Origin of the sequence: Gilliamella sp. B14384G12, assembly GCF_016101825.1 — a bacterium.
Classification (GTDB): Bacteria; Pseudomonadota; Gammaproteobacteria; order Enterobacterales; family Orbaceae; genus Gilliamella; species Gilliamella apicola_N.
The window spans coordinates 173,015-230,685 of sequence record NZ_JACFPU010000001.1 but is presented as its reverse complement, the minus strand read 5'-3'; the positions used below and the strand labels follow the sequence as shown (position 1 = coordinate 230,685).

Genomic DNA, 57,671 nt, shown 5'->3' with positions numbered 1-57,671 from the left:
CTAAACCCCATGTAACTGCCTTTAGCTTTAGGATTTGTTAAAACCGTTGATAAAGTTTCTCTGGCAGGTTCAGCAACAATTGCCCCTAAATAAAAGAGTGCAATTAGTGTTAAAAGCATAGATAAATGTGTCGTAAAACCAATAATGATAAAAGCAAATGACATCAAGAACAGACCGAATTTAAGACGTTGATCCAATCTAAAATATTTTTCACTTAAGCGCGCAAGTGGATAAAGTAATACCAGTGAAATACCAGCTTGAATTGCATACATCCATTTTACATAACTAGGGCTACCTGATACTTGGGTTATAGTGAGCGGTAACATCAACATTATCTGTACCCATAACACATAATAACCGGTTAAAGTAAGCACATAACGGGTAAATTTTTTATCTTTAACAACCATTTTCATACCTTTGATGATTGGAGCTTTACCTATGGCTATGTGGTAAGCTGGCAAAAAGAGAATATTAAAAATACCACACAAGAAGAAAATAAAAGCCCCACACCAACAGACTAAATGGAAGTCATAATCAATTAAAATCCCACCAATAAGCGCACCAATAACTGCTCCTGCATTATCTTGTATCATTAATAGCGAAATAAATTTGCCACGCTCATGTGGACGAGTGAATTTAATAGTCAATCCCATACGAGGAGGATCAAAGAGTAACCCTCCTAATGCTGAAAGCAAACAAGAAAGTAACAATAGCCAAGGTTCGCTAGCAACCGCCATCGAAATAAATCCGACGCAACGCAAAAACATTCCAGTAACAATCATTGGTTTTGCACCAAAACGATCAGCAATCGCGCCACCAATAATTCCAAAACCTTGTTGCACAAATTGTCGAAAACCTAAAGCAAAACCGACAAATAGAGCACTCCATCCGACTTGACTTACAAAATGAGTCGAAACCAGAGGAAAAACGACGTAAAATCCTAAGACAATAAACAAATTATCCAACAACAGTATTTGTCTGCCAGTTTTGCGAATTTGGGATGGTATTGGCATTTAATTAACTCTTTCGGCTAAATAACCTTGATAATCAGGAATTTCGATATCAACTTCTTGTTTAAAAATGGCCGATTGAATTAATGCATTGGCAGTAGCTTGGTTGGTTGCAACTGGGATATTCCAAACTGTTGATAACCGTAATAACGCTTTAACATCTGGATCGTGAGGAACGGCGTTAAGTGGATCCCAAAAAAAGATAAGAATATCAATTTTACCTTCCGCAATTAGTGCACCTATTTGCTGATCACCACCCATTGGTCCACTAAGCATTGGGATAATATTTAATCCTGTTTCTTTTTTAATTAAGGTGCCCGTTGTTCCTGTTCCACATAAATTATGATGTGCAAGTTCTTCTCGATTTTTTTGACACCAATTTAACAGTGATTCTTTCAAGTGATCATGCGCAACTAATGCAATATTTTTTTTTGCTGGTAATTTACGAGTGGTATAACGCATTTTTGTTGTCCTAATTCTTTATAATTTTTGTTAATTTTTTAACAGAGTATGAATTAAAGTGCAAGGGATATTTATTGATCAATCGATAATAAAAAAGGCACCGAAGTGCCTTTTTAGAATTTAACAAGTTACAACCAATTAGAATTGATAGATTAAACCAAGTGCAACGGTATCTTTCGTTGTAGCTTTAATTTGTGATTTAGTAAATGCACCGTCTTCGTAAAGAGCACGACGTGCACCAATATCATCTTTATCTAACAAGTTGATTTTGTAATCAATGATAGCTTGTAGGTTTTTGTTGAAATCATAAGTTAGACCAACATCAACATATTTAGCTAGGTCATTACCTTTAAGGCCTGCATCACTTGTTAAGCTAGATGCATCTTTAACTTTATGTTGGATATAAGCTAAAGATGGAGTTAAACGACCAACTTCAAAGTCGATACCATATTGTGCTACGAATTCAAAACCTTTAGTTTTTAAATCATCCGCACGACGCTCTGTTGTAGCATTGTCCCAACCATATTTTTGTTTGCCTTCAATATATAGCGCTGCTAAATAAACATTATTGTTGTCGTATTTAACACCTGCTGACCATGATTTAGCATCTCTATGACCGCCTGTTTGTGCATAACCAGCACCAACAGATAGACCTGTGTCAAGCACATCCCAATCTACTACAGAACCCCATGCTTCGGCACTGTTGTGACCATTTCGAGCATGTTCATTGAAATGACTAGTTGAACTATTATCACCATTGTCAGCGTATTGAACAGCAAAGCGTAAACCATTAACTAGACCGAAGAAATCTGAGTTACGGTAAGTTGCTACAGCTTTAGTACGTGCAGTTAAAGCATAAAGATCATTATCTGATGCATCGCCACCAAATTCAGGTAAAACATCGGTATATGAAGTTAAGGTTTTTAACACACCATCATTACGACCATAATCGAATGAACCGAAATCACCAAAGTTTAAACCTGCAAATGCATAACGAGTTTCGTTATCAGCATTTTTTCCAGTTTTTGCTTCATATTCCCAACGACCATAACCGGTTAAACTATCAGTAACTTGAGTTTGTCCTGACATGCCTAAACGAGCGGTAGTTTTGTCACCTTCGCCAGTTTGATTGTCGCGATCAGTAATATAGTTTAAAGCATAAACTCGACCATAGAAGTCAACTTTATTACCATCTTTGTTCCATACTTCAATAGAAGCGTTAGCTGTACCTGCAATTAAAAGCGCAGGAATTGCGATTGCTAATAGATTACGTTTCATTTTGTTACCCTCGTAGGTATATTTTATTATTAAAGAAGCAAATTACTTTGCTCTGGATTTAATAATTAACTACTAAAAATAGCAATTATATTATTACAGTGATATCTATTTTAATTTTTATAAAATAGATTTTAATCGTATACACTATCTATTTAACAATGTTCTTTAGATTAAATCTGAGGTTTTGCGATTATTTTAATATTTAATATTAAATTTTTTAAACATTAAATGTTTTTTTGCTCAAAAAGAGGTTTTTTTAGGTATTAAAAAAGGCACCTAAGTGCCTTTTTATAAGAGGTTAAGAGATTAGAATTGGTAAATTAAACCAACGCCTAACACATCTTTTGTACCTGGTTTGTTCCCGTGTTTACCACGTGGAGTTTCAGTATTCCAATCAGCACCGATATCTTTATGATCTAACAAGTTGAATTTATATTCAACAATTGTACTAAAGTTTTTATTTAAATCGTAAGTTGCACCTAAAGACACATACTTAGCTACAGGAGAATTATATCCTGCCGCATAATAATGGTAATCAGCATCAGAGAAGTGCATAGAATCTGCTTTAAGTTTATGTTGAACATAAGCTAAAGATGGAGTTAAACGACCCACTTCTAAATCAATACCATATTGAGCAACTAATTCAAAGCCTCTGAGTTTAAGATCACGATCTCTTTCAACACCATTATTCCATACAACAGTAGTGGCTCTTTTTACTTTACTTTGGAAGTAGTTAGCACCTAAATATAAGTCATAGTTTTCATATTTAAGACCAGCTGCCCAAGTATTATGGCGGGTATCGCTCACAGTTGATTGAGCATAGCCTGCGCCAGCAGTTAAACCTGTATCAAAAATACGCCATTGTACGTTTGCACCGTAGGCTTCTCTTGAATTTCCTTTGATACCGTCTACAGTAGTAGAATTATCACCATTATCAGCATATTGTAAAGCAAAACTGATGTCATCAGACAAACCAAAGAAGTTGTTGTTACGATAAGTCGCTACAGCTTTAGTACGTGAAGAAAGTACATTCCAATTATTGTTTGCTGCGTCACCACCAAATTGCGGCAATACATCAGTATAAGCAGTGATTGCTTTTAACACACCATCGTTACGACCATAATCGAATGAACCTAAGTCACCAAAGTTTAAACCTGCAAATGCATAACGAACTTCATTGTCAGAATTTTTACCTGCTTTCGCTTCATATTCCCAACGACCGTAGCCTACTAGGCTATCAGTAATTTGAGTTTGGCCAGACATGCCTAGACGAGCTGAAGTATCATCACCTTCATCTTTTTGACCGCGGTCAGTGATGTTATTAGCTGCTTTTACTCGACCATAAAAGTCAACTTTGTTGCCGTCTTTGTTCCATACTTCGATAGAAGCGTTTGCACCAGCTGCAACTAAAAGTGCAGGAATAGCGATTGCTAATAGATTACGTTTCATTTTTTACCCTCATGGTTATTTTAATACTGACACAGTCCATAGGATTTGAGTCAATTTCAACTACAATGATTATTCATCCAAAAATAATATCTTTATCTATTATTTTTATCTAATTTTCACAGTAGTGTAAATTATGTATAAATTTTACTTAAAATCAAGTGAACTTTTCGTTAAACAGGATGTCTAAGGCTAAAAAAGGGTTTGTTTGGATACTTTTTGTACTTTTTTTGAATTTCTATTATGCTTTTTTCATCTAAACCAACTTAATATCGGTTTAGATGAATAAAAATGCAATCAGTTTAGAAATTTGCGTTACGCGGAGTTCTTGGGAATGGAATAACATCTCGGACATTTTGCACACCGGTGACATAAACAATTAAGCGTTCAAATCCCAGACCAAAACCAGAGTGAGGGACTGTGCCATAACGACGTAAATCACGATACCACCAGTAATCTTCTTTTTTAAGACCCATTTCGTCCATTCGTTTATCTAGCATATCTAAGCGTTCTTCACGTTGTGAACCGCCAATAATTTCGCCAATGCCTGGCGCTAACACATCCATTGCTGCCACAGTTTTACCATCGTCATTCATACGCATATAAAATGCTTTGATATCTTTAGGATAGTTTTTAACAACAACTGGTGCTTTAAAATGTTGCTCAGCTAAATAACGTTCATGTTCTGAAGCTAAATCAATACCCCAACTCACTGGATTTTCAAATTTGGCATCACAATTTTGTAAAATAGTAATTGCATCGGTGTAATCAACTTGTGCAAAATCGGCACTTATAAAATTTTCTAGCCGAGTAATCGCATCTTTATCAATATGCTGAGCAAAAAATTGCATATCATCAGCACGTTTTTCAAGTACTGTCTTAAATACATATTTCAGCATATCTTCAGCTAGCTTGGCGTTGTCATCAAGATCAGCAAACGCAACTTCAGGTTCCATCATCCAGAATTCGGCTAAATGACGCGTAGTATTTGAGTTCTCAGCTCTAAACGTTGGACCAAAAGTATAGACTTTTGAAAGCGCACATGCATAAGTTTCAGCATTTAATTGGCCGGATACTGTTAAAAACGCTTCTTTACCAAAAAAGTCTTTATCGTAATCAATTTTATCATTATCGTTTTTTGGAAGATTCAACATATCAAGCGTTGAAACACGAAACATCTCGCCTGCACCTTCGGTATCCGATGCGGTAATAATTGGCGTAGAAAGCCAAAAAAAGCCACGTTCATCAAAAAATTGATGAATAGCTTGAGCAAGCGTATGACGAACACGCGTAATTGCACCGACAATATTGGTTCTTGCACGTAAGTGGGCAACTTCACGCAGATATTCTATTGAGTGACGTTTCGCCGCCATAGGATAAGTTTCAGGATCATCCACAAAGCCATACACATCAACCTGTGTTGCTTGTAATTCATATTTTTGCCCCTGTCCTGGTGATTCCACAACTTTACCTGTGACTTTAACCGAACAACCCGCAGTTAAGCGCAAAATATCTTGTTCATAATTAGGTAAATTATTTTCGATAACAGCTTGAATTGGCGAAAAGCAAGAGCCATCATAAACTGCTAGAAATGAAATACCTGCTTTAGAATCACGGCGAGTTCTCACCCAACCTTGAACGGAAATGGTGCTACCAACGGCGATTTTGCCTTGTAACACATCAACAATAGGAGCAACTGAATTCATTTTAATTATCCATCTCTACATTAATTTGTTTAAATAAATTTTAAGTAATACTGATATATTTTAACGATTTCCCATAATAAAATGGAATCAATACCCAATTAAAAAATTTTTATACGGATTTACTTTTATAAGATTAATAATAATTTATTATTAATATTTAACATTGAAAGTTCGTTTTAACTCATCAATAAAATCTAAATCTTGAGATATTGTTTTACCTGGACTATCAGATAATTTAGCCACTGATTGATTATTGCATTGCGTTAATTTAATCACAATATTCAAAGCTTTGGTATTCGCTTCGGTTGAAGGAATATCACACGCCAAAAAGCCACCAATACCGAATGACAGTTTTACTCGATGATTAAAATGGTTATAAATTTTAATAGCCTTATCAAAATTTAAACTATCAGAAAAAACGAGTAATTTAGTTTTAGGATCTATTCCTAACTGCTGATAATGCGCTATAGCTTTTTCACCCCATTCAATAGAATCACCTGAATCATGGCGAAGTCCTTGATAACAAGAAGCAAAATGATGTTCGAAATCACGCAAAAAAGCATCCATGGTAATACAATCAGTTAAAGCAATATCTAAATCATGAGGGTACTCGTCTAACCAAACTCGAAGCGCATCTTTTTGACAATCTTTCAAAATTGGACTTAATCGTTGATGCGCTTGGAACCATTCATGAGCTTGAGTGCCAACGGGATTTAACCCTAAACGATAGGCAAGTAAATAGTTGCTAGTGCTATTAAAATCTTGAAAATTATCTTTCAAATAGCTGACAACGGCTTCTTGTACCGCAAACGAATAACGCCGACGCGTACCAAAATCCATTAAATTAAAACCAGACATATCCATATTAGCCGTTTTTTCATTAAATAGAGCCAATTTATCTTTTAGTCTAGCGATTGCTTCTGGCACACCGATTTGTGGTGAACGATCCTTATGTACAATTTCACTGATTACCGCAAGCAAAGGGACTTCCCATAAGATAACATCTAACCATTTACCTTCAATCGAAATTTCAAGTACACCATCTTCGTTTTTAATGGTGAGTAAATCACTATTGAAGCGCCAATCTTTAAGCCAATTTAAATAGTCCGATTTAAAAAAGGGAATACCAGATAAATAGTTAAATTCATCATCCGAAAGCGATAACGATTCCATTAATTTAACTTGATACATTATTTCATCAGCATAATGCCCTAATAAATCATCACTTCGACAACGGAACTGTGCAACAACGGTTGCATCTGGGTAATGATGAAAAACGGCTTGTTGCATATGCAATTTATATGCATCAGTATCTAAAATTGATGTAATTATTGCTGGTAACATATGTATCTATTATTACTACTATAAAGAAAATTCCTCAGATTATAGCAGAATAATAGTGAAGAGATAGATTAATTATGTAATAAGATTATTTTTAATCAGCTATAATACTATCTAAATAGGATAAAGATTGAATACCAACTAAAAAGGTTACGACAAAAATGAATACCAAAACAGCTGAATTACAACCCATTGCTAAATATCGTCTCGATTATAAAACCCCAGATTTTACCATTACAGACATTGATCTTGATTTTGATTTGGCGCCAGAAACAACCACAGTCACTGCTCGTAGCCGTGTTGTGCAAAAAAACCAGCAAGCAAACGATCTCATTTTAGATGGCGAAGACCTTAAGCTCATTTCGATCAACATTAATGAACAACCTTGGCAAGATTATCAAATCACTGAAACAGGTCTAATCATTCAGAATGTTCCAAGCGAATTCACCCTTACCATTGTTAACGAAATTAAGCCAATTGATAATACCGCGCTGGAAGGATTATACGTTTCAGGTGAAGCACTATGCACTCAATGCGAAGCAGAAGGATTTAGACATATCACCTATTATCTTGATCGTCCAGATGTTCTTGCTCGCTTTTCAACTCGAATCACTGCCAATAAACAACATTATCCTTATCTACTTTCTAATGGTAACCGTATTGCACAAGGTGAACTTGCTGACGGTCGTCATTGGGTTCAATGGCAAGACCCTTTCCCTAAACCAGCCTATCTATTTGCATTAGTTGCAGGTGATTTTGACATATTGAGAGATCAATTTACCACTCAATCTAATCGTAAAGTTGATTTAGAAATTTATGTTGATAAAGGTAATTTAGACCGTTCACATTGGGCTATGACGAGCTTAAAAAATTCGATGCGCTGGGACGAAACACGTTTTGGTTTAGAATATGATTTAGATATTTTCATGATCGTTGCGGTTGATTTTTTCAATATGGGCGCAATGGAAAATAAAGGTCTGAATATCTTTAACTCCAAATATGTATTAGCCAAACCAGAAACCGCAACCGATACCGACTATTTGGGGATTGAGGGAGTAATTGGTCACGAATATTTTCACAATTGGACTGGCGATCGGGTCACTTGCCGAGATTGGTTCCAACTTAGCTTAAAAGAAGGATTAACGGTGTTTCGAGATCAAGAATTCAGTTCTGACATGGGTTCAAGAGCCGTTAAACGTATTGATGACGTTAAATTAATGCGCACAGTACAGTTTGCCGAAGATGCAAGTCCGATGTCACACCCTATTCGCCCTGACCAAGTTATTGAGATGAATAATTTTTACACGGTAACCGTGTATGAGAAAGGCGCAGAAGTGATTCGTATGATGCATACGCTATTAGGCGAAGACAAATTCCAAGCGGGTATGAAGCTCTATTTTGAACGTCATGACGGTAGTGCAGCAACGTGTGATGATTTTGTAGCAGCAATGCAAGATGCATCAGGAATCGATTTAACTCAATTCAAATTATGGTATAGTCAATCAGGAACACCAGAATTAACTGTTACTGATAGTTATGACTCCAAAAATCAGCAATATACTTTAACAGTTGAGCAACATACTCCTGCAACTCAAGATCAAGCGAAAAAACAAGCACTGCATATTCCGCTAGATATTGAATTATATCAACATAATGGTCAAGTAATTACACTACAATATCAAGGTAAACCTATTCACCATGTTTTAAATTTAACTCAGTCTAAACAGCAATTTATTTTTGACCATGTTAATGAAAAACCAATTATTTCACTATTACGGGATTTTTCAGCACCTGTTAAATTAACTTATGATTATCAAGATGATGATCTTATTTTCTTGATGCAACATGCGACTAATGCTTTTAGTCGTTATGATGCCGCACAAATGTTGTTAGCAAAATATGTACGCTTAAATGTAGCAAATTTCCAAGAAAATCGTGAATTAACACTGCCAGAATCAGTATTAGATGCCTTTAGAGCAGTATTATTATCAGAAACAGCTGATCCAGCTTTAATTGCACAAATTTTGACTTTACCGTCTGAAAACGAATTAGCCAATTTATTTAAAGTTATCGATCCAACAGCTATTTATCAAGTTCGTCAGTTTTTACTGAGTTGTTTTGCCAATGAACTGAACGACGAATTAAATGCTGTTTATTTTAATAATAAAGTCGTTGACTATCATATTGAACATAAAGATATTGCTAAGCGATCACTTAAAAACTGCTGTTTAACTTTATTAGCCTATGCAGATAATAAATCCCATGCCAACACATTAGTAAGTCAGCAATACTATCACGCTAATAACATGACGGATTGCTTAGCTGCTCTAACTACAGCAGTTAAAGCGCAACTTGATTGTTACAATGAATTGTTAACTGATTTTGATAATAAATGGCATCAAGATGGTTTGGTAATGGATAAATGGTTATCCCTTAATGCAACAAGTCCAGATACCCATGTGCTATCAACCGTGAAGAAATTATTAACTCACCGTTCATTCTCAATGAGTAATCCAAATCGCATTCGTGCGTTAATTGGAGCTTTTGTAAATAATAACCCTGTTGCTTTTAATGCTGAAGATGGCAGTGGTTATCATTTCTTAGTTGAAATCTTGACTGAGTTGAACCAGAAAAATCCACAAGTTGCTGCTAGATTAATCGATCCACTGATTCGGTTGAAACGTTATGGCGAAAAACGTCAACAACTGATGCGAACAGCGCTTGAAAGATTACTAAAACTTGATAATCTCTCTAAAGATTTATATGAAAAAATTAGTAAAGCTTTAGCAGCATAATCAATAAAACATATCATCCTACATAATTATAGTAGGATGATATAACTTTATTATTCGATGGTTTTTTACTAAAACGTATAGGTAACCTCAAACTTTTTGACATTTTTACCTTTTAAAAAAATAATATAACGGACTTTAAATGACAATTACCATAAAAGAAATAACACCTGCTGAGCTAGCACAAAAAATAGAGGCATCTGAAAAGTTATTCTTACTTGATGTCCGTGAACCTAATGAAGTTGCCATTTGTAGTATTAATGGATCAACACATATACCAATGAATCTCATTCCATTATATTTAGATGAAATTCCTGATGAAATTGATATCGTTATTTACTGCCACCGCGGTGTTAGAAGCTTAAATGTAGCTAACTATTTAGTCGAAAATGGCTTTGATACCGAGTATTTATATAACCTTACAGGTGGGATCGACGCTTGGGCGCTCACTATTGATGAACAAATGACAAGGTATTAAAAAGCCCATGACTACATGGGCTGTATGCAACTATATATACTTTATCCTAATGAGGATTTTGATCTATTCCTGAGGCATTACCCAATAACCATTTTGATTATGCTCTTTCATATAATCTTTAAACTGTTGGGATTGGTAAATGCGCTTAATATCTTGAGCCCATTGACTGTTTTCATTACCGCCGTTCACAACAACCATAATTTCTAAATCAGGAATAATGGTTTCTAAAAGTAACGCTTTATTTGAGTCAATGTTAGCTGAGTAAACGATACTTCCTGGTATCACCGCAAAATCTACTTCGTTCATAACACGGGGTATATTAGCTGAATCCATTTCAACAATATCAATGCCTGCAATGTTTTGAGCGATATCATTTTTACTAACGATAATTGGATTAGCATTTTCTTTCAATTTTATCCAACCTGCTTTTTCGAGTAAGTTATAAGAACGGGCTGCATTTGACGCATCTTGTGGAATCGCGACTTTAGCCCCCACAAACACTTGCTGCAATGAGGTATACTTATTTGAAAATATGGCTGCCGGTACAGACGGCACATGAACCACTGGCTTTAAATTAGCTTTGCGCTGACTATTAAAAACATCCATATAAGCAGTATGCTGAGCGACCGTTAAATCAATACTACCTTCACTTAAAGCCACATCTGATTCAAGTAAATGAGGAAAATTAACTAACTTAACCTTATATCCTTCTGATTCTAATATTGGCATAACGGCATCTTTAAAAAGATCATTATAGGGACCAGGTGACACCCCCATACTAATCTCTTTTTTGGTTTGATTATTAGCTTGCTTGGATGAATCGTTACAAGCATTTATAAAAAATGCAGAACATACGATTAATGCTAATGATAGGTATTTAAATAATTTTTGTTTGATAAAACATATTTTCATGTGAGCTACCCTTTGTAAGCTAGAAACATTAGATACACTCTAACATAGAAAAAATAGTTCATTTATTCCATGTAATTCTATCTTATAACTTTTTGGAATAAGATATAAAAAACGATTATTAGAGAGATAAATATGCCTATGTTACCGTTAATAGTATCAATCATTATTAATCGTTGGATATATTATGAGTCAAACTATCGCAGATATTATTCATCGACTCTTTGTCGAGTTACACCAATATCCTGAACTTTCTAATCAGGAATTTGAAACCACAAAACGATTAAAATCTTATTTACAAAAAGCCAATATACGCATTTTGGAATTAGGCGCTAAAACAGGTGTGATAGCAGAAATAGGCTCCGGCTCACCAGTGCTAGCATTACGTGCTGATATTGATGCATTGCCTATCGAAGAACAAACTACTTGTGAATATCGTTCAAAAAATCCAAATGTAATGCATGCCTGTGGGCACGACGTACATACTGCTATTTTAATGGGAGCAGCATACTTACTAAAAGCACATGAAAAAGATTTAAAAGGAACAATTCGTCTACTATTTCAGCCTGCTGAAGAAAATTTTAGTGGTGCATTACACTTTATTGAAATTGGTGCATTAAAGGGAGTTGATGCAATCTTAGGGCAACACAATAATCCCAATTTAACCATAAATCAGATGGCATCATGTGCTGGGCCGTTTTCTGCTAATGTTGACCGTATTGAAATTACTGTTAAAGGTGTAGGTGCGCATGCAGCAAGGCCAGAAACAGGGGTTGATCCTATCGTTGTTGGTGCTCAAATAGTTAATGCAGTTCAAACAATATCAAGTCGAAGTGTGAGCGGATTAGATGCGGTTATCGTTAGTATTACCAAATTTCAAGGAGGAAATACTTGGAATGTAATTCCCGAAACGGTAGAAATGGAGGGAACGGTTAGAACGCTCACACCTGAAATTAGAGCTAAAGTTAAACAGCAGCTAAAAAATATTACTGAAAATATTGCTTCTGCCTTAGGTGCGAAAGCTGAGCTACGCTGGTTTGATGGTCCACCATCCATTATTAATGATGCTAAATGGGTTGAATTTGCCAAACAAGTTGCTAAACATGCAAATTATGAAATCGTCGACTTTAAACCTCAACTTGGTGGCGAAGATTTTGCTCATTACTTACATCACGTTCCCGGCGCTTTTATTAACCTTGGTTCACAAAGTCCTTACGCTGTGCATCATCCTAAATTTCAGCTTAATCGAGATATGATAATGCCTGCCGTTAACTATTTATCTGAACTTGCCAAGCAAGCACTAATTCAATTAGCACAAGATAAAAAAGCAGGTGGTAACTTATGATTAAATTTGAAAATGTATCAAAACAATATGAGCGCAATGACATTACTACCCAAGCATTAAATAATATCAATTTAACCATAGCAAAGGGGGATATTTATGGCATTATCGGTTATAGTGGTGCCGGAAAAAGCACACTTGTTCGTTTAATTAACTTTCTCGAAAGACCGACTCAAGGCAGTGTCACAATTCAAAATCAATTACTCAATCAACTATCTAGTCAAGAGTTACGTCAAGTTCGTCGAAAAATCGGCATGATCTTCCAGCACTTTAATTTACTTGAATCAAAAACCGTATTTGAAAATGTTGCTATTCCATTAGTCCTAATCAAAAAAGATAAACAAACGATTAAACAAAAAGTGTATGAACTATTGGAGTTTGTTGGATTAAGAGATAAAGCTAATAGCTATCCTAAAGAGCTATCGGGTGGGCAAAAACAGCGCATAGGTATTGCGCGAGCTTTAGCTAACAATCCAGATATACTGCTGTGCGACGAAGCCACATCAGCGCTTGATCCACAAACGACTCAATCCATTTTAGACTTAATAAAACAAATCAATGAAAAATATAAAATAACCGTTGTATTAATCACTCATGAAATGAGTGTTATTGAACGAATTTGTCACAAAGTTGCCGTCATGGAAAAAGGTAACATCATTGAGCATGGTAATGTGCTTGATGTATTTGGTCACCCGAAACATCACACGACACAAAATTTTGTCAGCTCTGTGATAAACGATCAAATTCCAAGTGGTGTAGTTGAAAATCTATTAAAAATAGAAGGAGACAAAAATAATATCAAATTATTTAAATTGGAGTTTTTAGGACGTTCAGCCTCTGAGCCCGTCATTAATTCACTCATTTTACAACAAAAAGTTATCGTGAATATTTTATTTGCCCATATGTCAGAAATCGAAAAAACGGTTTTAGGCAGTATGTTTGTTCAATTAAAAGGTGAGGATAGTAACATTGACGAAGCGGTGCACTATCTACGTGAACATGATGTACAAGTTACCAAAATAAAACAATGGGAGATTAATTAAATGCAAATATTTAATAATATACTTAGTTATTTAAGTACAAATTTTGCCACTACTGTCACCTCAGATCAGTTTATACAAGCATCTTACGAAACCTTGATTATGGTCGTTTTTTCTTTAATATTGGGCTCTCTGATTGGCATTCCATTGGGTATCTGTTTAGTAACCACTCGCCCATCTGGTCTACTTGAAAATAGACGAGTCTATCGCATTATCAACCCAATCATTAATTTAGTGCGTTCATTGCCATTCATTATTTTACTTGTCGCAATTTTACCTTTAACAAAGTTTATTGTCGGCAGCTCAATTGGAACTACAGCAGCAATTGTTCCACTCACTTTTTATGTTGCTCCTTACATAGCTCGATTAGTGGAAAACTCGTTATTAGATGTAAAAAGCGGTATTATTGAAGCTGCAGAAGCTATGGGCGCAACGCCAATCCAAATAATTTGGCATTTTATGTTACCAGAAGCTTTTAGCTCATTACTTTTAACGCTTACAACCGCCACAATTGGCTTAATTGGAGCTACCGCCATGGCGGGTGCTATTGGTGCAGGTGGTATTGGCGATTTAGCTATTTCATATGGTTATCAACGTTTTGACACGACGGTAACTTACATCTGTGTGTTTATTTTGGTTATTGTCATTCAATTTGTACAAAGTACGGGTAACTACTTAGCCCGCAAGGCACGGCATGAATAGCTTAACTAAGCGATAATATATAGAGTAAATTACTCTCTATATTATCTATATTTATTAAACGTCTTTATTACTTAAGTTCTATTACCTGAGTTTAAATACTACTTTATTGCAGATTAATAAATAGTAATGAATGTAAAAAAGTTTCAGGTTAACTATACGTTTGAGTATAAAACACACGAATAAATTCGTTATAACAGGTTTAAATTAGTAAAAACAGACTCATTGATAATATGTTTAATAGATTTCATTATTAATAAATATCAAGTAAAATAGGCGAAATTTTAATTCTGGTAGTGTAGGAAATCATTGTGACTGATGCATTACAGCAAAATTTGGTCGAAATACACGATATGTCTTTCTATCGTGGAACACGACCTATTTATAAAAATATGAGTTTGACTGTTCAAAAAGGCAAGATAACCGCTATTATGGGGCCTTCTGGAATTGGTAAAACTACACTATTAAGACTGATTGGTGGACAATTAAAACCACAAACAGGACAAATTTTATTTGATGGTGAAGACATACCAAGCATGTCTCGCTCAAGACTATATGAAGTACGCAAGCGCATGAGCATGCTATTCCAATCAGGCGCATTATTTACTGACCTATCTGTATTTGATAATGTCGCTTATCCTCTGCGTGAGCATCTTAAATTACCTGAACCAGTATTACATAACTTGGTATTGATGAAGTTACAATCCGTAGGACTTCGCGGTGCGGCAAATATGATGCCATCAGAATTATCTGGAGGGATGGCTAGACGAGCGGCATTAGCGAGAGCAATTGCGCTTGATCCTGATTTAATCATGTTTGACGAACCTTTTGCTGGGCAAGATCCAATTTCAATGGGCGTAATTGTTAAGCTTATTTCTGAAATTAATCAATCGTTAGGATTAACATGCATTGTGGTTAGTCATGATGTGAACGAAGTGTTGAGTATTGCCGATTACGCCTACATTGTAGCAGAACAGCATATTATCGCTGGTGGTACTTCAGAGCAACTACGTGACAATGATGATTTACGAGTTAAACAATTCTTGGAAGGACTTGCAGATGGACCAGTACCTTTTCATTATCCTGCTAATGATTACAAATTGGACCTAAGCAGAGGTATAAAATAATGTTGAATTTACTCGCAAAAATGGGGCAATGGTTTATTAATGTGATCGCCATGATCGGGCGCTCAGGAATGATGCTATTTGGCGCATTGATTGGTCAACCACAATTTAAAAAACAATTCCCATTACTGGTCAAACAATTCTACTTTGTTGGTGTACAATCATTATCCATTATTATCGTGTCAGGTCTGTTTATCGGCATGGTACTAGCGCTACAAGGCTACTTTATTTTAACAACATTTGGAGCTGAAGCCAGTTTAGGGATGTTGGTTGCACTTGCATTGTTACGAGAGCTAGGACCTGTTGTTGCTGGATTACTGTTTGCTGGCCGTGCAGGCTCTGCCTTAACAGCTGAAATCGGTCTTATGAAAGCTACCGAGCAGCTATCAAGTATGGAAATGATGGCAGTTGATCCTTTACGCCGCATTATAGCTCCACGGTTCTGGGCAGGATTTTTTAGCATGCCATTTTTAACAGCGATTTTTGTTGCGGTCGGAATCATAGGTGGCGTATTAGTTGGTGTAGATTGGAAAGGGATTGACTCAGGGTTCTTTTGGTCATCCATCCAAAGTAATGTTGATTGGTGGCATGATTTAGGTAACTGTTTTATTAAAAGTTTTGCATTTGCTATTGCCAGTACTTGGATTGCACTTTTTAATGGATACGATTGTGTACCAACATCAGAAGGAATTAGTCGGGCAACAACTAATACAGTTGTTTATTCATCATTAGTTATTTTGGGGTTAGATTTTATTTTAACCGCATTAATGTTTAGTAATTGAGGTCATTAAACATGAGTCGTAAAGTAGAAATTACAGTAGGATTATTTATGGTGCTGGTTATTGTCTCAGTACTATTTTTATGCTTTAGAGTAACTGACCCAACATCTTTTGTTAGTCATAACTCTTATAGAGTCTATGCACAATTTGATAATATTGGTGGTTTAAAAGTACGTTCACCAATTAAAATTGGTGGGGTTGTTATTGGTCGTGTCAGTGATATTAGCTTAAAAACCACGAACAATGAAGATTATAAACCGTGGGTAACCATGGATTTAGACACTCAATATAATAAAATTCCAAAATTAAGTTCACTTTCAATTAAAACATCAGGTTTATTAGGTGAACAATTTATTGATATCAACTTTGGATTAGATCAAGGCACAATAAATGATATTGATGCTTTAGATGCACCGACATCTTCATCAAGTACGGATAGTCCTAATCAAGAAGATAATCATCCTTATCTAGAAGATGGTTCTATTATATATAACACAAAACCAGCAGTGGTCATTGAAGATCTAATTGGACAATTTTTATATAGTGCGGGTGGATCATCGGATAAAGACAAAAAACAAGATACTAATGACAGCAAGGAGTAACTATGTTAACCAAATTTAAACAAACCTTTTTCTTAGTACTTACTTTAATGATAAGTGCTACGGCATTTGCAAACGATCCATATCAAGATATGCAAGTTGCAGCAGACAAAATTTTTAACACAATGAAAGCAGAGTCTTCAACACTTAAATCCGATCCGAACAAACTTAAAGATATTGTAAGAACGGATTTACTGCCTTACGTACAAGTTAAATATGCAGGAGCATTAATCTTAGGTAATGCATATAAATCAGCGACAGATGCACAGCGTACAGCTTATTTCAATGCATTTGAAAACTATTTAGTACAAGCATTTGCTCAAGCACTTTCGATGTACAATGGACAAACTTATCAAGTTGAAAAATCAAAAGATTTAGGTGATAAATCACTTGTTTCAATCCGTATATTATTAAATCAGCCAGACAAAAATCAACAACCTATTCGTATTGATTTCCAATGGCGAAAAAATACTGTAACAGGTGAATGGAAAGCCTATGACCTAACTGCGGAAGGGGTAAGCATGGTTACCACTAAACAAAACGAATGGGCAACTATTCTGCGCCAAAAAGGTATTGATGAATTAACCAAACAATTAAATGATCTATCAAATCGCAATATTGATCCTAACGCTAAATAAAAAGGCTATTTTATAATGTCGCGAATCAAAACAGATAAACAACAAGATGTATTGTACTTACAGGGTGAACTTGATGTTCACTCTTTAAATGATTTATGGACAACGCAAAGCTCTACATTAAATGGTGTTAAATACATTAATTTAGGTGAGCTCACTCGAGTTGATTCTTCAGGACTCGCGACTTTAGTCTATTTTTGTATTAAATATTGTGTAAAACTAAAAAATATTAATCCACAATTACAAACATTAATCACTTTATATGATTTACAACATGTCATTGATGATTAATATATTGGATTTTTATACTGAAACACCCCCATAACCTGAAACTTTTTTACAAAAATTAAAACGTATAATTTATATTAATGATGAGTATAACTAATGGATAAACAAGAAATTATAAATAAATTAAGAAATTCACTTGAACTTGACGATATTCATGTAATGACCGATGATGGAAGTCATTTTCAAGTTATTGCTGTCGGAGAATTATTTGCCGATCTTAGCCGTGTAAAAAAACAACAAGCTATTTACGCACCTTTAGCAGAATTTATTAATGATAATCGTATCCATGCGCTATCCATAAAAACTTATACTCCCACTGAATGGCAACGTGAGCGCAAACTAATAGGATTATAAGAATGATTCTTATTAACCCTTGAATAAACATTTTTTGCCTCAATATTATTTTCTATTAATAGAAAATATCAATGTACATAAGGTATCGCAACATGACTAACCCATTATTAACAAATGCACCATTACCCCTATTTTCGGAGATTAGGCCAGAACATGTTTTACCAGCCATACAAGAAACATTAAAAAATAGCCGAAATACGATCGAAACAGTATTAAAACAAAACAGCCAATATACTTGGGAAAATTTAATTCAACCAATTGATGAAGTGGACGAAAAATTTAGTCGTGCATGGTCACCTGTTAGTCATCTAAACTCGGTCAAAAATAGCCCTGAATTACGCGAAGCTTATGAAGCATGTTTACCACTTCTTTCTGAATTCAGCACTTGGGTTGGTCAACATAAACCTTTATATCAGGCATATAAACAACTTAAAGAAAGTGAACAATACGCCAAACTAACCAAAGCTCAGAAAAAAATTATTAATAATGCCCTACGTGATTTTGAATTATCAGGTATTGGCCTGCCAGATGAAAAACAGAAACGTTATGGTGAAATTGTTGCAAAACTATCGGAATTATCATCAACCTATAGCAATAATGTATTAGATGCAACTATGGGATGGTCAAAATTAATTACGGATGTTAAAGCCTTATCGGGTCTACCTGAAAGTGCCCTTGCCGCAGCCCAAGAACAGGCTAAAGCTAAAGGTGAAGAAGGCTGGTTACTTACTTTAGATATCCCAAGTTATCTTCCCGTGATGACCTATTGTGATAACCGTGATCTACGATTTGAACTCTATCAAGCTTATAATACCCGAGCATCTGATCAAGGTCCAAATGCCGGCAAATGGGATAATACTAAAATCATTCAACAAATTTTGACATTACGCGATGAGCTTGCTCAATTATTAGGATTTAAGACCTATGCAGATCAATCACTTGCGACCAAAATGGCAAAATCCACCATGCAAGTAATGGAATTTCTTACCGACCTAGCTTCTAAAGCCAAACCACAAGGCGAAAAAGAACTTGCTGAACTTAAACGTTACGCTTACGAATTTTTCGGTGCCAGTGATATACAACCATGGGACATCGCTTATTACAGCGAAAAACAAAAACAGCACCTCTACACTATCAATGATGAAGAGTTACGACCATATTTCCCAGAGCAACGTGTGATTAGCGGTTTGTTTGAAGTCGTACATCGAATCTTTGGTATTACCGCGAAAGAGCGCAAAGGTGTTGATGTTTGGGACTCTGAAGTTAAATTCTACGATCTGTATACTGCTAATGGTGAATTAAAAGGTAGCTTCTATCTTGATTTATATGCTCGCGAACATAAACGTGGTGGAGCTTGGATGGATGATTGTATTGGTCGTATGCACTTTGCGGATGGTCATACACAAAATCCAGTTGCTTATTTAACGTGTAATTTTAACCGTCCTATTGGCGATAAACCTGCATTATTTACCCATGACGAAGTCACTACCCTATTTCATGAATTTGGGCATGGTTTACACCACATGTTAACTGAAATTGAAGTACCGGGTGTTGCAGGTATTAATGGTGTGCCTTGGGATGCGGTAGAATTACCAAGTCAATTTTTAGAAAACTGGTGCTGGGAGCCTGAAGCACTTTCGTTTATATCTGGACATTATCAAACTGGTGAGCCATTACCAAAAGAGATGCTAGATAAAATGTTGGACGCTAAAAACTATCAAGCAGCATTATTTATTTTACGTCAATTAGAGTTTGGCTTATTTGACTTTACGTTACACAGTCAGAAAGATCCGGATATTTTAGAAACACTTAAAAAAGTACGACAACAAGTAGCTGTGGTTCCAACGGTTGAATGGGGTCGATTCCCACACGCTTTCAGTCATATTTTTGCAGGTGGTTATGCTGCTGGTTACTATAGTTATTTATGGGCAGAAGTATTGTCGGCTGATGCATTTTCACGATTTGAAGAAGAAGGTATCTTCAATACTAACACGGGTAATGCTTTTCTTGACAATATCTTGTCACAAGGTGGCAGCGATGAACCAATGACGTTATTTAAAAATTTCCGTGGTCGTGAACCACAACTTGAGGCATTGCTTCGTCACTATGGAATTAAGTAAGACAGATACTGCTCAGCTAAAGTTATTTGCTGAGCAGTGGTTGGCCACGCATACCGATCTGCCGTTCACACTTGTAAATCAAAACAATCAACTCGAATTACAAAAAAACGACGAACCAAAATTAGGCTCAATATGCGTCAATTTTGTATCTGGCGCTATGGCACATCGTCGTCAATTTGGCGGAGGACGAGGTGAAGCGATTGCCAAAGCGGTTGGCGTCAAAGGTGAGTATTTACCAACGGTTGTAGATGCCACCGCTGGACTGGGTCGCGACGCATTTGTACTTGCCGCTATTGGTTGTCATGTCACTATGTTTGAACGTCATCCTGTTGTTGCTGCACTGCTAGAAGATGGTCTACGGCGTGCTTATTTAGATGAAAATATTGGTGCGTGGTTACAGCGACATTTACGTTTGATTTATCACTCAAGTATTGATGGATTATGCACTTACACTCAAAAACCAGATGTGGTCTATCTTGATCCTATGTTTCCTCATCGAACCAAAAGTGCACTAGTCAAAAAAGAGATGCGCATATTTCAACAATTAGTGGGCAGCGATGATGATTCAGACAGTTTGCTCGAGCCAGCAAGACAGTTAGCCAACAAAAGAGTGGTGGTTAAACGCCCTAGTTATGCACCTTTTTTAGCCAACCAAAAACCAACAGCAGAAATTAAAACGAAAAATCACCGTTTTGATATTTATACCCCTTTAAAGTAATACAGGAATATTCATAATTTATGCGATTAGATAAGTTTCTTGCTCATCATCTCGGCATCAGTCGAACGATTGTTAATAAAGAATTAAAAGCGAAAAAAGTCACGGTCGACGGTGAAATTATTAAATCAGGTGCTTATCAATTGTCACCCGAACAGATAGTTGAATATGATGGTTATGAGATTACACCTGTGACCAATAACCGCTATTTTATGCTAAATAAGCCCCAAGGTTATGTGTGTTCAACTGATGATCCGGATCACCCCACAATTCTTTATTTTATTGATGAGCCTATGCCTGAAAAACTTCATGCCGCGGGTCGATTGGATCTTGATACAACCGGATTGGTATTATTGACTGATGATGGTAAGTGGTCACATCGCATTACTTCTCCTAAACATCATTGTGAAAAAATCTATTTTGTGACAGTTGAACGCCCATTAACCGCAGATCTCATTGAAATTTTTAACAATGGAATTCAATTAAAAAGTGAGAAATCACTAACTAAACCAGCTAAATTAAATATTATTGATGATTTCCATGCGGAGCTTACCATTAGCGAAGGACGATATCATCAAGTTAAACGTATGTTTGCGGCTGTAGATAATCATGTGGTTGCATTACATCGTAAACAAATAGGTAATATTAAGGTCGATATTCCTGAGGGTGAATACCGTCCCCTTACCCAAGATGAAATCAATTCGTTTAATCAAAATTAAGATACTTAACAAATTTAAATACTTTAAGTATTTAAACGAAGAATTAATATTTCAAAATCTCTTACAAAATTGCATGTAACGTTATCGTTTTTTAAATAACACATTAATTAACTTTCAGGTTAGAACAGATACAGGACTTACTAGGTGCAAGATCAACATTTACAGTTAGGAATTAATATTTCCAAAAAAAAACTGATTTTAATTCTTGGATTATTATCTATGTTAATGCCATTATCCATAGATATGTATCTACCCAGCATGCCAACCATTGCGCAAGATTTTAATGTAGCCGATGCAACGGTACAACTTACTATTAGCTGTTATTTATTAGGATTTTCTTTTGGACAACTTTTATTTGGCCCTATTACTGATAGTTACGGACGGCGTTACGTTTTAATTGCGGGTCTAATTATTTTTATAGTTGCCGCATTAATTTGTGGTATTGCATCGAATATCAATCAATTAATTACCGCGCGCTTTTTTCACGGTATTGCTGCCGCTGCAACATCAATAGTAATTAATGCATTAATGAAAGATATTTATCGTGATCGCGATGAATTTTCTAAAATGATGTCATTTGTCATGCTGATATCCAATGTTGCTCCACTCCTTGCACCGATTATTGGTGGATTTATTCTATATTGGTTTAATTGGCAAGCTAATTTTTACACTATCAGTCTAACGGCACTAATTGGGCTGGCTTTAGTTATCACCTTTATTCCAGAAACATTATCAAAGGCAAAACGATCTAAATTTAGTTTTACCCGTATTTTGAGTAATTTCATTACGTTGTTCCGTCATGGACAAGTATTAGCTTATATGATGATAGGCGCCTTTGCTGGTGCAGGTTTATTCTCATTTTTAAGTTTGGGACCTTTTGTTTACATGAACCTGCATGGTGTTGCATCCACACATTTTGGTTATTACTTTGCACTTAATATTGTTGTTATGGTGTTTATGAATACCCTAAATAGCCGTTTGGTTAAACATGTAGGTTCATTTAAAATGATGCAGTTAGGTCTTTTTATCCAATTTGTCATGGCAATTGGACTTATGATCGTGACATTATTTAATTTAGGTTTCATCTATTTAGTTATCTGTATTGCTGGATATATTGGCTGTATGTCAACCATAGGCGGAAATAGCATGGCTATTATTTTAGATTTTTACCCGCATATCGCAGGAACAGCCTCTTCGCTTGCTGGCACAATTCGATTTGCAGTAGCGGGAACCGTTGGTATATCACTATCATTCTTGGTCTCAAATCTTACAACAGTAACGACAGTTTCAGACAATAGTTCTGAATGGCTAATGACAGGCTCCATGGTTTTATGTAATTTTTTGGCTGTCGGTTTATTTTTAAAAATCAGAAATATTAAAAGGAAATAACGATGATCTATCGATTAGGGGATTTATGTCCACAAATTCATGAACATTGTTTTATTGCCAAATCGGCTGATATTATTGGTAATGTAGTTGTAGAGCAAGGAGTATCGATTTGGTTTAATGCTGTCTTACGAGGTGATATTGCACCAATCTATATAGGCAAAAATAGCAATGTGCAAGATAATTGTACGGTGCATATTGAAACCGATATCCCCTGTATTGTGGGTGAAAATGTAACGATTGGTCATAACGTTATTCTTCATAGTTGTCACATCGAGGATAATGTTTTAATCGGTATGGGAAGTACTATCTTGAATAATGCGAGAATTGCTAAAAATTGTTTAGTTGGCGCGAATTCATTAGTGACACATTCATTACCTTATGAAGAAGGATGTTTAATTATGGGGTCACCAGCCAAAATTATTCGCAAACTCACTGAAGCTGAAATTGCTGCTAATAAACAAAATGCTCTAAATTATGTTCAAAATGGACAAAAATTTAGCAAAACTCTATCACTGATTGATTAATACCAACAAGAATAATGATGCTTTAGAGCTTATTCACTCTGTGAGAGGGTGCAATTTATGATAAAATGCTAACAATTTTAACTGTTGCAATTGTTTAGGTACGTACTTGAAAAAGTCAAAAACAACAAGAAAACAGATAATCACTCAATTCATTTTACTGGCAATTATAGGATTATCGGTTTGTCTATTTTTATCCTTATATTCTTATAATCCATCTGATCCTGGATGGTCTCGTACTGCATGGCACAATCCAATCAGTAATTATTGTGGTATCATTGGCGCCTATGTTTCAGATATTTTATTCCAATTCCTAGGTTTTATTGCTTTCAGTATCCCTTTTATCTCGATATTCTTTAGCTCACAAATGGTGGTCTACTATTATCGTAACCCCAATGCTCCTATCAATTACTTTAGTTTGTCATTTCGCATTATTGGTATTTTAGCGTTTATTTTCAGCAGCACAGGTTTCTTTGCTTTAAATATTCGTGATGCAGAACAATTCAATGCTGGAGGATATTTAGGTGCAATTGTAATTGAAAGTCTTTTACCGGTAATGAATGCCCTAACCACTTCATTGGCATTATTAATTACCAGTCTTGCCTGCATCACTTTATTAACTGGATTATCTTGGTTTTACTTAATGGAAAAATTAGGTGCTTTGGTTATGTGGCTCATTACGCCATTCTCAAAGTTAATTTTATCACGTAAAACCAACCAAATAATAAATACCAACCAACAATCCGATAAAGAGTTATCCGTTGTTGGCAAAGAACAAGAACCAAAATTAACTATGCCTCTTGATAGCGAGACGGTAAATACAGATACCGCTCAATCAACATCAATCATAGCAAGTGAAGAAAAAATACAGCATGATATTAATACAGATAAAGCTGAACAACGTGTCGAATCCAACAACCTTAAGGATGATGAGACACTCATCAAAACGGCTGAACAATTATTACAAGAACTTGAAAAAACAACCACAGATCAAGTCAATTCAACCAATCAAGCAACTCGTGATGAGTCTAAAAAAGAGGCTGACTCTAATGATATTTTAGCTCGTATGGAAGTAATCATAAAAAATATGAATGAGCGAAAAACATCATCTGACATGCAATCAGATAAATCTGAAGAAGTGCAAGCTTTGGAAGAAAATAAATATACAATTTCTGATGCACCGAGCAAACCTTTATTCACATCAGGCTATCAAGCACCTAAAATAGAGCAAACCCAAGAAGTTGAGTTAACACCATTTGAGCCTATCAGTGAAATAACACCACCAAAAGTTAATCTTTCAACAACAATTAATGATCAAAATGAGCATGAAGAACTTAAAGAAAAAGTCATTGAAAGAGAACAACCTTATGATGTTGATATTGAATCGCTAAAAAAAGCGAACCCTGTTATTGATGATATCTATCTAAATGAAGAAGAGATTGACCAGATTGAAGAAATACCGCAATCTCCTACTTTTACGGTTGAAGCAGAGCCAGTAAATGAAGTTCAAGTTAATGAAGATAACGATGAAAATAATGAAGAAGAAAGCGAAGAAGATGGCTTAATCCATCCTTTATTAAGACGTAATGATAAACCTTTGCCAAAACCAACAACCCCTTTACCATCGTTAAATTTGCTGACGGCACCGCCTACTACGCGAATAGAAATCGATCATTCAGCGTTAAATGCAACGGCCAATCTTTTAGAAAAAAGTTTATCTGATTATCGAGTGAAAGCGAGAGTCGTTGACTATTTACCGGGACCTGTTATTACTCGCTTTGAAATTGAACTTGCACCAGGTATCAAAGCGGCACGAATCTCAACATTAGATCGTGATTTAGCTCGCTCATTATCCATGCCATCTGTACGTGTGGTGGAAGTGATTCCGGGTAAACCTTATGTGGGAATTGAGTTACCCAATAAAAATCGCCAAACAGTCTATTTTAGAGATGTGCTTGATAGCCCTCAATTTAGAAATGCACAATCACCACTTACCGTTGTTCTTGGTAAAGATATTTCGGGGCAATCTGTGGTTGCTGATTTAGCTAAAATGCCTCACCTACTTGTTGCAGGTACTACGGGGTCAGGTAAATCGGTTGGTGTTAATGCGATGATCTTAAGTATTTTATATAAATCAAAACCTGAAGATGTAAGATTTATCATGATAGATCCAAAAATGCTTGAGTTATCCATTTATGAAGGTATTCCACATCTATTAACCCAAGTTGTTACTGATATGAAAGATGCAGCTAATGCACTTAATTGGTGTGTCAATGAAATGGAACGCCGTTATCGTCTTATGTCAGCGTTTGGTGTACGCAATATTGCAGGCTATAATGATAAAATTAAAGAAGCAGAAAATATGGGTAAACCAATCCCAGATCCACTTTGGAAACCTACTGACAGTATGGATCTAGACAGACCAATGCTGGAAAAACTGCCTTACATTGTCGTTATGGTCGATGAATTTGCTGATCTTATTATGGCGGTTGGAAAAAAGGTGGAAGAGTTAATCGCTAGATTAGCACAAAAAGCAAGAGCAGCAGGTATCCACTTGGTATTAGCCACCCAGCGACCATCGGTAGATGTGATTACGGGTTTAATTAAAGCTAACATTCCTACCCGTATTGCTTTTACTGTATCAAGTAAAATTGATTCGCGCACCATTTTAGATCAGATGGGAGCGGAATCATTGCTTGGTATGGGTGATATGCTTTATTTAGCGCCGAATAGTTCTATTCCAATTCGTGTTCACGGCGCATTTGTCCGTGATGAAGAAGTACACGCTGTGGTGCAAGATTGGAAAGCGCGTGGTACACCAAAATATATTGAAAATGTGACCGTAGCGACCGATGACGGTGAAAATGGTAGTTCGGATATGTTTCAGGAGGAACTCGATCCACTATTTGACCAAGTGGTGGATTTTGTCGTTGAAACACAAAGAGCATCAATATCTAGCGTACAACGAAAATTCCGTATTGGTTATAATAGAGCAGCCCGAATTGTTGAACAAATGGAAGCGGAAGGCATTATTAGTCCTCCTGCCCATAATGGGAATCGTGAAGTACTTGCAGCACCATCCCACAATAATTATTGATTTTTAAAAATAAAAAGTACGCCAACCATTTTGTTCAATGAGTTGGCGATATCCAAACATTACATCACAAACAAATGATTTTACATCATTGCCTATAGGTAATAATTGATAATGAGTGATTATTCACAGCAAATAGCACTATTAGAACTTGAACTTAACAGTGATAATAATCAATGTATACCCGCACAATTAGCGACAAAAGCATTAATAAAAGAGGTCTGTTTATCGCCGAAACCTGGATTGGTTGATATGAATAATAGCGGTGCACATCGTGATATGGATTTCCAAACTTTTGTTCAAAGTATCAAAGCAATCAGTGTCTGGTTCGAACGTTTTTATCAATATGGTAAAGCATCGGCTTTGCAAGATAACCAACAATTTTTAGCAGGCATTAGACCGATTGGTATTGAGTGTGAGCAAGCAATGTACCAAGCGACAAATCAAGTCAATACTCACAAAGGTGGTATTTTTGCTTTTGGACTGCTACTAGGTGCAATCGGCAAATTAGAACAACTAGACTTAACAATCAATACGCAAAATATTTGTGATCAAGTTTCTGCTATTTGCCAAGGAATCGTTACCAATGAACTTAAACAAAATAATTCAACCAATTCAATAGGTGAAAAACTTTTTAAACTTCACAATTTGCCCGGTGCCAGAGGTGAAGCTGAATCAGGTTATGCAACGGTTCGCACTATCTCACTGCCTATCTATCGAGCAATGAAACATAATGGCTACAATGAAGAAACATGTTTACTGCAAGCAATGTTACATCTACTTGCCTATAATCAAGATACCAATTTAGTATCTAGAGGCGGTTTAGACGGATTAAATTTCGCTCAACATGAAGCGAGAAAACTCATTGAACAAGGTGGAATAACTGATGCTAATGGTCTTGAACGGTTAAATCAGTTAGATGAAGAATTTATAAAACGCAATCTAAGTCCCGGTGGTACAGCCGATTTAATTGCGATTACTTGGTTTTTAGCACAATATTAATTGAATGTTATTTATATTTAGAGCTAAGTATTAGGCTAATTCATAGCATTCAATTTTCCATTTTGAAAAACATAATATGGCTATTAAAAGATATTTATTATCACTATGATTTTATTGTTCTGTTTGAGCAATAAAAGCAATAAAAAATAGCCCCCAAAACCGCTACAATCGCCAAACAAAAATATGCCGTCGTCATTGAATATAGCAGACTAACATAACCGACAATGATTGGAAAAACCGTCATACCTAATGCATAAATAGCTTGAAACAGACCCATCGCTGTTGAACGAGCATAAGAAGGAATATCTGAAATCGCTTCAAAAGTTAATAGTGAAAATAGTATACCTGTCCCCATCCCTGGAATAATTTGCAACAGTAATATGAGATAACTTGATGATAATTGTGGTATTAAAACACAATAAAAGGCAAGCATAAGAAAAGAGAGAATGATCCAAGATGAGGAGCTTAATTTGGTTATCCAGCTACTTGCCCCAACTTTTGCAAACAATACAGATGACAGCATATATACAATTGAAGATAGACCAATTAAAGCAGAGTTGGCACCAAGTTCACTGAGTATTTGGTTTGTAAAAGACATGGTTGTGGACATTTGTATGCCCTGCTGAATTAAGGCCAACAGAGAAAAAAATAGCAGTTTGGGATCTAAAAAAACCTTAAATAAATTTTCAAAGCTAAACTGATGATGAATTCTTTCAGGATATTTAAGCCTAATCGCTAAAATAAAAGCGATAAATCCACTTATGCAACTTAAGAGACAAATAATCCTCATTCCAAAAGATTCAAAGAGTAACGTACTGGATAAAAATGCTAAAAATACGCCTATATTATTTACCATAATAATAAGACTTGTTGCATAACTTTTTTTGGATTTAGGATAAAAACCTAAGAATAACACCATAAATGAAATCCATGTTGAACTAGCAATACCCGAAATAATATTACCAATAAAAAATCCCCATCCATCGGGTTGGATTATGCGAATAACAGATGCAAAACCAGCTAAAAAAGATCCCAACACTATAAATACTTTATGCTTTTCTTTCACATTGGCAATTAAACCAACGGGTAAACGTAACAGTAATTGTGAAATACCATAAGCACTCACAACCATACCAATAAAATTAGTTGAAAGATTTATGGCTGCAAGATAAGGTGTTTGATAAGGGATATAAACGTATTGTGCATACCAAAAGAAAAACACAATACAAAGTAATAAATACGATTTTTTTTTCGCTGTTTTCATTAATTATAATTTTAATCCTTACAATCCTTAAGGTTAAAAATATATCTAAATAAAATATTTAGCAACAATTCAAATCAATCTTGTTTAACTTTTTAAACTGTGTTAGCTTGAGAAAAGTTAACCCAATGGTAAAAAAAGTGTTATCACCAAAAATAATACGATCAAATATGCATGATGATTGTTGTTTTAGTATTAACAACAACTCTAGTATGTTTGATCTTTTTTTTACCGAAAATTAACCACTGTTAACGTAATGGAGAAAATAATGGACTATGAGAAAATTGCACAGCAAATATTACAATTGGTCGGAAATAAGCAAAATATTATTAGTGTAAACCATTGCTTTACTCGATTACGGTTCCAACTAAAAGATAATAACAAAGCTAATCGTGAAAAATTATTACAAACTGAGGGGGTCATTTCTGTTGTAGAAAGCAGTGGGCAATATCAGGTAGTATTAGGTAATAAAGTCACAAAAATTTATGACGCACTTTTACCACTTATTGGTGAAATAAACTCAATAAAACAAGAACAACCAAAAGTTTCAATAGGTATTAAAATACTCAATGCTTTTGCCGCCATTTTTACCCCAATTATTCCAGCAATAGCCGCATCCGGTATGCTAAAAGGGATCTTAGCAATTGCGGTTATAATTGGTAATTACTACTCAACGGATATTAAAACTTATAATACTTATATTATTTTACATGCTGCATCGGATGCGGTGTTTTACTTTATGCCTATAATTTTAGGTTATACCGCAGCCAAAGTATTTAAAGCGCATGAATTTATCTCAATGATTATTGGCGCAACCCTATGTTATCCCTCCGTTGTGAGTTTAATGACAAGTAAAAGTGAAGTCACCTTTTTTGCGATTGAATTGACCAAAGCCAATTATACATCAAGTGTTATTCCCATCATTATTGCCGTTTTTATTTTAAGTTATATACAAAGATTTTTAGAAAAAATCATTCCTGAAGTATTAAAAATTATCATGGTGCCTACATTTTCACTACTCATCATGATCCCCGCCACATTACTTATTTTCGGGCCAATTGGTATCTATATCGGCGAATTTATAAACTGGGTCTATTACTTTATCATGGGAGTCAGTCCTATCTTATTAGGTGCTTTTATTGGTGGTGTATGGTGTATTTTAGTTATATTTGGCGCTCACCGCGCAATTGTGCCAATTGGCCTCAATGATGTAGCGCGAACAGGCAAACAAAATCTTTTGGCATTTGCTGGTGCGGCTAATTTTGCGCAAGCGGGTGCAGCGTTTGGCGTATTTTTCAAAACCAAAAATAAAAATCTTAAAACAGTCGCTGCATCAGCAACGGTTACAGCCCTGTTTGGCATTACTGAACCAGCAATTTATGGTGCCAATTTAAGATTAAAAAGACCGATGATCTGCGCCGTCATTTGTGGCGCAATCGCAGGGGGCTTAATGGGTTGGGGAGGTTCCTATGGTAACGCATTTGCTAACCAAGGAGTATTAACAATACCGGTGTACACAGAAGCAGGTACAAAAGCATTCTTATGTTATTTAATTGGCATAGGTTTTGCCTTTTTTGGTTCATGCATTATGACGATGATTGTTGGATTTAATGATATACCAAATGAAGAAGCGCCAAAAACAATGCCAACAACGTCCAGTACACAATTAACTTCAGATACTGCTATTTTGTCGCCGGTTGCTGGTGAGGTGATTGCTTTAGATCAAGTCAAAGATGAAGCATTCGCCTCAGGTGCAATGGGAAAAGGAATCGCAGTTTATCCTAAAGTGGGTGAAATCGTTGCCCCTGAAGATTGTACCGTTACGGCACTCTACCCTACTTTACATGCAATGGGGCTAAAATTAGATAATGGTATTGAACTACTAATTCATATCGGTATTGATACAGTTAATTTACAAGGTCAATACTTCCAATCTTATGTTCACGCTGGTCAACATATTACTAAAGGAACCAAATTAGTTTCATTTGATATTGATAAAATACAACAACAATTTGATTTAACCACCTCAATTATTGTGGTTAATTCCGATCAATATAAAAATATAGAATATTGTCAACAAGCTCAGGTTAGTGAAAAAGACGATTTATTATTTATTCAAGTTTAGAGGTTTAGTTATGAAAGCTTTTGCTAAGGATTTTTGGTGGGGAGCATCATCTTCAGCATTTCAAATTGAAGGTGGATGGGATGCAGATGGCAAAGGAATGACTGTTGCCGATTATAATTCATTTCAACGCTCTACTATACAAGCCGACAGTAAAGTCGCCAGTGATTTTTATCATCATGTTGAAAGTGATATTGCGTTATTTAAAGAGTTAGGACTAAAAACTTATCGCTTTTCTATATCATGGGCTCGTATTATTCCCGATGGCGATGGTGAAATAAATCAAGCAGGAATCGATTTTTACAATCGAGTTATTAACGAATTAATTAAAAACGATATTATACCTTTTATTACGCTCTATCATTTTGACTTACCCTTTGCCTTGGTTGATAAATATAATGGTTGGCAAGATCGTCGCTGTGTTGATGCATTTAGACGTTATGCTCAAGTTTGTTATAAAGCATTTGGCGATCGAGTTAAGCATTGGCAGATTAATAATGAACAAAATCTGATGATTCGTGTCAATGAAAGAATGAATATGTATCAAGTTGCACCTGAGGATATTGAAAAAGTTCGTGCACAAATGGATTATCATATGTTTGTTGCCCATGCAATGGCAACCAACGATTGTCATGCTTTAATTTCCGACAGTAAAGTTGGGCCTGCAGTTTCATCCACGATGACCTATCCTGCAAGTAACAAACCAATGGATGTATGGGCAGCGAAAATGAACGATAATTTCAAAACGAATTACGCGCTGGAAATGTACTGTTTTGGTGATTATCCTAACTATTATAAAAGCTACCTAACTCGCTGCGGAATCTATCCTAATACCCATCCTGAAGATGCTGAAATATTAAAACAAGCAAAACCTGATTTTATTGCTGTAAATTATTATCGAACTTTGGTTGCCAGTTATTTACCAGAGGACGATGCACACCCATTTGGTACCAAAGAAAAAGATATCGATTTTGACCTTTACGGTTACTTCAAAATCGAGAAAAATCCAAATTTAGTTGCTTCAACTTATGGTGCGCAAATTGACCCTATGGGATTACGCCTTGTACTAAATGAATATTATCGCCAATATCGTTTACCATTAATTATTACTGAAAATGGCTTAGGTACTCCCGATACATTAACTGCTGACAATAAAGTACATGATGATTATCGAATCGATTATATCAAATCCCATATTTCAGCTTGTCATGATGCAATTGAAGATGGTGTTGAACTATTTGGATACTGTCCATGGTCAGTCATTGATTTATTAAGCTCACATCAAGGTTTTAAAAAGCGTTATGGCTTTGTTTATGTTGATCGTGATGACCATGACTTAAAAACCCTTAATCGAATAAAAAAAGATAGTTTTTATTGGTATCAGCAAGTCATCAAAGACAATGGCATTAAAGAATAGTTAATACACAATATAAAGATGGGCTTTAAAAAAGCCCATCATAACTCATATTAAATATCATTAACTTACTAAATATGTCACTTTATGCGCCTCGGTCGGTAATGGCACTTGCCATTTAGAAAGCATTTGTGTAATTTTCTTATTCGGTAAGCTAGTATCTCGGCTTGAATTGCGTTGATATAATGTTTTTTCTGGCTGCTCAAGATAAACTATTTCAACCTCTGCATGATAAGCATAAAGCAAATCCAATGCTTTTTGGCGCATATCTCGTGATAAATGAGTAGCATTCCAAATAAATGATTGATTGTCTCTTAAATATTGTTTCACTTTAGCTAATACAAATTGGATCACTAATCCTTCATTTTGACCATGCTTTAATTTCAGTTCACTCCTTGCGTCATCATATGAGGCAACCGGTAATTGCGGATAATGTTTACTTATCCAACTATTTTTACCTGATGCAGGTAAACCCGACAATAATATGACTTTAGGTCCTTTCTGAGGATACAAAGCATAATCAGGCAAAACATTGCCTCCTCGAAAATAGTGTACTCTGGTGTAATCATCTATAAATTGCCGAGATTGATATAAACACCCTTCTTCCAAAGCTAATTGTTTAAAGAGTTCAACTTCATCAACCATTCGAGCTTTATCAGCACTGATACGACCGAGTATATCGGCTTTAGCTTGCATGCATAACATCCAGACAGGTAATTCCCATGAAAGCCGATGAATTAACCATTGCGGTGATTTATTATTACTATCATCACTTAATGCATAAAATGGAACCTGATGCACATCAATAATCCGACAAATCTTTTCTCTTAACTCAAAATCAATGCCCAATCGCCATAATAGTATTCGACTACTAATCGATCCTTTTTGGGAATGTCTTGGTTGTGAAATTCGACTACTTAACTCATCAATGATGGTCGTTTCTGGTTTGGCAATATCATGTAACAAAGCAGTCATAAATAGCACAAACTTTTCATCATCGGAAGATTTTGCAAACTCATCTTCACCTATTAAGGATCTTAATACCATTTGAGTATGAATCCAGACATTTCCCTCACCATGATAAGTGGGATCTTGTGGTGTCGTCATCAATTTATTCAACGCAGGTATACATTCCAACCACTGGTCAAAGTTATCTTTGCTGATACTGTAGGCGATCTCTTGTTGTAACTGCGAATAACTCATAAATCACCTCCAAATATTATGCCATCATTCCAATTTATCGTTATTTGTGGCGTATAAAGCTCGGCTTTTTTAGCTAATTGATTAGGAATAAACGGTTGCTGTAAATGGTGTTGACCCGCATCTAAAATAGATTGAACAAAATCTTGTCTTACCCATTTTAAACGTCCCGTTGTGGTATACTCTGATTCAATTTTCAAATATAAACCTTCCATCAAATCCGAGTTATCACACTGTTGCCAAGCCTTATTCAAATCAATTTTTTCTTGAGCAACAATTTTCTCAAAACAACTTTTCCAATCGTTTGTTTTAGCTAAAGAATATTTAACTAATGCTAATAAGTCACCCAATCTTTTCGGTGCGATTCCCGAATACAATACAGGAACAGATAAAATAGGACCATTAGCCAATAATTGATGACGCTTTTGGGTTGATAAAAAACAGTTATTATGTCTATCCCAAATATCAAATTCACAAAAATAGTGTGGTAATGCATCATAAAAAATAGAGTGTTTTTTATGTAACCATTCACCATACATAATATAGCGATCTTCTAAACGTTCAATTAACCAGCTTTCATGGACGGTTGCCCAATGTTTAAATAGATTAAACTGACGTTCTCGACTGCCCCCTATTAAGTAATGACCGCGTGATTGTAATAATAGCTCACCACTTTCTGAAAAACTGATTGCACAGTTAGCGCCATCGAGTTTTTCTTCAACCACAATATATTGCCCTATTAATTGATTATAGGGTAGCTGGCCATGCTCACTATCACCCAATTGCAAGCGCGAACTTTCCAAATGTGGAGTACGTGGGTATTTAATTAATTCTAAGTTTTGAATATAAGTTTCCATTGTCATTTTGTTTTCTCCGAAAAATTAGGGAAAACCGACAAGGTGAAGATCTATAGATTGAACTGCAACGTAGGAGCTTTAGAAAAAGCTAAAAGACAATATAATAGAAGATACCATGTCGGCATTAAGATAAAGTATTGAATACAGGCATTTTGCCACCTCACAAAAAAATTAAATATTAGACTAAAAAAACGGCGCCATTATCATTTTAAGTGAATATATTGTCAAGTAAAATTAGATTTTTTATACACGCAATAAGTGTTAAGATTCAAAAAGATGATTACCATTGATAAATTGTGGGGGGGTATATGGAGGTCGAAATCGTACTATTCCCAATGACGTATTTAGCCATTATTGAACATTATGGCGCGCCCGAGTTAGAACATGAATCAGTAAAAAAACTCATAAAATGGCGACAAGAAAATCAGCTTTTAGATGATAAATATAGAAACTACGGCATTCATTATACTAACCCGAAAACAACGCCACCTGAAAAACATCATGTCGATTTCGGTATCTCTGTTGATGAACCTATTACTAAAAACATTTATGGAGTGATAAATAAAACGATTCCACAACTTCGCTGTGCAAAAGCCAGAGATATAGGTTCGAGATATCATAATCAAGCAATTATTTATTTACTTGAAAAATGGTTACAAAACAGTGGCGAAAACTTGGGAGATTTTCCCCCAATTTTTCATTATGTTAATGTCGGTCCAACTGTAAAATCTGAACAGATGATAACGGATGTTTATTTACCTTTGTTAGATAAATAATACTTATATAATCTTAATTAGTTAGGTGAATAATCTGCGCCAAAATAACGTTGACTAATTTGTGAAAGTTCACCACTGCTAATAATTTTTTGAATGCCGTCATTAATATCCTGAGTTAATTGTTCACCTTTCGCACTTTTACTAATTAAAAGATAACTAAATGGTGAAGCAATGCGATCTTCATCTTCTTTACTGAGTTCAATTATTTTAAGATTAAGATGATGTTCACTAATAAATTGAGAAAGCATCACTTTATCAATTAATTGAAAATCATATTGGCCACTTTCAACATGCTGTAAAACAGGTAATAGGTCAGCTTCACTGTAAACGATTTTTACAGGATTATTCGCGTTTTGCTGATTATAAGTTTCTAAAGCAGTGGCATAATTTAGTCCTGGTGTTACCTCTGTCGACATTCCATTTAGATCATTAAAACTATTGATGTTATTATTGTTTTTAGCTACAGCGATAACATATTGATTTTTAAAAATGGGATCTGAATAAAAATACTTTTCCTTACGTTTCTCATTCATTGCATAATTATTGGCACCAACTTGATAACGTTGTGAATCAAGTCCTGCAAGCACCGATGGAAACTCAGTAATTTCGAAATTAATTTCATATTGTGGTAATTTTGCAAATATAGCCTTAACAACATCTATATCATAACCCGTTAAATCACCCTCATCATTTATTGTTGTAAAAGGACTTGGTGCGCCTGATGTTGCAATAGTTATCTGTTGTTTTTTAGAACTTTCAGTATTGTTATTTTGATCATCACAACCTGTTAAACACAAAGTTGCTAAAAACAAAAAACCATACCATTTTTTTAAATTCATAACACAAATCCTCTTTAGTTTGATATTGTTAAACCTATAGTTAAGTGGGTTATATTAAATAAATCCCATTTCTTTCATTTCATGACGATGATCTTTTTGATATATCGCCATGCCTGTTTTCATCAGGTCAAAACCTAAATTTTTATAAAACTCAACTGTTTGAGGATGGGTATAAAGAATAATATTACAATCCTTAACTTGCTCAATAAGTTTATCGACAATTAACCGTCCATATTGCTGCCCATGTAAGTATTTAGCTAAGGCAATGTTATATATTGCCGCCTGACAAATACCATCTGATAATGCTCGCCCCACACCGACAATACGATTATTATCTAATAAAAATACCACTGCATAACTTTTTCGAAATACCTGTTCTTGTGTTTTAGCATCTAAGGTGCTTAATCCATAAAATTTCAGTAAATCAGCAATTTCCTGCCAATTTATATCCTCACAGTGTTGTTGAATAGTAATACCCATTACGACCTCTTAACTGATTAAATTTCATAATCCATTTGCATAGCAGAATAATATCGGGATAAAAAATCTCTTGTTCTTTGTTGAACAGGATTTAGAAATACTTTATCAGGCGAGCCATCTTCAATAATCTGTCCTTTATCTAAAAATAAAACTCGTGTTGCAATATCATGTACAAAACTCATTTCATGAGAAACTAGAATCATCGTTATACCTGATTTAGCAGCCATTTTTATTGTTGCTAATACTTCACCAACCAGCTCAGGATCTAATGCTGAAGTTGGTTCATCAAGTAATAAAACTTTAGGGTTCATCGCTAATGCCCTAGCAATAGCCACTCGTTGTTGTTGGCCGCCTGAAAGTTGTTTAGGATAGTGATCAACTCTATCAGCAAGACCAACTTCAACTAATTTTTCATACGCAATCTGTTTGGCTTTTTCTTTAGGATATTTTTTTACAATTACTAATCCTTCCATCACATTTTCTAATGCATTTTTTTGAGGAAAAAGATTAAATTGTTGAAAAACCATAGCGGTTTGTTGGCGAAATTTAACAATTTGATCTCGTTTAAATTTGCTTACATCAAACGATAGCTTATCAATACTAATATTACCTGATTGTGGTTTCTCTAATAAATTAAGACAACGAAGAAATGTTGATTTTCCCGCTCCCGATGCTCCTATAATGGCAACAATTTCATGAGGTTGAATATGAAGATTGATGCTGTTCAAAATACAATTACCGTGAAAAGATAACGTTAAATTATTAACATGAATCATAACCATTTTCCTTTTCGGTAACTGGGCGTATTTTTATCGTCGCTTATCGTTAATCGCTTTTCTAAATATTTAACAAGTAACTCAATTAATATGGTTAATGCCCAATAAATTAATGCAAGTGAGATATAAACCTCAAAATAGCGATAGCTATGACCCGCCAATGTTTTACCCCTCCCGGTCATTTCGGTAACGGAACAAACGAAAGCAAGTGAAGTACCTTTGAGTAAGCCAATTAAAGTATTTCCCAAATTAGGTAGCGCCACAATGAAAGCTTCTGGAATAACAATCCGACGTAATAACTGACTATAGGTCATTCCTAATGATTGTGCCGCTTCAATTTGTCCTTTATTTACCGATTGTAATGCCGCGCGAATTGTTTCAGAATTATAGGCAGCTTCGTTAAAAGAGAAAGCAATCAATACAAATAACATGGGTGGTAATCCATTCATATTGAAATTTGTATCATAAAAATAATTAATATAACGTAATAAAATTGGAATTCCATAAAAGCTTAGATAAAGCTGTACTAACAATGGCGTTCCTCTTATAAATGAAACAAATACCGCAGCAATTTGTGTTAAAACCGGTATTTTATTCATTTTAATTACGGCAATGATTAAACCCAATATTACGCCAAGTAACATCGAAAAAATCGTAATAAAAAGCGTGACTGGCAAATAAGCGAGTAATGTGGGTATTTGGGTAAAAATCAATCCAAAATCAATTATATTTGGCATCCGCATCTATCCCAATATTAAAGTTAGTTAACTGAACTAAATTGTTTATCTCGATTATGTGGCGTTTTCCAATTACTCGTATCTGGCCCTAACGGCAAGATATCATAAGGATTGTGAGCATTATTACCTAAGAAATAGCCTTTTTTTATCGCATCAAAATCAGTGGTCTCACCAAATGCAGGTATTTGATAGAGATCTCGCGCATATCCCCATAAATTAGGATAGTCGATAATTCTATTTCGATTAGTATTAAAAGCGGAATAATAGGCTACATCAAATCGGGCTAGCGTAACATATAAGCGAATATCGGAATCGGTAATCTTATCGCCAAAAAGATAACGGGATTGACTTAATCGTTGTTCTAATTGATCTAATTGGTTAAAAACAAGATGGTAAGCATGTTCATAGGCTTTTTGTGTCCGGGCAAATCCAGCTTTATATACACCATTATTTACTTCATGAAATATGACATCATTTAATTCATCAATTTCAGTACGTAAATGTTCAGGGTAAAGATCAGGTGCACCAGCTTTGTGAAAAGGTTTAAATACGGTTTCCCAATAGTTGGTCAATCTAAAATAATCATTGTTAACCACTTTGCCCGTTTTTACATCAACTACGGTAGGAACTGTTGCTCGTCCACTGTATTCTGGATCTGTTTTAGCGTAAATCTCTGGTAAATAGCGAATACCTAAAACAGGATCAACACCATTAGGATCGAGCGAAAATTCCCAGCCATGGGGTGTGCGGATAGGGGAAACTTTACCAACACTAATGACATCCTCTAAACCCAATAATTTAATGGCGATCATCTGACGATGAGCCCAAGGACAAATTGCCGCCCAAATTAAACGATAACGACCTGATTCTACCGGTAATAAACCTGGTTCATTACCAAATGGAGTGTCGAATCGGTTAGTTTGACGTACAAAGGCGCCATCTTGGTTTATTTCATTATTTTCTGTAGTGACTACTTTTCCTATAGACATACGCTTACTCCTAATATTTGGTACTGCAATTGAAAATTTCCAAGAGTTGGATTTATTCAATCTAGCATCAAATATTTAGCGGTTAAAATAACGAATAAGCATATTTATATAATCATAAATTATATAAAACAGGATTAACCTATTAAATGTGCAGAAATAATTACTTTCCTAATCGTTTATAGAGCCTTTCAGGACGACCTATTTTACCGTGATTAAGTTCAACGATTAATAATTTAGTTTGGACACAATATTCTAAATATCGTCTGGCTGTAGTTTTGCTAATATTTGCTTTTTCGACAATTTGATCGACCGTTTGCGGTTCATTTGTCTGCATAAATAGATCTTTAACTTTTTGTAAAGTAATCTCTTCAATCCCTTTAGAATGGCGATTGATATCAACAAAATCTTTAGTTTGCAAATTAAACAGTTCATCAATGCGTCTTTGATTGACATGTTTTTGTAAACTTTGACGATATAAGAAAAGTTCAAAACGCTCAAGTGAATGTTTTAAACGTTGGTAAGATACTGGTTTAATTAAATAATCAAAAGCACCAAACCGTATAGCTTTACTACACGTATCCATATCACTTGCTGCAGTGATAAAAATAACATAAGAATCTAGTTTGTTATTAATAATGTATTCAAATAATTCAATACCTTTACCATCAGGTAAATAATTATCGAGTAAAATTAATGTTGGTTTTAACTTTTCAACCATTATTTTAGCTTCTTCTAAATTTGACGCGATCCCAACGACTTTTACTTTTGTATCTCTTTGTATAAACTCAGCATTTAATTCTGCTAAAATAGGTTCATCTTCTACAATAAGAACTTTTATAGCATCTTCTTTATACTCGTTAAGCTCTCTCATGCATTTACCTCTTTTTATTATTTAGGTATAAAAACTGAAAAAATTGTTCCATATGGTGTATTATCTTCAAATGTAATATAGCCATTGGCCTTTTTTATGTAGGTTGAAACAAGATGCAAACCAATACCATGCTCTTTAGCATCTTGAGAAGTTACGCCGGGTTCGAATATCGATTCGCGAATACTTGCATCTATACCACATCCTTGATCACTTACTTCTAATACAATTTCATCCGTTGCATCACTCAGATACAAATAAATCGTTTTATCACCCTGATTATTTTTTAAGCATGCATTGAAAGCGTTATCAAGTAAATTACCCAGCACTGACATAAATTCGGTTTCAGTAATTAAGGCAGGTAATGCACTTAATTGACATGCAGGATCAAAGACTAGATTCAAGCCAATTTCATGTGACTTTGAATATTTACCTATTAATAATCCACATATAGCCGGTATTTTGAAATGCTCAGAAATAAAATCTAAACAGTTTTGATTATCCGCCGAATGTAGGGTGATAAAAGATTGTGCTTCTTCATAACGTTTCATATAAATGAGCCCTGACAAAGTCGCCATCCAATTAAGGTGTTCATGTCGTAAAGCTCGCAAATTATCAATGTATTGAGTTACTTGCGTTAATTTCATACTTAATAAATTGATATCATCATAATTACGAAAAGTGATCACCCAACCTTGAATTTGATCATCCACTATCACACGAATCCGGTTAGCAATAACAATAATATTATTAAAGTAACAAATATGATCGTGTACATCTTTTGTCTGATTTTCATTTCCGTAAAGAAAATCAGTTGATTTGATAAAATAACGTAAATCATGGTTAAGCAATTCTTGATCACCTGCAATAATGTCTAACATGTTTCGAGCCGATTGATTGATATTGATAATTTTATAATTAAGATCAATAGCAATAATGCCCTCAAAAATAGATTGCATTATTGATTTTTGACTTTTAACCAACAAAGCAATCGCTTTTGGCTCTAAGTTAAACATCTGTTTTTTCACTGCTTTTGAAAAAAAGAACGAAAATACAAACAAAGCAAAAAAGAGTAAGGAACAAAAAATGATAATAGGTATAAATTGGTTAATATGTAATACATATATATCATCAATCATATAACCAACAGAGACGATACCTATTATTTTACCTTCATCCATGATAGGAGCTTTACCTCGTAGTGCTAAACCTAACGAGCCTTCGCTAATAGAAATACTGCTATTTCCGCTCAGTACTTCTTGATTATCTCCACCTACCATTGGTGAATGTAACTTATCATTCGAGGTATGATATAAACGATAAGCTTGTTCATCACCAATAACGATGTAACTGGCATCACTTTGTTCAAAAATATCGTTAACTAAATTAGCTAAATTGACGGTATCTTTTTCTTTAACATATTTTATTAAACTCGGAATAACGGACAATTCCTTCGCTTGAACTTGCGCCTTTTCACCCAAACTTCGGTACAATGTAGTTTTAGTTGCATTCCATATATAGCTTTGTAAAAGTGCGAGTATTATTAACGAAAAAAGTAAAAGAGACAGAAATAACTTCGTCGCAAAAGATAATTGTACTTTTTTTCGCATAATAACGCTCGTATTGAAAATTGACTATTGACATTGAGTTTATCACAGCATTAAAAAACATAGAGCCTTTAAAACCATAAAAACCACACTTAAAGTATGATTTAAATCACAAAATTGGGGTTAAAATTTTGTAACCATATGCGCCAATCTAACAAATTCAAATTTTTTTGGAGAAAAATAAAATATGGCGGATCTTAATTCAATCGGAAAAACGCGGACTGAAGAAGAATCAGTATCAAGTTCTGATGAAAAACAACATGATAAATGGCCTTACAATGTGAAACAACAACAGCAAGGATGGCCGTACAATTGGTGGCGGCTTATGGACAATTATAAAATTGGTGTAATCCCGCTTCCATTATTTATAATTGCTGGTATCCTAATTTTCGCTGAAGTGTTAGTAACTGGTAAATTGCCTAGCGAAATTGTTGTGATGGTGGTAACTTGTGCTTTCTTTGGCTTCCTTTGTGGTGAAATTGGTAAACGGTTACCAATCGTTGGGAAAATGGGTGCTGCAGCGATCTGTGCAACATTTATTCCATCAGCGCTAGTTTATTACGGTATTTTACCTACTCCGGTCGTCGAAGCAACAACAAAATTCTATAGAGATACACACATTTTGTATCTATACATTTGTTGTATTATCGTTGGTAGTATTATGAATATGGATAAGAGAACGCTTATTCAAGGATTCTTAAAAATATTCGGACCAATGGTATGTGGTGAAATCGTTGGAATGTTAGTTGGTGTCGGTGTTGGTTATTTACTAGGTTTATCTCCATTTGAGACCTTCTTCTTCTTAGTATTACCTATTATGGCTGGTGGAGTTGGTGAAGGTGCGATTCCTCTTTCAATCGGATATGCATCAATATTAGGTATGGAACAAGGTGAAGCTCTTGGCCGTGTATTACCAATCGTTATGTTAGGCGGTTTAACGGGTATTGTTTGTGGTGGAGTTCTTAACCGTCTTGGTAAAGCTTATCCACATTTAACTGGTAATGGTCGATTACTGCCAGCTTCAGAAGATGATGAGTTAATGGGTGATAACAAAGCAGCTAAAGCTGAACCTGTTATCGACGTAACAACATTTGCATCAGGTGTATTATTAGCAGCAATTCTTTATATGATTGGTATGATTGGTCATAAATTAACTGGTATTCCAGCTCCAGTGGGAATGTTATTTGCTGCAGTTTTTGTTAAGTTAGTATCAGGTGTTTCACCGAAAGTATTAAGTGGTTCACAAGTCGTTTACAAATTTTTCCAAACGTCTGTTACCTATCCAATTCTATTTGCGGTAGGTGTAGCAATCACTCCATGGGATAGAATCGTTGCAGCTTTCACCATTACAAATTTAATTGTTATTGTTTGTACTGTTGTTAGCTTAGTCACCACTGGTTTCTTTGTCGCTAAAAAATTAGGTATGTATCCGGTTGATGCTGCTGTTATTTCATGCTGTCAAAGTGGTCAAGGCGGAACAGGTGACGTAGCAATCTTAACTGCCGCAGAACGTATGGAGTTAATGCCATTTGCTCAAATTGCAACCCGTATAGGTGGTGCAATAAATGTATCAGTGTCATTACTCATTCTCGGCAATTTCTTAGTTTAGATTAAAATTTTAAAGAGCAACCTTAGTTTAACTAAGGTTGTTCGCTTTTATTTATAGTTAAATTTAGCATAAAACAGCTTTTAAGGAGTTTTCATGAAGCTTGTCAGTTATCTTGTCTCTGGTCGAGCAAGTTTTGGTCTTCTTACTCAGAATGGCATTGTTGATTTAAAAGAAAAATTAGGTAATAAATATGCCGATTTAAAATCTCTACTTGCTGATTCTGAAGGACTTTCTGTCGCCAAAACTTATCTTGATGCGCCAAGTGACATTGATGAACAAGACATTACTTATCTACCTGTTATTCCAAATCCAAACAAAATTTTATGTGTTGGTATGAATTATGCTGAAAAACGCGCGGAATTTAACGAAACTAGCTCAGCGCCAACGTTATTCGTTCGTTTTCCTGATTCACAAACAGGTCACAAAACTAATATTATCAAACCTGCTATCACTAACGAATTAGATTACGAAGGTGAATTAGCGATCATTATTGGCAAAGAAGGATTTCGTATTAAACCAGAAGAGGCATTATCACATGTAGCTGGCTACAGCTGCTATATGGATGGGTCTATTCGTGACTGGCAATATACTTGGTTTACAGCAGGTAAAAACTGGCCAAGTACTGGCGCATTTGGTCCATGTATTACAACCAGTGATGAAATTCCTGATCCAACAGTTTTATCTTTAACCACTTATTTAAATGGTCAGGAAATGCAACACGATTGTATTAAAAATCTTGTGCACACTGTACCAGAACTTATTTCTTACATTAGTACATTTACTCGTTTGTCGCCTGGAGATGTCATCCTTACTGGTTCACCTGGTGGTGTTGGTAAAAAACGTAACCCTCCAGTATTTATGAAAGATGGCGATAAGATTGAAGTCGAAATTACAGGAATTGGTCGTTTAACCAATTATGTAGTAGCAGAAAGAGGGTAATTTTATGTATGATTTAGTTGATTATACCATCGTTGATATTTCTAAATCAGAACAAGATTATCAAGAAATTAAGCTATTATTGTCTCGATCTGATCTTGATTTAGACTCGCAAGTTACTCTTTTTATGGTAGCGAAAATTAACGATAAAATTATTGCTTGTGCTGGTATGGATCGCAATATTATTAAATGTGTTGCTATTGATCCTCAATATCGCGGTAATCAACTAAATCTGACTTTAATGGATCAAACCATAAAATATGCCAATGAAAACGGCTATTTTCACCTTTTTTTATACACTAAGCCTGAAAATATAGATTTCTTTAAAGGATGCGGTTTTTACCCTATTGTTGAAATAACTGATTTAGTTGTTCTAATGGAAAACAATCCGGTCGGAATAAAGCAATATTGTAAACAACTCAATGCACAGAAAAAAGAAGGAAAAAAAATTGGCAGCATTGTTATGAATGCCAATCCTTTTACTAAAGGTCATCAATACTTAGTACAATATGCAGCAAGTCAATGTGACTGGTTACATGTATTTGTTGTCAATGAAAATGCCTCACAATTTTCATTTGATACACGCTTAAAACTAGTTAAAGATGGCACAAATCAGATAAAGAATGTCACTGTGCATGCAAGCTCACCCTACATTATTTCTAGAGCAACATTTCCTACTTATTTCCTAAAAGATAAGACAAAAATTGATCAAGCCTATATGGGTATCGATCTGTTAATTTTCCGCAATTATATTGCTCCAGCACTCAATATCACTCACCGATTTGTAGGGACTGAACCTATTGATGAGGTGACTAAAGCTTATAACGAAGCGATGCGTTATTGGCTTGAAGATAATACGGTAAGTAGTCTTCCAGCCATTACGGTTGTTGAAGTTGAACGTATAACCGAAAGCAATTGTGTTGTCTCGGCTTCATTAGTAAGAAAGCTACTGGCTACTGGGCAATATGAACAGGTTAAAACGTTGGTTCCCCCAACAACATGGGATTATCTTTCGGCTAATTTGGATAACTTTAAAATTTAATACGTTTTAAAAGGTAAAAAAATGAAAATACAAAAAGAAGCTATGGCTGGGACTCTCGAATCGAGCGATTTGTTAGTTAAAGTCATGCCAAATACGGGGATTGAAATTGTTATTAATAGTGATGTTAATAAACAATTTGGCGATCAAATACGTGCAGTTGTTAATCAGACTTTAAATGATCTGAATGTAACTGATGGTTTAATTATTATTGATGATAAAGGCGCTTTAGATTGTGCTATCAGAGCAAGAATTCAATGTGCAGTATTACGCGGTGCAGAAGAAGAGAACTTAGATTGGAGTAAATTACTATGAAAAAATTACGTCGCAGCATGTTATTTCTTCCAGGCGCCAATGCCGCAATGTTATCAACATCGTTTGTATACAAACCTGATTCAATCATGTTTGACCTTGAAGATGCGGTTTCAATTAAAGAAAAAGATTCAGCACGCCTTTTAGTCGCTCAAACATTAAAAATGCCTGTTTATAAAGAACATAATATTGAAACAGTTGTTAGAATTAACGCACTAAATACACCATTTGGACTTAAAGATTTAGAAGCCGTAGTTCGAGCAGGCGTTGATGTTGTTCGTTTACCAATGACAAACAGTGCCGAAGATATTCATGAACTTGAAGCTCACGTTGAACGTATCGAAAAAGAATGTGGTCGTGAAGTTGGTAGTACTAAATTAATGGCAGCAATTGAATCGGCTCAAGCTGTGGTTAATGCAGTATCAATTGCTAAATCATCTCCTCGTTTAATAGGTATTGCTCTTGCTGCATTTGACTATCTTGTCGATATGCAAACAGAAAGAGGCGATGGTACCGAACTATTTTATGCTCGTTGCGCTGTTCTACATGCAGCTCGTGTAGCGGGTATTGATGCTTTTGATGTTGTCTATTCAAATGTTAATGACGACGAAGGTTTCTTAAAAGAAGTCAGCCTAATCAAAAAATTAGGATACAACGGCAAATCATTGATTAATCCAAGACAAATTGAGCTATTACACAATGCTTATGCACCTACTGCTAGTGAAGTAGAAAATGCTAAAAAAATAGTTGAAGCAGCTGAAGAAGGTGAAAGAAAGGGGCTTGGAGTTGTTTCTTTGAATGGCAAAATGATTGACGCACCAATTATTACTCGTGCTCAAAAAATCATTGAACTAGCAAAATACTCCGGTGTACGTAAAGAAATTTGATAGGATTGAAATATGACAACTTCTATAAACCAAAAAATTGATGATTTATTAAAACAGCATCCTGATCTTAAAAATATCACACCATTTATTGATGCTAATGCAACCACACCATATTTAAAAGATGAGTCTAAATATACTCGTAAATTATGTGACTCGATTGAACAAGCCATTAAAAAGTGTGAATTACGTGACGGTATGACCATATCTTTCCATCATGCATTCCGTGAAGGTGATAAGGTTATCAATAAAGTTGTAGAGACAATTAGTAAATTAGGCATTAAAAATCTAACTTTAGCATCAAGTTCATTGTTAAGTTGTAATGCCGCATTAATCCCACATATTGAAGCTGGGGTGATCACTAAAATTTACACTTCTGGATTACGTGGAAAATTAGCTGATGCGATTTCACACGGTTTAATGGATAATCCTGTACATATCCATTCTCATGGTGGGCGCGTAAAACTCATCCAAAGTGGTGAAATTAATATTGATATCGCATTTTTAGCCGTATCAACAGCTGATGAACAAGGTAATGCTAATGGTGTATCAGGTAAATCACAATGTGGTGCACTTGGTTATGCAATGGTTGATGCACAGTTTGCCAAAAAAGTAGTTTTACTAACTGAAGATATCGTCGGTTATCCAAATAACCCTGCAAGTATTCGTCAAGATCAAGTTGACTATATTGTTAAAGTTGATGAAGTCGGTGACCCAACTAAAATCAGTGTGGGCGCAGCACGTATCACAAGCAATCCTCGTGAACTTATGATTGCTCGTTACGCGGCTGATGTCATTGAGCATTCTGGCTATTTTGAAGATGGCTTCTCAATTCAAACCGGTTCTGGTGCTTCTTCAACAGCTGCAACGCGTTTCCTTGAAAACCGTATGCGTGCTAAAAATATCACAGCCTCATTTGCCTTAGGTGGCATTACAGCTAGTATTGTTGATTTACACGAAAAAGGTTTGGTTAAACGTTTATTAGATACCCAAAGCTTTGACGGTGCAGCAGGACAATCCTTAGGCCGAAATAAAGATCACATTGAAGTCTCAACCAATGTTTATGCAAATCCTGCATCTAAAGGAGCAAGTGTTGATGAATTAGACATTGTGATTTTAAGTGCCTTAGAAATTGACCTTGATTTCAATGTTAACGTATTAACAGGTTCTGATGGCGTAATGCGCGGAGCATCTGGCGGTCACTGTGATACAGCTGCGGGAGCAAACTTAACCATTATTGTTGCCCCATTAATTCGTAGCCGTATCCCAACTGTAATTAAAAACGTAACCACGCTGGTAACTCCAGGTGAAAGCGTTGATGTATTAGTTACTGATCATGGTATTGCAGTGAATCCTAATCGTCCAGAAATTGCTGAACGTTTAAAAGCAGCTAATTTACCAATAATGAGCATTGAAGAACTTTATCAACGTGCAGTTTCGTTAACTGGTGAACCAAAACCAATCGAATTTGAAGATAAAATCGTAGGTATCGTTCATTTCCGTGATGGTTCAGTAATTGATGTAGTGCGTCAAGTTAAAGATTAATTACTCAAGAACCTGTCATAACAAAACTTAGCATGGCATAAATAAATGCCATGCTCTTATTCCTGTATTATGAATAAAATGTTAATTAAATTTGATGATGGTACCCCGATTAGTCTTGAGCAAATGCTACTAGCGAAAGAAAAGCGGGTAGAAAACCAACTATTAGCTATTTCTCTCTATAAAAAGCCCCTCGTATCGTTGACGTTAGTTATCCCGGGTCCAATAAAAAACAGTAGTGGCGCTAATTATATTTTTCAAGAAGCAATCACCGCGTTACATCAGTTTTTTATTAAAAATGATATACCATTAATTAAAAAACAGCACTATCATGAATTAACAGGTTATGAAGCGATTCTTGTGGTAGATTGCGCGATTGAAAAACTCAAACAATACTGCATTGAAATTGAAAGCCAACATCCATTGGGCCGTCTATGGGATATAGATGTGATTGATCCAATAACCCAAAAAAGTGTTCCCCGCTCACAATTTGAATATGCACCAAGGCAATGTTTAGTTTGTGAGGATATTGCTAAAATATGTGGTCGGTCAAAACGACATTCATTAGATGAGATTTTTGTTGCTATTAAAGAAAAAATAGAAAGTTTTCAAAAAAATAAATCTTAATATAATGATAAAGTTGAAAAAACAGAATTGATCCGAAAGAGCATATCAATTGTTCATTAAACTTTATCATTACTACTAAAATTTTAAATGACAGCTAAAGCTTGTTCTAAATCACCTAATAAATCATCGATATCCTCTAAACCAACAGAAATACGAAGTAGTTGATCTGAAATACCGGCTGTTTTACGTGCTTGAGCAGTGATACCTGAGTGGGTCATCGTTGCTGGATGACAGATTAGACTTTCAACCCCCCCTAGAGATTGAGCTAACGTAATAATATTAAGTGCCTTTAAGAATTTAGGCATTACCTCGGGATCTCCAGCTAATTCAAAACTTAGCAATGAACCAAAACCTTTTTGTTGTTTTTTGGCAATCTCATGTCCAAGATTAGACGGTAGTGATGGATGATACACATTAGCAATTTTCGGATGGTTAACTAAAAACTCAACGACCTTTTGTGCATTGGCTTGTTGTAAAGTTACTCGCGCAGCAAGCGTTCTTAATCCACGTAATAATAAATAACTATCAAATGATGAAGTGAGGGTACCAATATTATTGGCCCACCATAAAACATCTGTAGCAAGCTGTTGGTCTTTAAATACTAAAATACCCGCTAAAAGATCGGAATGTCCATTAAGAAATTTAGTACATGAATGGGTTACAATATCCGCCCCTAACTCTATAGGTTTTTGCAATATAGGGGTCATAAATGTGTTATCGACTAACACCAAAGCCCCGACATCGTGTGCTTGTTGTGATATTTCTTGAATATCAACAACTCGAAGCAATGGGTTACTTGGCGTTTCAATCAATACTAATTTTGGACGTAAACTTAAAGCTTCTTTTAGTGCAATTGGATCGGATTGATCAACAAATTTCGCCTTGAAATAACCACGTTGACTTAAACTATTAAAAAGACGATAGCTACCACCATAACAATCGTGGGGAGCAACCACCAAGTCATCGGGTGTTAGTAGTGCGACACTGACAAGATGAATAGCAGACATACCACAGTTAGTAAGAATAGCATCCACCCCTCCTTCCAACTTGGCGACCGTTTCCTCAACGAATCGCCTGCTTGGATTTGCCTTACGTGCATAATCAAACTCTCTTGGTGTTGCAAATTCTTGATAACGGTAACACGTTGACGGGGTAATGACAGGGACGACACTCCCATATTGATCATCAGTATTGATCCCACCTCGGACAGCAATAGTACCTTGGCTTAAATTTTTAGATTGGCTAGCCATAATAACATTCCTAAATAATATTTTATTTATTATAAAACTTTCATGTACAAGAATAACACAACCATTTAAGACGTCAATATGTCTAGACGTCTAACTATCTCGATGTATAGATTGCAGCAAAATAAAAAAAAAGTTAAAATTAACCCTATAAATTGTGATGTGATTTGGTGAAGAATATGATGGAATGGAACGGCCAATACATAAGCCCCTATGCTGAGCATGGTAAAAAAAGTGAGCAAGTAAAAAAAATTACTGTATCAATTCCTTTAAAAGTATTAAAAATATTGACTGATGAACGTACGCGCCGACAAGTGCATAATTTACGTCATGCAACGAATAGTGAACTATTATGTGAAGCGTTTCTCCATGCTTACACGGGTCAACCACTACCTTGCGACGAAGACTTACAGAAAGATCGTGAAGATGGTATCCCTAGCCAAGCTAAGGAAATAATGAGTAATTTAGGTATCAATCCCGACTTAATTGATGAATAGGTGTTATTTATATTTTTTATTGACGAATAACATCATTCATTAAGACAAAAAACAAAAAAGGCGCATTATGCGCCTTTTTCAATATTGACTGTATAATTTACGGAAAATTATTTTTTACCGCCAACCATAGCGAAACGTTGTTTGAATTTATCTACGCGTCCGCCAGTTGCAACATCACGTTGTTTACCTGTATAGAACGGGTGACACTCACCACATACGTCAAGATGAATATCATGACCAATTGTTGAATGAGTATTAATAACATTACCGCAAGAACAAGTTGCTTTAATTGCTTTATATTCTGGGTGGATACCTTCTTTCATAATAAACCTCTAAAGTTTGTTCGTATCGCTATATAAACGGCCTTAAAAGCAAAATCTATACACCATACGAGTGTTAAAAAACATGATAAGGTCGCGAATTATACGCCTTAAACGGTAAATAATCAAGCTATAAAAAAGACCTATTAAACAGGCAATTGCCCTATTACCACTTGCAATTCAACCTTTTCTCCATTTCGTAACACTACAATGGGGACGGTTATCCCTGGTTTCAACTCTGCAATCTGATCCATTGTTTCAACAATTGATTTAACCGGTTTACCATCAACCATAATTAAAATATCATTAGGTTGCACGCCCGCTTGTAACGAAGGTCCTTCAGCGTTGGTCACTAAAATCCCTAACACAACAGGTAAATCACTTGGATTTTGTGTTGGCGCAAACTCTAACCCATCAATACCAATATAACCACGAATAACCTTACCGTCCTGTATCAATTTATTCATAATTTTAACGGCCAAAGATGTCGGAATTGCAAATCCAATGCCTTCTGGAATTTCATTTCCCATATTTTTTGCAAAAGTGAGGGTATTAATACCCATTAATTCGCCTTTTGTATTAACCAAAGCGCCACCTGAATTACCATGATTAATTGAAGCATCTGTTTGAATAAAATTCTGTCTTCTATATGGGCTTAATCCATCTCGACCCGTTGCGCTAATGATTCCTTGAGTGATAGTTTGCCCAATATTATAAGGATTACCAATTGCTAAAACGACATCGCCAATATTCGGTTCGCGCTGAGGATTAATGTGAATTGTTGGGATATTCTTCGCATCAATTTTTAAAACAGCAATATCAACTAATTTATCAGAACCAACAGACAAAGCTTCAAAAATTCTTCCATCTTGCAAAGCAACAATGATTTGTTCCGCACCATCTACTACATGATAATTAGTAATAATGTAACCATGTTTGCTCATTATAACCCCTGAGCCTAATGGCGTTATTGCACTATCTTGTGAGCGATTTGGTACAGAACTAATTGAACGACTGTATATATTCACTACGGCGGGAGCTGCAGTTTTAACCGCAAATGAATAACTCATAGGGTCATTATTAAAAATGGAGTTTGCAAAATTTGATTGAGTCCCATTACGTAATGATGGAAATATAATCAATAATACGATAGCTAAAACAGTACCAATCAATATTGGCCATAAAATTTTTTTAAGCATTAGTATGAGTACTATGGTAGCAGTAGAATGGATATGATTTTAACATATCTAATTAGAGGTTAACATTTATGTTTTTCGCCGATAAATATTATCGGCGAAATCAAATTAAGCAATCAATTAACGTAAAATAAGATAAAGTTGACTATCACCACGTACAATATTTAACGCAATCGCTGATGGTTTACTATCGATAATTTTACGCAAATCAGCAATATTGTTTATTCTTTGTTTATTTACACCCGTGATTAAATCACCTTTTTGTAAACTTAATCGAGATGCTGGTGAATTTTTAGTAATGCCTTCAATTAAAACGCCCTTTTGACCTTTGATATTGCCATTACTTAATGTTGCGCCTTCAAGAGCTGGATGTAATGATTTTGCTTCTGTAGCAGATTCATCACTATTTTTTAATTTGACATTAACAGTTATTGTTTTACCATCACGAATTATGCCTAGTTGCACAGTCCTACCCGCACCTGTAGTTGCAATTTTAGCTCGCAGTTCGGCAAAACTATCAACAGGCTTACCATCCATTGAAACAATCACATCGCCAGATCTTATCCCTGCTGCTTTAGCGGCAGAATCGTCAAGCACTTCGCTTACAAACGCGCCTTTTTGCACATCTAAATCAAATGCTTTGGCAATATCGGAGGTTAACTCATTACCTCTAATACCCAATACACCACGTCTAACTTCTCCATATTCAATCAATTGAGAAGTTAAATTTTTCACCATCGTACTCGGTATAGCAAAACCGATACCAACGTTACCACCACTAGGTGCAATAATGGCAGTATTAATTCCTACTAATTCACCATTTAAATTAACTAACGCCCCCCCTGAATTACCACGATTGATTGAGGCATCTGTTTGAATAAAATTCTCAAAGCCATTCATATTAAGTCCACTACGAGCGAGTGCAGAAATAATACCAGATGTCACAGTTTGACCAATTCCAAATGGATTACCAATTGCGACAACATAATCACCAACACGTAATTTATCTGAATCAGCTAAAGTAATGGCCGTTAAATTTTTAGCCTCTTCAACTTTAAGCAATGCAATATCACTTTGAGGATCTCTACCTATTAATTTAGCAGTATATTCATGTCCATCGTTTAATGATACCGTTATTTTATCAGCATTATCAATAACATGATTATTGGTAACAATATAACCCTTTTCACTATCAATAATGACGCCTGAACCTTGACCAGAAAAAGCTCTAGATTGACTATCGGGATACCCAAAAAATCGTCTAAACTCTTCGGGGATATTGGTTTGCATTTGAGCTGTTCCTTCAACCTTGATACTTACAACCGAAGGCAATACTGCCTCTAACATTGGCGCTAAGCTTGGTTGCTGAGAATTTTCACTTGTTGGAAACGAAGGGAAAACAGCAAAGGCATTCGGTAAGGTAACTAAAGAAAGACTTAAGCCTAAAGCAATTAAGCTAAGTATTTTTTTAGGTTTTAGTAAAGAATTATTAATCATAAAACACTCTCTTCCTTATAAATTTAATATTTACCATAACATTTCACCAGATAATTCTAGCGAAAAAACTAAGATTAATTATGATTTATTTTCATCAGTTTTGAATAAACCAGAAGAGTCATCAGAATAGTCTTTTGGTTGTTTTTTTAGAGTGAATTGTTTTTTTATAGTAGTATCATTATTCGCATCTAAAGCCATAACTGGCATATCATTTTCTGAAGTAAATTTTCCTGAACTTTCAGCCATATGTTGATAAAGACGACGAAAATCATTAGCCATGTTATCTAATATTTCAGCGCTATGTGAAAAATATTTAACAATTGTCTGTTTTTGAACGTTTAACTGCTCTTCAGTTTCCTCAAGTTGACGTTTTACTTGTGCAAATTGACGCCCTTTTGAACTAAAAATATTCGTTAAAATAATACCTAAAACAAAACCAATTACTAAGCCAATAACCAGATAAATCATCATCTGTTTATCCATATTTCACTCCTTGTATCTTTTCGTTATAAAACTTTATACTCTATTGCTCAATTATTTTACTTATTTTGCATGGTTAGCAAGTTTAATCAATTGCTTTTTTAGTTTATCGGGTGCACTTTCTGCCAAAGCAGACAAATAAATGGCACTTTGGGGACTTAAAGCTCTCGTAATTGTAACACTTTTTGATGAATCATTAATCATTTTTACATATTGACTGGAAATATCTGGATTAATTTTATATTGAATTGAAGATAAGGATGGTAATATTTGCTTTCGTATTTCAGATAATAAATTACTTTGTTCGTATCTTAATCTGGTTAACCAACTAGCTGAACTTACTTCAAGGATAAGAACGCCTTGACGATAATTAGCAATTCTATATTGCTGCCTTAACAAAGATGGCAATAACTCATTAATCACATCAGCCAATTTATTCAATGCAAATGTTTTTTCTTTTATCTCGGATAAACAAGTTTGTTGAGACAAAATTGAAGTTAACATCTGTGGCTCATTATAACGCATATTTGATACTTACCTTTATTTCCGAATAAAATAATAGTCAACGAATTACACATCATGCAAAATAAGTAGCATTAATTTACCTTATTTAAATAAAAAAGTCTTACTTAAAAAAGACATTTACAGTTTATTATTTTTTTATTGAAAAACAATAGTATCTCACTACGATATTTTGTCTAAATATCAAATGATATAATATTCAATAAATTAATTGTTCATTTGAATATAAAAGTATTTTTATATGGATTATTTACTCGTATAAAGTATTTATCATGCCACTTAATAAAACCATGAGTTTATTTCAAGATTGTTGCCACTTTGTTCTTACTGATGTTTATTTTTACTTATAAATAAAAGTCGTTGTATTTACTGAATAAAGCTAATTGAGAATTAGCACAATACTATTTATTTTTTATTAACATAAAAGCATAAACAAATATAAGTTTTACCGCCCTACACTTTGAACTCAGTATTGTCATTCCATATCAATGTTGCAATTTTAACAATTTCTCAGTGACACTTTGTTTATAAAAATTGAAAGTTTTAGGATGAGCCAATCTAAACTAGAATGTTGATCATCCCAAAAACGTTATGCATTTTGGATCGTCGCTCCAAAAAGCGTTAATAATAAAATTTGATATTTTATAAATATTTATAATGAGGTTGTACCAACTGTTTTCTATTTTACTTCAGTATCAAAAAAATTATTTAATCTGATTTTTATCACATCAAAAGTAATCTAAAAATGATCAATTGGTTCGTTTACTATCTATACTGCTTAAATATTCATTTATTTGCAAAAAGTGATCATTTAAATAGTTTGTTATGATCGTTATACACCTTTAAATCACTAAATCACAGATTGTCTGTTTTGCCCCTTTTTGCATTAAAGAAAGATAATGATTGGTGACGTATTCTTTGAACTGCAAATTATTCGATAAATCATCACCAAACACTGCATTCAAACTCAATAAAGCGGTTACTCTTTCTTGACCATCTTGACTTGAGTCAACAAGTGTTTTTAATTCACTAAACATTGGATCGCGTATATCAATATCATTTTGATTGTCATCCATGCCACCTACATAACGCATCCAACCGGCTACGCCTAATGCAAGTAATGAAAAATCAGAATTGTTTTGAATATGCCAACGCACAGAATCAAGCATACGTTGTGGTAATTTTTGAGTACCATCCATGGCAATCTGCCAAGTTCTATGTTTCAGTGAAGGGTTACTAAATCTTTCAATAAGTTGCTCAGCATAGTGTGATAGATTTACCTGTGAAGGAACATGCAGTGTAGGTGCTTGTTGTTGCATCATCAGTGCTAGTGTTGCTTTTTTATAATTGTGGTCATTCATACAATCATTAATATGTTCATACCCTGCTAAGTAACCTAGATAAGCTAAAAAAGAATGACTGCCATTTAACATACGTAGTTTCATCTCTTCATAGGGAACCACATCATCGACAAACTCTGCCCCAACTTCATCCCAATTAGGGCGACCAGAAACAAAATTATCTTCAATAACCCATTGAATAAAAGGTTCACAGGCAATACCACATGGATCAGCCATGCCTGCTAACGTATTTTTAATCTCTGCTAAAGTTTCAGATGTTGCAGCAGGCACAATACGATCGACCATTGTACATGGAAACGTTGTATTGACCTTAATCCATTGTGCTAATTTTGCATCTCGCGCTTTTGCTAAACCTAATATCGCTTTTTTCAAAACAACTCCATTTTCGGGGATATTATCGCAGGATAATGCAGTAAATGGTTTTATTCCTCTTTGCATTCTTCTATAAAGCGCTTCAACAATAACACCTGGGGCAGACATAGGTTTAGATGGATTGGCTAAATCCTCTTTAATCAGAGGATTATCTAAATCTAAGTCACCACCACCTGGTCGCATACAGTAACCTTTTTCGGTTACGGTTAAAGACACAATTTCTACCACACTATCGGCCATTTTTTCTAAAATTGCCTCAATGCCGTCGGTAGATGCCAAAAGCGACTCTTTTACACTACCAATAATAAATGCTTGTTTTGTTGTAGCTCCTTTTTCTAATACGGTGTACAAATGATCTTGCTGACGAATATCATGAATTAACTCTTCACCACCAACAATATTAACCTCACAAATTCCCCAATCACTTGTTCCTTTATTCAGTAAGCGATCCATAAACAATGCTTGATGTGCACGATGAAACGCACCAAATCCTAAATGAACTATGCGTGAAATCATTTTTTTTCTGTCATAGGAAGGTTTATGTTCAATTGATTGTGGGATATTTGATAAATTTAACATTCTACTCACCATAATTAACAAATTAAATACTATATTGGTTAGACATATTTTCACTTATAGATAATCTTTTCATCTTCATTTTTTATTTTTTGTGATCATAATCACATTTTTTGGTTTATTTAATATGCACTATTTTGAAAATATTTAATAATACCAAAATATATTGGCATACCAATTATCGAAATAAACATAGTTAAATCATAATTGACTTATAGTACTTATAACAATTAGCTTATAATTGAGGCAATATAACCAAAATTAGAATGGGGATTAAAAATAATGCCAACGATTAATCGGCTCTATCAAGAAATTGGTAATGAGCTGAAATCATTATTAAAAAATGGTACTTATAAAATTGGTGATCGATTACCACCCGAGCGCGATATCGCTGACGCATTTAATGTAAGTAGAACGGTTGTGCGCGAAGCACTCATTATGCTAGAACTTGAAAATTTAGTTACAGTAAAAAAAGGCTCTGGTGTATATGTAATTGGTTTACCAAATGAAACTTTGTCAGAACAAGATAAAAAAATAGAAGAAAATGATTTTGGACCATTTGAATTATTACAAGCAAGGCAACTAATTGAAAGCAATATTGCCGCTTTTGCAGCTTCACAAATTTTGAAATCCGATATCATAGAGCTTAGAGCTATTTTAAAACAAGAACGTCAAATGTTAGAACAAGGCATTCTGGATGACTACAGTGCTGATGAGATGTTTCATATTGCAATTGCCAAAGCAACGAAAAACTCAATACTTGAAAGTTTATTAAATGATTTATGGCAAAAACGTTCTACCAGCAAAATGTGGGATCAATTACACAGTCGCATTACCGATCATAGTTATCGAAAAAAGTGGCTTTATGATCATGAAAAAATTCTGC

The 57,671-nt window shown here is 35.0% G+C and carries 53 protein-coding genes and 1 pseudogene (2 of these 54 running past the window's edge); 30 read left to right on the top strand and 24 right to left on the bottom strand.

Features of this window, described 5'->3' with window-relative positions:
* The 6 genes from mdtH to pncB all read right to left on the bottom strand — a co-directional run.
* On the bottom strand, positions 1-1,013 hold the 5' portion of the coding sequence (mdtH, locus tag H3S73_RS00990; RefSeq protein ID WP_198226892.1) for a multidrug efflux MFS transporter MdtH. 199 nt of this gene lie to the left of the window's left edge; 1,013 of the gene's 1,212 nt are visible here — the first part of the coding sequence; it begins with the start codon at positions 1,011-1,013; its stop codon lies beyond the left edge, outside the window.
* A complete protein-coding gene (locus H3S73_RS00985; RefSeq protein ID WP_198235840.1) occupies positions 1,014-1,472 on the bottom strand; it encodes a methylglyoxal synthase in 459 nt (152 codons plus the stop codon).
* A 138-nt stretch (positions 1,473-1,610) separates the two neighbouring features.
* Positions 1,611-2,750, bottom strand: coding sequence for a porin (locus H3S73_RS00980; protein ID WP_065738602.1), 1,140 nt, complete (start codon positions 2,748-2,750; stop codon positions 1,611-1,613).
* A 306-nt stretch (positions 2,751-3,056) separates the two neighbouring features.
* Positions 3,057-4,199 carry a porin gene (locus H3S73_RS00975; RefSeq protein ID WP_198226888.1) on the bottom strand — a complete coding sequence of 381 codons (1,143 nt, stop codon included), beginning with the start codon at positions 4,197-4,199 and terminating at the stop codon, positions 3,057-3,059.
* A gap of 299 nt (positions 4,200-4,498) precedes the next feature.
* On the bottom strand, positions 4,499-5,902 hold the full coding sequence (gene asnS, locus H3S73_RS00970) for an asparagine--tRNA ligase (RefSeq protein ID WP_065738600.1): 1,404 nt from the start codon (positions 5,900-5,902) through the stop codon (positions 4,499-4,501).
* A 150-nt stretch (positions 5,903-6,052) separates the two neighbouring features.
* Positions 6,053-7,246 (bottom strand): nicotinate phosphoribosyltransferase, encoded by a 1,194-nt coding sequence (pncB, locus tag H3S73_RS00965; RefSeq protein WP_198235841.1) that lies wholly within the window; start codon positions 7,244-7,246, stop codon positions 6,053-6,055.
* A gap of 158 nt (positions 7,247-7,404) precedes the next feature.
* On the opposite strand from pncB, the gene pepN reads away from it, so the two are divergent.
* Both pepN and H3S73_RS00955 read left to right on the top strand, forming a co-directional pair.
* Complete coding sequence (gene pepN, locus H3S73_RS00960; RefSeq protein WP_198235842.1) at positions 7,405-10,038, top strand: aminopeptidase N; 2,634 nt, start codon at positions 7,405-7,407, stop codon at positions 10,036-10,038.
* A gap of 139 nt (positions 10,039-10,177) precedes the next feature.
* Positions 10,178-10,513, top strand: coding sequence for a rhodanese-like domain-containing protein (locus tag H3S73_RS00955; protein ID WP_198235843.1), 336 nt, complete (start codon positions 10,178-10,180; stop codon positions 10,511-10,513).
* Positions 10,514-10,576: 63 nt separating this feature from the next.
* On the opposite strand, the gene H3S73_RS00950 is transcribed toward H3S73_RS00955, so the two are convergent.
* A complete protein-coding gene (locus H3S73_RS00950) occupies positions 10,577-11,425 on the bottom strand; it encodes a MetQ/NlpA family ABC transporter substrate-binding protein (RefSeq protein WP_198235844.1) in 849 nt (282 codons plus the stop codon).
* Between the two features lie 184 nt (positions 11,426-11,609).
* Between H3S73_RS00950 and H3S73_RS00945 the strand changes: the two genes are divergently transcribed.
* The 16 genes from H3S73_RS00945 to citG all read left to right on the top strand — a co-directional run bounded on the left by H3S73_RS00945 (position 11,610) and on the right by citG (position 27,842).
* Positions 11,610-12,767 carry an amidohydrolase gene (locus tag H3S73_RS00945; RefSeq protein WP_198235845.1) on the top strand — a complete coding sequence of 386 codons (1,158 nt, stop codon included), beginning with the start codon at positions 11,610-11,612 and terminating at the stop codon, positions 12,765-12,767.
* Positions 12,764-13,807 (top strand): methionine ABC transporter ATP-binding protein, encoded by a 1,044-nt coding sequence (locus H3S73_RS00940; protein WP_198235846.1) that lies wholly within the window; start codon positions 12,764-12,766, stop codon positions 13,805-13,807. Before H3S73_RS00945 ends, H3S73_RS00940 begins: the two co-directional genes overlap by 4 nt.
* On the top strand, positions 13,808-14,506 hold the full coding sequence (locus tag H3S73_RS00935; RefSeq protein ID WP_198235847.1) for a methionine ABC transporter permease: 699 nt from the start codon (positions 13,808-13,810) through the stop codon (positions 14,504-14,506).
* Positions 14,507-14,814: 308 nt separating this feature from the next.
* A complete protein-coding gene (gene mlaF, locus H3S73_RS00930) occupies positions 14,815-15,630 on the top strand; it encodes a phospholipid ABC transporter ATP-binding protein MlaF (protein WP_216354667.1) in 816 nt (271 codons plus the stop codon).
* Positions 15,630-16,409, top strand: a complete 780-nt coding sequence (mlaE, locus tag H3S73_RS00925; RefSeq protein WP_141677584.1) for a lipid asymmetry maintenance ABC transporter permease subunit MlaE — start codon at positions 15,630-15,632, stop codon at positions 16,407-16,409. Before mlaF ends, mlaE begins: the two co-directional genes overlap by 1 nt.
* An 11-nt stretch (positions 16,410-16,420) precedes the next feature.
* Entirely contained in the window at positions 16,421-17,008 is a 588-nt protein-coding gene (gene mlaD, locus H3S73_RS00920) for an outer membrane lipid asymmetry maintenance protein MlaD (RefSeq protein ID WP_198226872.1), read from the top strand.
* Between the two features lie 2 nt (positions 17,009-17,010).
* The gene (gene mlaC, locus H3S73_RS00915; protein WP_198226870.1) at positions 17,011-17,643 is read left to right on the top strand and encodes a phospholipid-binding protein MlaC; all 633 of its coding nucleotides are present in this window, start codon (positions 17,011-17,013) and stop codon (positions 17,641-17,643) included.
* A gap of 15 nt (positions 17,644-17,658) precedes the next feature.
* Positions 17,659-17,931, top strand: coding sequence for an STAS domain-containing protein (locus H3S73_RS00910; protein ID WP_198226868.1), 273 nt, complete (start codon positions 17,659-17,661; stop codon positions 17,929-17,931).
* Positions 17,932-18,024: 93 nt separating this feature from the next.
* Positions 18,025-18,282, top strand: a complete 258-nt coding sequence (locus H3S73_RS00905) for a BolA family protein (RefSeq protein ID WP_065738590.1) — start codon at positions 18,025-18,027, stop codon at positions 18,280-18,282.
* Positions 18,283-18,374: 92 nt separating this feature from the next.
* Positions 18,375-20,402, top strand: a complete 2,028-nt coding sequence (prlC, locus tag H3S73_RS00900; RefSeq protein ID WP_198235848.1) for an oligopeptidase A — start codon at positions 18,375-18,377, stop codon at positions 20,400-20,402.
* A complete protein-coding gene (locus H3S73_RS00895; RefSeq protein ID WP_198235849.1) occupies positions 20,389-21,120 on the top strand; it encodes a class I SAM-dependent methyltransferase in 732 nt (243 codons plus the stop codon). Before prlC ends, H3S73_RS00895 begins: the two co-directional genes overlap by 14 nt.
* Before the next feature lie 20 nt (positions 21,121-21,140).
* Complete coding sequence (gene rsuA, locus H3S73_RS00890; protein WP_198226865.1) at positions 21,141-21,836, top strand: 16S rRNA pseudouridine(516) synthase RsuA; 696 nt, start codon at positions 21,141-21,143, stop codon at positions 21,834-21,836.
* Positions 21,837-21,980: 144 nt separating this feature from the next.
* A complete protein-coding gene (locus H3S73_RS00885; RefSeq protein ID WP_198235850.1) occupies positions 21,981-23,225 on the top strand; it encodes a Bcr/CflA family multidrug efflux MFS transporter in 1,245 nt (414 codons plus the stop codon).
* A 2-nt stretch (positions 23,226-23,227) separates the two neighbouring features.
* Positions 23,228-23,749, top strand: coding sequence for a gamma carbonic anhydrase family protein (locus tag H3S73_RS00880; protein ID WP_198235851.1), 522 nt, complete (start codon positions 23,228-23,230; stop codon positions 23,747-23,749).
* A gap of 106 nt (positions 23,750-23,855) precedes the next feature.
* Positions 23,856-26,843, top strand: coding sequence for a DNA translocase FtsK 4TM domain-containing protein (locus H3S73_RS13905; RefSeq protein WP_198235852.1), 2,988 nt, complete (start codon positions 23,856-23,858; stop codon positions 26,841-26,843).
* Positions 26,844-26,954: 111 nt separating this feature from the next.
* On the top strand, positions 26,955-27,842 hold the full coding sequence (citG, locus tag H3S73_RS00870) for a triphosphoribosyl-dephospho-CoA synthase CitG (RefSeq protein WP_198235853.1): 888 nt from the start codon (positions 26,955-26,957) through the stop codon (positions 27,840-27,842).
* 103 nt (positions 27,843-27,945) lie between these two features.
* On the opposite strand, the gene H3S73_RS00865 is transcribed toward citG, so the two are convergent.
* Positions 27,946-29,106: an MFS transporter gene (locus H3S73_RS00865; RefSeq protein WP_198235854.1), complete on the bottom strand. Its 1,161-nt coding sequence runs from the start codon at positions 29,104-29,106 to the stop codon at positions 27,946-27,948.
* Between the two features lie 265 nt (positions 29,107-29,371).
* On the opposite strand from H3S73_RS00865, the gene H3S73_RS00860 reads away from it, so the two are divergent.
* The gene (locus tag H3S73_RS00860) at positions 29,372-31,228 is read left to right on the top strand and encodes a beta-glucoside-specific PTS transporter subunit IIABC (RefSeq protein WP_198235855.1); all 1,857 of its coding nucleotides are present in this window, start codon (positions 29,372-29,374) and stop codon (positions 31,226-31,228) included.
* Between the two features lie 10 nt (positions 31,229-31,238).
* Entirely contained in the window at positions 31,239-32,642 is a 1,404-nt protein-coding gene (locus H3S73_RS00855; RefSeq protein ID WP_198235856.1) for a glycoside hydrolase family 1 protein, read from the top strand.
* A 60-nt stretch (positions 32,643-32,702) separates the two neighbouring features.
* Here H3S73_RS00855 and H3S73_RS00850 read toward each other — a convergent pair whose 3' ends face one another.
* Together H3S73_RS00850 and H3S73_RS00845 are read right to left on the bottom strand one after the other, a co-directional pair.
* Positions 32,703-33,842: an AAA family ATPase gene (locus H3S73_RS00850; protein WP_198235857.1), complete on the bottom strand. Its 1,140-nt coding sequence runs from the start codon at positions 33,840-33,842 to the stop codon at positions 32,703-32,705.
* Positions 33,839-34,702 carry an RNA ligase family protein gene (locus tag H3S73_RS00845; RefSeq protein ID WP_172378191.1) on the bottom strand — a complete coding sequence of 288 codons (864 nt, stop codon included), beginning with the start codon at positions 34,700-34,702 and terminating at the stop codon, positions 33,839-33,841. The genes H3S73_RS00850 and H3S73_RS00845 overlap by 4 nt, the downstream gene beginning before the upstream one ends.
* Before the next feature lie 302 nt (positions 34,703-35,004).
* On the opposite strand from H3S73_RS00845, the gene H3S73_RS00840 reads away from it, so the two are divergent.
* A complete protein-coding gene (locus H3S73_RS00840; RefSeq protein WP_198235858.1) occupies positions 35,005-35,472 on the top strand; it encodes a GyrI-like domain-containing protein in 468 nt (155 codons plus the stop codon).
* 17 nt (positions 35,473-35,489) lie between these two features.
* Here H3S73_RS00840 and H3S73_RS00835 read toward each other — a convergent pair whose 3' ends face one another.
* The 7 genes from H3S73_RS00835 to H3S73_RS00805 all read right to left on the bottom strand — a co-directional run bounded on the left by H3S73_RS00835 (position 35,490) and on the right by H3S73_RS00805 (position 41,771).
* Positions 35,490-36,311 (bottom strand): transporter substrate-binding domain-containing protein, encoded by an 822-nt coding sequence (locus H3S73_RS00835; protein WP_198235859.1) that lies wholly within the window; start codon positions 36,309-36,311, stop codon positions 35,490-35,492.
* 54 nt (positions 36,312-36,365) lie between these two features.
* Positions 36,366-36,791 (bottom strand): GNAT family N-acetyltransferase, encoded by a 426-nt coding sequence (locus tag H3S73_RS00830; RefSeq protein ID WP_198235860.1) that lies wholly within the window; start codon positions 36,789-36,791, stop codon positions 36,366-36,368.
* 17 nt (positions 36,792-36,808) lie between these two features.
* Positions 36,809-37,567 (bottom strand): amino acid ABC transporter ATP-binding protein, encoded by a 759-nt coding sequence (locus H3S73_RS00825; RefSeq protein ID WP_198226842.1) that lies wholly within the window; start codon positions 37,565-37,567, stop codon positions 36,809-36,811.
* A complete protein-coding gene (locus H3S73_RS00820; protein WP_086325914.1) occupies positions 37,564-38,304 on the bottom strand; it encodes an amino acid ABC transporter permease in 741 nt (246 codons plus the stop codon). The genes H3S73_RS00825 and H3S73_RS00820 overlap by 4 nt, the downstream gene beginning before the upstream one ends.
* Positions 38,305-38,327: 23 nt before the next feature.
* The gene (locus H3S73_RS00815) at positions 38,328-39,293 is read right to left on the bottom strand and encodes a glutathione S-transferase family protein (RefSeq protein WP_086308393.1); all 966 of its coding nucleotides are present in this window, start codon (positions 39,291-39,293) and stop codon (positions 38,328-38,330) included.
* Positions 39,294-39,453: 160 nt separating this feature from the next.
* On the bottom strand, positions 39,454-40,164 hold the full coding sequence (locus tag H3S73_RS00810) for a response regulator (RefSeq protein ID WP_086325916.1): 711 nt from the start codon (positions 40,162-40,164) through the stop codon (positions 39,454-39,456).
* A gap of 17 nt (positions 40,165-40,181) precedes the next feature.
* Positions 40,182-41,771 (bottom strand): ATP-binding protein, encoded by a 1,590-nt coding sequence (locus H3S73_RS00805; RefSeq protein WP_198226838.1) that lies wholly within the window; start codon positions 41,769-41,771, stop codon positions 40,182-40,184.
* Between the two features lie 310 nt (positions 41,772-42,081).
* On the opposite strand from H3S73_RS00805, the pseudogene H3S73_RS00800 reads away from it, so the two are divergent.
* The 7 genes and pseudogenes from H3S73_RS00800 to citX form a co-directional block, all read left to right on the top strand.
* Positions 42,082-43,377, top strand: a pseudogene (locus H3S73_RS00800) (2-hydroxycarboxylate transporter family protein); the annotation flags it as partial.
* Positions 43,378-43,470: 93 nt separating this feature from the next.
* Positions 43,471-44,316: a fumarylacetoacetate hydrolase family protein gene (locus H3S73_RS00795; protein WP_198226834.1), complete on the top strand. Its 846-nt coding sequence runs from the start codon at positions 43,471-43,473 to the stop codon at positions 44,314-44,316.
* 4 nt (positions 44,317-44,320) lie between these two features.
* On the top strand, positions 44,321-45,355 hold the full coding sequence (gene citC / locus H3S73_RS00790) for a [citrate (pro-3S)-lyase] ligase (RefSeq protein ID WP_198235861.1): 1,035 nt from the start codon (positions 44,321-44,323) through the stop codon (positions 45,353-45,355).
* Between the two features lie 21 nt (positions 45,356-45,376).
* Positions 45,377-45,667: a citrate lyase acyl carrier protein gene (gene citD, locus H3S73_RS00785; RefSeq protein WP_025316271.1), complete on the top strand. Its 291-nt coding sequence runs from the start codon at positions 45,377-45,379 to the stop codon at positions 45,665-45,667.
* Positions 45,664-46,551: a citrate (pro-3S)-lyase subunit beta gene (gene citE, locus H3S73_RS00780; protein WP_065738569.1), complete on the top strand. Its 888-nt coding sequence runs from the start codon at positions 45,664-45,666 to the stop codon at positions 46,549-46,551. The genes citD and citE overlap by 4 nt, the downstream gene beginning before the upstream one ends.
* Before the next feature lie 12 nt (positions 46,552-46,563).
* The gene (gene citF, locus H3S73_RS00775; protein ID WP_080692493.1) at positions 46,564-48,093 is read left to right on the top strand and encodes a citrate lyase subunit alpha; all 1,530 of its coding nucleotides are present in this window, start codon (positions 46,564-46,566) and stop codon (positions 48,091-48,093) included.
* A 78-nt stretch (positions 48,094-48,171) separates the two neighbouring features.
* Positions 48,172-48,717 carry a citrate lyase holo-[acyl-carrier protein] synthase gene (gene citX, locus H3S73_RS00770; protein WP_198235862.1) on the top strand — a complete coding sequence of 182 codons (546 nt, stop codon included), beginning with the start codon at positions 48,172-48,174 and terminating at the stop codon, positions 48,715-48,717.
* 83 nt (positions 48,718-48,800) lie between these two features.
* Here citX and metB read toward each other — a convergent pair whose 3' ends face one another.
* Positions 48,801-49,967, bottom strand: a complete 1,167-nt coding sequence (metB, locus tag H3S73_RS00765) for a cystathionine gamma-synthase (RefSeq protein WP_198235863.1) — start codon at positions 49,965-49,967, stop codon at positions 48,801-48,803.
* A 176-nt stretch (positions 49,968-50,143) separates the two neighbouring features.
* Here metB and metJ point away from each other — a divergent pair, with 176 nt between their 5' ends.
* Positions 50,144-50,461 (top strand): met regulon transcriptional regulator MetJ, encoded by a 318-nt coding sequence (gene metJ / locus H3S73_RS00760; RefSeq protein WP_086325922.1) that lies wholly within the window; start codon positions 50,144-50,146, stop codon positions 50,459-50,461.
* Positions 50,462-50,568: 107 nt separating this feature from the next.
* Here metJ and rpmE read toward each other — a convergent pair whose 3' ends face one another.
* The 6 genes from rpmE to H3S73_RS00730 form a co-directional block, all read right to left on the bottom strand.
* Complete coding sequence (gene rpmE, locus H3S73_RS00755; protein WP_034883381.1) at positions 50,569-50,784, bottom strand: 50S ribosomal protein L31; 216 nt, start codon at positions 50,782-50,784, stop codon at positions 50,569-50,571.
* A 143-nt stretch (positions 50,785-50,927) separates the two neighbouring features.
* Positions 50,928-51,980: an outer membrane-stress sensor serine endopeptidase DegS gene (gene degS / locus H3S73_RS00750; protein WP_065738565.1), complete on the bottom strand. Its 1,053-nt coding sequence runs from the start codon at positions 51,978-51,980 to the stop codon at positions 50,928-50,930.
* Positions 51,981-52,097: 117 nt separating this feature from the next.
* A complete protein-coding gene (locus tag H3S73_RS00745; protein ID WP_198235864.1) occupies positions 52,098-53,474 on the bottom strand; it encodes a Do family serine endopeptidase in 1,377 nt (458 codons plus the stop codon).
* A 78-nt stretch (positions 53,475-53,552) separates the two neighbouring features.
* Complete coding sequence (locus H3S73_RS00740; RefSeq protein ID WP_198226820.1) at positions 53,553-53,957, bottom strand: YhcB family protein; 405 nt, start codon at positions 53,955-53,957, stop codon at positions 53,553-53,555.
* 60 nt (positions 53,958-54,017) lie between these two features.
* Entirely contained in the window at positions 54,018-54,479 is a 462-nt protein-coding gene (locus tag H3S73_RS00735) for a DUF721 domain-containing protein (RefSeq protein ID WP_198235865.1), read from the bottom strand.
* 839 nt (positions 54,480-55,318) lie between these two features.
* On the bottom strand, positions 55,319-56,788 hold the full coding sequence (locus H3S73_RS00730) for a mannitol dehydrogenase family protein (RefSeq protein ID WP_198235866.1): 1,470 nt from the start codon (positions 56,786-56,788) through the stop codon (positions 55,319-55,321).
* A 279-nt stretch (positions 56,789-57,067) separates the two neighbouring features.
* Between H3S73_RS00730 and H3S73_RS00725 the strand changes: the two genes are divergently transcribed.
* On the top strand, positions 57,068-57,671 hold the 5' portion of the coding sequence (locus H3S73_RS00725; RefSeq protein ID WP_198226814.1) for a GntR family transcriptional regulator. The gene runs 158 nt beyond the window's last position; only the first 604 of its 762 coding nucleotides appear in the window; its start codon is at positions 57,068-57,070; its stop codon lies off the right edge, out of view.

What these genes read in the sequence shown, in the direction of transcription:
- H3S73_RS00985 (WP_198235840.1), bottom strand. Translation starts at nt 1,472, where the DNA reads ATGCGTTATACCACTCGTAAATTACCAGCAAAAAAAAATATTGCATTA.
- H3S73_RS00980 (WP_065738602.1), bottom strand. Translation starts at nt 2,750, where the DNA reads ATGAAACGTAATCTATTAGCAATCGCAATTCCTGCGCTTTTAATTGCA.
- H3S73_RS00975 (WP_198226888.1), bottom strand. Translation starts at nt 4,199, where the DNA reads ATGAAACGTAATCTATTAGCAATCGCTATTCCTGCACTTTTAGTTGCA.
- asnS (WP_065738600.1), bottom strand. Translation starts at nt 5,902, where the DNA reads ATGAATTCAGTTGCTCCTATTGTTGATGTGTTACAAGGCAAAATCGCC.
- pncB (WP_198235841.1), bottom strand. Translation starts at nt 7,246, where the DNA reads ATGTTACCAGCAATAATTACATCAATTTTAGATACTGATGCATATAAA.
- pepN (WP_198235842.1), top strand. Translation starts at nt 7,405, where the DNA reads ATGAATACCAAAACAGCTGAATTACAACCCATTGCTAAATATCGTCTC.
- H3S73_RS00955 (WP_198235843.1), top strand. Translation starts at nt 10,178, where the DNA reads ATGACAATTACCATAAAAGAAATAACACCTGCTGAGCTAGCACAAAAA.
- H3S73_RS00950 (WP_198235844.1), bottom strand. Translation starts at nt 11,425, where the DNA reads ATGAAAATATGTTTTATCAAACAAAAATTATTTAAATACCTATCATTA.
- H3S73_RS00945 (WP_198235845.1), top strand. Translation starts at nt 11,610, where the DNA reads ATGAGTCAAACTATCGCAGATATTATTCATCGACTCTTTGTCGAGTTA.
- H3S73_RS00940 (WP_198235846.1), top strand. Translation starts at nt 12,764, where the DNA reads ATGATTAAATTTGAAAATGTATCAAAACAATATGAGCGCAATGACATT.
- H3S73_RS00935 (WP_198235847.1), top strand. Translation starts at nt 13,808, where the DNA reads ATGCAAATATTTAATAATATACTTAGTTATTTAAGTACAAATTTTGCC.
- mlaE (WP_141677584.1), top strand. Translation starts at nt 15,630, where the DNA reads ATGTTGAATTTACTCGCAAAAATGGGGCAATGGTTTATTAATGTGATC.
- mlaD (WP_198226872.1), top strand. Translation starts at nt 16,421, where the DNA reads ATGAGTCGTAAAGTAGAAATTACAGTAGGATTATTTATGGTGCTGGTT.
- mlaC (WP_198226870.1), top strand. Translation starts at nt 17,011, where the DNA reads ATGTTAACCAAATTTAAACAAACCTTTTTCTTAGTACTTACTTTAATG.
- H3S73_RS00910 (WP_198226868.1), top strand. Translation starts at nt 17,659, where the DNA reads ATGTCGCGAATCAAAACAGATAAACAACAAGATGTATTGTACTTACAG.
- H3S73_RS00905 (WP_065738590.1), top strand. Translation starts at nt 18,025, where the DNA reads ATGGATAAACAAGAAATTATAAATAAATTAAGAAATTCACTTGAACTT.
- prlC (WP_198235848.1), top strand. Translation starts at nt 18,375, where the DNA reads ATGACTAACCCATTATTAACAAATGCACCATTACCCCTATTTTCGGAG.
- H3S73_RS00895 (WP_198235849.1), top strand. Translation starts at nt 20,389, where the DNA reads ATGGAATTAAGTAAGACAGATACTGCTCAGCTAAAGTTATTTGCTGAG.
- rsuA (WP_198226865.1), top strand. Translation starts at nt 21,141, where the DNA reads ATGCGATTAGATAAGTTTCTTGCTCATCATCTCGGCATCAGTCGAACG.
- H3S73_RS00880 (WP_198235851.1), top strand. Translation starts at nt 23,228, where the DNA reads ATGATCTATCGATTAGGGGATTTATGTCCACAAATTCATGAACATTGT.
- citG (WP_198235853.1), top strand. Translation starts at nt 26,955, where the DNA reads ATGAGTGATTATTCACAGCAAATAGCACTATTAGAACTTGAACTTAAC.
- H3S73_RS00865 (WP_198235854.1), bottom strand. Translation starts at nt 29,106, where the DNA reads ATGAAAACAGCGAAAAAAAAATCGTATTTATTACTTTGTATTGTGTTT.
- H3S73_RS00860 (WP_198235855.1), top strand. Translation starts at nt 29,372, where the DNA reads ATGGACTATGAGAAAATTGCACAGCAAATATTACAATTGGTCGGAAAT.
- H3S73_RS00855 (WP_198235856.1), top strand. Translation starts at nt 31,239, where the DNA reads ATGAAAGCTTTTGCTAAGGATTTTTGGTGGGGAGCATCATCTTCAGCA.
- H3S73_RS00850 (WP_198235857.1), bottom strand. Translation starts at nt 33,842, where the DNA reads ATGAGTTATTCGCAGTTACAACAAGAGATCGCCTACAGTATCAGCAAA.
- H3S73_RS00845 (WP_172378191.1), bottom strand. Translation starts at nt 34,702, where the DNA reads ATGACAATGGAAACTTATATTCAAAACTTAGAATTAATTAAATACCCA.
- H3S73_RS00840 (WP_198235858.1), top strand. Translation starts at nt 35,005, where the DNA reads ATGGAGGTCGAAATCGTACTATTCCCAATGACGTATTTAGCCATTATT.
- H3S73_RS00835 (WP_198235859.1), bottom strand. Translation starts at nt 36,311, where the DNA reads ATGAATTTAAAAAAATGGTATGGTTTTTTGTTTTTAGCAACTTTGTGT.
- H3S73_RS00830 (WP_198235860.1), bottom strand. Translation starts at nt 36,791, where the DNA reads ATGGGTATTACTATTCAACAACACTGTGAGGATATAAATTGGCAGGAA.
- H3S73_RS00825 (WP_198226842.1), bottom strand. Translation starts at nt 37,567, where the DNA reads ATGATTCATGTTAATAATTTAACGTTATCTTTTCACGGTAATTGTATT.
- H3S73_RS00820 (WP_086325914.1), bottom strand. Translation starts at nt 38,304, where the DNA reads ATGCCAAATATAATTGATTTTGGATTGATTTTTACCCAAATACCCACA.
- H3S73_RS00815 (WP_086308393.1), bottom strand. Translation starts at nt 39,293, where the DNA reads ATGTCTATAGGAAAAGTAGTCACTACAGAAAATAATGAAATAAACCAA.
- H3S73_RS00810 (WP_086325916.1), bottom strand. Translation starts at nt 40,164, where the DNA reads ATGAGAGAGCTTAACGAGTATAAAGAAGATGCTATAAAAGTTCTTATT.
- H3S73_RS00805 (WP_198226838.1), bottom strand. Translation starts at nt 41,771, where the DNA reads ATGCGAAAAAAAGTACAATTATCTTTTGCGACGAAGTTATTTCTGTCT.
- H3S73_RS00795 (WP_198226834.1), top strand. Translation starts at nt 43,471, where the DNA reads ATGAAGCTTGTCAGTTATCTTGTCTCTGGTCGAGCAAGTTTTGGTCTT.
- citC (WP_198235861.1), top strand. Translation starts at nt 44,321, where the DNA reads ATGTATGATTTAGTTGATTATACCATCGTTGATATTTCTAAATCAGAA.
- citD (WP_025316271.1), top strand. Translation starts at nt 45,377, where the DNA reads ATGAAAATACAAAAAGAAGCTATGGCTGGGACTCTCGAATCGAGCGAT.
- citE (WP_065738569.1), top strand. Translation starts at nt 45,664, where the DNA reads ATGAAAAAATTACGTCGCAGCATGTTATTTCTTCCAGGCGCCAATGCC.
- citF (WP_080692493.1), top strand. Translation starts at nt 46,564, where the DNA reads ATGACAACTTCTATAAACCAAAAAATTGATGATTTATTAAAACAGCAT.
- citX (WP_198235862.1), top strand. Translation starts at nt 48,172, where the DNA reads ATGTTAATTAAATTTGATGATGGTACCCCGATTAGTCTTGAGCAAATG.
- metB (WP_198235863.1), bottom strand. Translation starts at nt 49,967, where the DNA reads ATGGCTAGCCAATCTAAAAATTTAAGCCAAGGTACTATTGCTGTCCGA.
- metJ (WP_086325922.1), top strand. Translation starts at nt 50,144, where the DNA reads ATGATGGAATGGAACGGCCAATACATAAGCCCCTATGCTGAGCATGGT.
- rpmE (WP_034883381.1), bottom strand. Translation starts at nt 50,784, where the DNA reads ATGAAAGAAGGTATCCACCCAGAATATAAAGCAATTAAAGCAACTTGT.
- degS (WP_065738565.1), bottom strand. Translation starts at nt 51,980, where the DNA reads ATGCTTAAAAAAATTTTATGGCCAATATTGATTGGTACTGTTTTAGCT.
- H3S73_RS00745 (WP_198235864.1), bottom strand. Translation starts at nt 53,474, where the DNA reads ATGATTAATAATTCTTTACTAAAACCTAAAAAAATACTTAGCTTAATT.
- H3S73_RS00740 (WP_198226820.1), bottom strand. Translation starts at nt 53,957, where the DNA reads ATGGATAAACAGATGATGATTTATCTGGTTATTGGCTTAGTAATTGGT.
- H3S73_RS00735 (WP_198235865.1), bottom strand. Translation starts at nt 54,479, where the DNA reads ATGCGTTATAATGAGCCACAGATGTTAACTTCAATTTTGTCTCAACAA.
- H3S73_RS00730 (WP_198235866.1), bottom strand. Translation starts at nt 56,788, where the DNA reads ATGTTAAATTTATCAAATATCCCACAATCAATTGAACATAAACCTTCC.